Source organism: Stenotrophomonas sp. Steno-C18, from assembly GCF_056393195.1.
Genome location: NZ_JBWJOX010000005.1, coordinates 1 through 57671, shown reverse-complemented (window position 1 = coordinate 57671; position 57671 = coordinate 1). Strand labels below are relative to the sequence as shown.

Here is a 57671-nt window from a genome sequence, read left to right as displayed (position 1 = left end):
CTGCTGTCCAGCTTCGCCTGCGCGGTGCCGGGCATCATGTCGACCCGCTCGATCCAGGACCCGCGTGACCGCCTGGCCACCATCCTGGTCGCGCCGTTGATGACCTGTTCGGCGCGCCTGCCGGTGTATGCGCTGCTGATCGGCGCGTTCATCCCGGCCAAGACGGTGTGGGGCGTGTTCAACCAGCAGGGGCTGGTGCTGTTTGCCCTGTACGTGGCGGGCATCCTCAGTGCGCTGATGATGTCCTGGACGATGAAGAAGTTCCGCCGCGACAAGAGCGAGCACCCGCTGATGCTGGAGCTGCCGTCCTACCGTCTGCCCAACCCGCGTGACCTGGCGGTGGGCCTGTACGAGCGCGCGATGATCTTCCTCAAGCGCGTGGGCGGCATCATCCTGGCGCTGACCATCCTGCTGTGGTTCCTGCTGTCCTTCCCCGGCGCGCCGGAGAACGCGACCATGCCGGCCATCGACTACAGCTTCGCCGGCCAGATCGGCCATGCGATGGCGGTGATCTTCGCGCCGCTGGGCTTCAACTGGCAGATCTGCATTGCGCTGATCCCGGGCATGGGCGCGCGCGAAGTGGCGGTGTCCTCGCTGGCCACCATCTACGCGCTGTCCGCGGCCGATGACGATGCCGCCATCCAGGCACTGACCCCGGTGATCAGCGACGGCTGGACGCTGGCGACCGGCCTGTCGCTGATGGTGTGGTTCATCTACGCGCCGATGTGCATCTCGACGCTGGCCACCATCCGCCGCGAGACCAATTCCTGGAAGCAGATGGCGTTTGCCACGGTGTACCTGTTCGCGGCGGCGTACCTGGCCGCGCTGGTGACCTACCAGGTAGCCAAGGCGCTGGGGGCAGGCTGATGGACAAGGGCATGCTGCTGCAGTACCTGGTCATCGCGCTGGCCGTGCTGGTCAGCGCCTGGGTCGTGCTGAAGAAGCAGTTCCCTGGCGTGGTTCGGCGCCTGCGCGGTGCACTTGCGCTGTGGCTGGTGAAGCCGGCGCATTCGCAACGGTTGCAGGAGTGGGGGCGGCGGCTTGCGCCCCCGCCCGCCAATGGCGGCGGTGCCTGCGGTGGTTGCAGCAGCTGCGACACCAAGGCGCCCAAGCAGCATTGAACCGAACGCCGGGCCTGCCCGGCGTTCGTGTTTCCAGGTCAATCGCGGACCAATCCGCCATCGACGACCAGGTTCTGCCCGGTCACCGCGCGTGCCCACGGTGAGGCGAAGAACAGCGCGGCGTCGGCGAACTGTTCCGGCGTGGTCACCTCGCGCAGCGGGGTGTTCGCGGCGATGTAGTCGAACACCGCCTCCGGGGTGGCCGCGCTGGCGTCGGTGGTGCGCAGCAGGCCGCCGGACACCATGTTGACGGTGATGCCGTCCGGCCCGAGGTCGCCTGCCAGGGTGCGGGTCAGCGAGAGCAGGGCGGCCTTGGCGGCGGTGTAGTCGTGATAGGGCACGACCGGGTTCTGGAACAGGTTGGTGCCGACGTTGATGATGCGTCCGAAGCCCCGTGCCCGCATGCCGGGCAGGGTGGCCTGCACGGTGTTCAGCGCGCCCTGCACGCTGCCTTCGAACTGGCGGTGGAAATCCTGCCAGCGGATCGTGTCCGCCTTGGCACGGGCATCACCATTGAACGCGAAATCGACCAGCGCGTTGTTGACCACGACATCGATGGGCTGGCCGAAATGGGCGGCGGCGGTGGCGACCATGGCATCCACCTGGGCGCGATCGCGGACATCGGCGCGCAGGGCCAGCGCGCGTGGGCCCAGCTCCCCGGCCAGTGCCTCGGCGGCGGTCTGGCTGTGGCAATAGTTGAGGACGACGCTTGCCCCTTCGGCCGCGAACGCGCGCGCCAGCGCGGCCCCCAGGCCGCGGCCGGCGCCGGTGATCAGGACCCGTTGCTCGGAGATGTTCATGGGTGTTGCAGACCGTTGGTTCGAAGTGCGCGCAGGGTAGCAGGCGCTATACAATCAGCGGTCTTGCAGGATGCAGACCAAGGGGGCTTGGATGAAGTTTCTGGTATCGCTGGCCGTGGTGATCGCGGCGGTGGTGGGGATTTACCAGTGGGGCGGTAATTCGCTCAGTGAAAGGCAGGTGCGGGCGTTCTACGAGCGCGCCGACGAGGCCATGGCAATCGCAGACGACAAGGCGCTGTGCGAACTGCTGGCCGAGGACTACCAGCAGTCAGTGGTCATGAAGACCGAGAACGCGCAGTCCGAGCGTTCGCTCGGCAAGAAGGAATACTGCGCCGAGCTGGCCCGGACGATGGACATGATGCGCCAGTTGCAGGCGCAGCTGGGGCGCATCCCGCTGCGCCACCAGCAGACCATCAAGAGCATCACGCTCTCCGAGGACGGCAGCACGGCCAAGGTCGAGTTGTCCTCGGTGCTGGAGATCCCCGGCATGCGGATGGTCAGCCGTGGGCGCGACACGATCGAACGCAACCGCTGGAAGGTGCTGGTGACGCGCAGCGTGGCGGTGGTGCACGCCGGTGCGAATCATTGATGCAGGCGTGCGGCTTGTCGCAGGTCGGTCGCAGGCGTTAGTTTCCCCGCCATGAACAACACTCCGATCCGTCTGTTGATACACGGCGCCTCCGGGCGCATGGGCCAGGCCCTGCTGCGCCTGGCTGCCGAGGATGCATCCCTGCAGGTTGTCGCCGCCGTGGTGCGCAAGCCGCCGACCCAGCGCGTGGTCGAGGGCATCCCGTACTTCGCGGCCAGTGAGCTGGCCGGCGTGCCGGCGTTCGACGTGGCCATCGACTTCAGCCTGCCGGAAGGCTTTGACCCGGTGCTGGCGTTGTGCGCCGAACGTGGCGTCGGCCTGGTGTCCGGCACCACCGGCATCAGCGACGCGCAGCAGGCAGCGTTGAACAGCGCGGCAGGGCGCATCGCGCTGGTATGGGCAACCAACTTCAGCCTGGGCGTGGCAGTGCTGGCCGAGCTGGTCGAGCGGGCCGCGCAGGCGCTGCCCGGCTGGGACTGCGACATCGTCGAGTCGCACCACGTGCACAAGAAGGACGCTCCGTCCGGCACCGCGCTGACGCTGGGCGAGTCGGCCGTGCAGGGCGGGGCCGAGCCGCGCTACGCCAGCCTGCGCGCCGGGGACATCATCGGCGAGCATTTCGTCCAGTTCACCGGGCTCGGCGAGCGGGTGGAGCTGGTGCACCGGGCCACCAACCGCGACATCTTCGCCCGTGGCGCGCTGCATGCTGCCCGGCAGCTGGCCGGCCGAGCGGCCGGCCGTTACCGGGTCCGCGACCTGCTGGGCTGAGCCGGCGGGGCGGGGGTCAAGCTGAATACGCCTCAGTACGTGCGTTCGTTGGCTTTCTGTTACGGCTGAAACCCTTGGGAATGGCATCACGGGGCGCTGGCGCTGGCGCCCCCTTGGCCTTACAATTCCCGCTCGCCGAAACACGTCAGCCGGACCGGTTACAGACCGCCGTCCGCGCTTTTTTGCAACCGGTTTTTGCCGGCGACGCAGGCGTGGCTTCGGAGTCCCCCGGTAGCCAAAGTGAGATTCCCGTGACCCAAGCCGCAATCCTCGTGCTCGAAGACGGCACCGTATTCGAGGGCGAATCCGTAGGCGCGCCCGGCCTGTCCGTGGGTGAGGTGGTGTTCAACACCGCCATGACCGGTTATCAGGAGATGCTGACCGATCCGTCCTACGCCCGGCAGATGATCACCCTGACGTATCCGCATATCGGCAACACCGGTATGAACGACCAGGACGACGAGGCCAGCAAGGTGTGGGCCGCCGGCCTGATCGTCCGCGACGTGCCGCGCCGCCCGAGCAGCTGGCGCAACCAGGTGTCGCTGCAGGACTGGCTGATCCAGCGCGGCGTGGTGGCCATCGCCGGCATCGATACCCGCAAGTTGACCCGCATCCTGCGCGAGCGCGGCGCCCAGAATGGTGCGCTGATGGCCGGCGACATCGATGTGGAGAAGGCGCTGGAAGCCGCCCGCAAGTTCCCCGGCCTGAAGGGCATGGACCTGGCCAAGGTGGTCAGCACCGACAAGCCCTATGGCTGGGCCGACGGCCAGCTGGACCTGGACCGCAATGAGTTCGTGCGCGCCGCGCCGAAGTTCAAGGTGGTGGCGTACGACTTCGGCGTGAAGACCAACATCCTGCGCATGCTGGCCGAGCGCGGCTGCGAGCTCACCGTGGTGCCGGCGCAGACCCCGGCCGCCGAGGTGCTGGCGATGAATCCCGATGGCGTGTTCCTGTCCAACGGCCCGGGCGACCCGGAACCGTGCGACTACGCCATCGCCGCGATCAAGGCGTTCGTCGCCGCGAAGGTGCCGACCTTCGGCATCTGCCTGGGCCACCAGTTGCTGGGCCTGGCCTCCGGTGCCAAGACCATGAAGATGGGCCACGGCCACCACGGTGCCAACCACCCGGTGCAGGACATCGACAGCGGCCGGGTGATGATCACCTCGCAGAACCACGGCTTCGCCATCGATGAGAGCGTGCTGCCGGCCAACGTGCGGGTCACCCACCGCTCGCTGTTCGACCAGACCATCCAGGGCATCGCCCTGACCGATGCGCCGGCGTTCTCCTTCCAGGGCCACCCGGAAGCCTCGCCGGGCCCGCACGACGTGGCGCCGTTGTTCGACCGCTTCATTACCCTGATGGAAGAGGCAAAGGCCTGATGCGCGCCATCGCGCTGATCGCCGGCCTGCTGCTGGCCACCTCCGCGGTGGCGGCACCTGCTGAGCGCAAGGACGTGGGCGAGATCATGCAGGCGCTGGGCATGAGCAACCTCGCAGGCAGTGCCATCGGTCCGTTGCTGGCACAGCTGCCGGGCATGCAGGACCAGGATGCGGCCGGCATGGCCTGCGCCTCCACCCAGGTGTCCCGGCTGATGGGCGAACAGTTCCAGCAGGGCATCGCCGACGCCTTCGGCGACGACGGTGCGCAGCTGGTGGCCGAGTGGAAGCAGTTCCTGGCCACGCCGGCCGGCACCGACATGGCGCGGACGTTCCGCGCCACCGCCGCAGCGGCCGCCGCCGGCAAGGAACCGGCCGACCCGGGCGTGGACGAGGCCACCAAGCGCAAGATTGCCGATTTCATGGGCAAGCCGGCCTTCCAGCGTTTCATGCAGGCCTTCAACGACAACGAGCCGCCCGCTGACTTCAGCCAGCGGATCGTCGATGTCCTGCAGCGCGAGTGCAAGATCGCGCTGGACCCGGAACAGATTTCCTGATCGACAGCGTGCGATCACTTCCCCCAGACACGCTGTACTGACTTAGAGAAGACAATGCCAAAGCGTTCCGACCTCAAGACCATCCTCATCATCGGCGCCGGCCCGATCGTCATCGGCCAGGCTTGCGAGTTCGACTACTCCGGCGCACAGGCCTGCAAGGCGCTGCGTGACGAGGGTTACCGCGTGGTGCTGGTCAACTCGAACCCGGCCACGATCATGACCGACCCGGAGATGGCCGATGCCGTCTACATCGAGCCGATCAACTGGCAGACCGTCGAGAAGATCATCGAGAAGGAGCGCCCGGACGCGCTGCTGCCGACCATGGGCGGCCAGACCGCGCTGAACTGCGCGCTGGACCTGGCCGACCACGGTGTGCTGGAGAAGTACAACGTCGAGCTGATCGGCGCCAAGCGCGACGCCATCCGCATGGCCGAGGACCGCGAGCTGTTCCGCGTGGCCATGCAGGAGATCGGCCTGGAGTGCCCGAAGGCCGCCGTCGCCCACACGCTGGAAGAGGCGCTGGAGATCCAGACCCGCGTAGGCTACCCGACCATCATCCGTCCGTCCTTCACCCTGGGTGGCAGCGGTGGCGGCATCGCCTACAACCGCGAAGAGCTGATCGAGATCGTCAACCGCGGCCTGGAGCTGTCGCCGACCACCGAAGTGCTGGTGGAAGAATCGGTGCTGGGCTGGAAGGAGTTCGAGATGGAAGTGGTCCGCGACACCGCGGACAACTGCATCATCGTCTGCTCGATCGAGAACCTGGACCCGATGGGCGTGCACACCGGTGACTCGATCACCGTGGCCCCGGCGCAGACCCTGACCGACAAGGAATACCAGCGCCTGCGCGATGCCTCCATCGCCGTGCTGCGCAAGATCGGCGTGGACACCGGCGGCTCGAACGTGCAGTTCGGCATCAGCCCGACCACCGGCCGCGTGGTCGTGATCGAGATGAACCCGCGCGTGTCGCGTTCCTCGGCGCTGGCTTCCAAGGCCACCGGCTTCCCGATCGCCAAGGTCGCCGCCAAGCTGGCCGTGGGCTACACGCTGGACGAACTGAAGAACGAGATCACCGGTGGCCTGACCCCGGCCTCGTTCGAACCGTCCATCGACTACGTGGTCACCAAGATCCCGCGCTTTGCCTTCGAGAAGTTCCCGGCGGCCGACGCGCGCCTGACCACCCAGATGAAGTCGGTGGGCGAGGTGATGGCGATGGGCCGCACCTTCAAGGAGTCGCTGCAGAAGGCCCTGCGTGGCCTGGAAACCGGCAAGATCGGGCTGGACCCGACCGGCCTGGACCTGGCCAGCGAAGACGACATCGCAACGCTCAAGCGCGAGCTCAAGGCCCCGGGACCGGAGCGCCTGTTCTACGTCGGTGATGCACTGCGCACCGGCATGAGCGTGGAGGACGTCTACGGCTTGTCGCACATCGATCCGTGGTTCCTGGACCAGATCGAGGAAATCATCGCCGACGAGAAGCAGGTGCAGGCCGAGGGCATCGACGCGCTCGACGCCGCGCGCCTGCGCGTGCTCAAGCGTGCCGGCTTCTCCGACGCCCGCCTGGCCCAGCTGACCGGCACCAACGAAGCCGCCATCCGTGCACTGCGCCGCGCCCACAAGGTGCGCCCGGTGTACAAGCGCGTGGACTCCTGCGCTGCCGAGTTCGCCACCAGCACCGCCTACCTGTACTCGACCTACGAGGACGAGTGCGAGGCCGCGCCGACCAACCGCGACAAGATCATGATCCTGGGCGGTGGCCCGAACCGCATCGGCCAGGGCATCGAGTTCGACTACTGCTGCGTGCACGCCGCGCTCGCCCTGCGCGAGGACGGCTATGAAACCATCATGGTCAACTGCAACCCGGAAACCGTCTCCACCGACTACGACACCTCCGACCGCCTGTACTTCGAGCCGCTGACGCTGGAAGACGTGCTGGAGATCGTCGAGCTGGAGCAGCCCAAGGGCGTGATCGTGCAGTACGGCGGCCAGACCCCGCTGAAGCTGGCACGAGCGCTGGAAGCCAACGGCGTGCCGGTGATCGGTACTTCGCCGGACTCCATCGACCTAGCCGAGGACCGCGAGCGCTTCCAGAAGCTGGTCCAGGACCTGGGCCTGAAGCAGCCGCCGAACCGCACCGCGCGCACCGCCGACGAGGCGCTGGCGCTGGCCCGCGAGATCGGCTTCCCGCTGGTGGTGCGCCCGAGCTACGTGCTGGGCGGCCGCGCGATGGAAATCGTGTACGGCGAATCCGACCTGGCGCGCTACATGCGCGACGCGGTCAAGGTCTCCAACGACTCGCCGGTGCTGCTGGACCACTTCCTGGACGCAGCCGTCGAGGCCGACGTGGACATCATCTGCGACAAGGACGGCAACGTCCTGATCGGTGGCGTGATGGAGCACATCGAGGAGGCCGGCGTGCACTCCGGTGACTCGTCCTGCTCGCTGCCGCCGTACTCGCTGTCGGCCCAGACTCAGGCCGAGCTGCGTCGCCAGGTCACCGAGCTGGCCAAGGCGCTGAAGGTGGTCGGCCTGATGAACACCCAGTTCGCGATCCAGACCGACGCCGACGGCAACGACGTGGTGTTCCTGCTGGAAGTGAACCCGCGTGCCTCGCGCACCGTGCCGTTCGTGTCCAAGGCCACCGGCATGGCGCTGGCCAAGATCGCCGCCCGCTGCATGGCCGGCAAGACGCTGGCCGAGCAGGGCGCGACCGAGGAAGTGGTGCCGGACTACTACTCGGTGAAGGAAGCCATCTTCCCGTTCGCCAAGTTCCAGGGCGTGGATCCGATCCTCGGGCCGGAGATGCGTTCCACCGGCGAAGTGATGGGCGTGGGCCGCAGCTTCAGCGCCGCCTTCGCGCGTGCGCAGGAAGCCGGTGGCATCAAGACCCCGCCGCTGGGCAAGGCCTTCATCTCGGTGCGCGATGCCGACAAGCAGCGCGTGATGCCGGCGGTGCAGGGCCTGGTCGAGCGTGGCTACTCGCTGGTCGCCACCCGTGGCACCGCGGCGTGGCTGCAGCAGCAGGGCTACACCTGCGAGGTGGTCAACAAGGTGGTGGAAGGTCGTCCGCACATCGTGGACAGCATCAAGAACGGCGAGATCGTCTACATCGTCAACACGACCGAAGGCCGTGCCGCGATCAACGACTCGTTCTCGATCCGTCGCGAGGCGCTGCAGAACCGCATCACCTATTCGACGACGGTTGCAGGTGCCAAGGCATTGGTGCAATCGTTGGAATTCCGCGGCACCGGCCCGGTCTGGTCGCTGCAGGAACTGCACAAGGAGTTGAATGCATGAGAGCCCCGATTACCCTGAAAGGCGCACAGCGCCTGCGCGAGGAACTGGATCACCTGAAGTCGGACAAGCGCCCGAAGGTCATTGCGGCCATCGCCGAGGCGCGCGAGCACGGTGACCTGAAGGAGAACGCCGAGTACCACGCCGCGCGCGAGGAGCAGGGCTTCATCGAAGGCCGCATCAAGCAGCTGGAGGGCGAGCTGTCGCATGCCGAGATCATCGACATCACCAAGCTCAACGCCGGCAGCAAGGTGGTGTTCGGTGCCACGGTGACGCTGGCCGACGTGGAGTCAGACGAGGAAAAGCGGTACCAGATCGTGGGTGACCTGGAAGCGGATATCAAGCTGGGCCTGATCGCCATTTCCTCGCCGGTGGCGCGTGCGCTGATCGGCAAGAACGAAGGCGACAGCATCGCCATCGATGCGCCGGCCGGCCAGCGCGAGTACGAGATCGTCAGCGTCGAGTACCTCGACTGACGATGGCCAAGGCCACGCTGCTGCTGCCTGCGCGCAGCCGTTTCCCGGCCGGCGCATTGCCGGCACCGGTGGCCGCCGCGCTCGGGCGGGCCGAACATGGGCTCGCCGATGCAGGAGAGTCGGCGCAGCTGCGCCGGCATTTCGACATCGCCGCCGACACCTGGTCGGCGGCGGCATTGAGCCGCCACGCCGATGCCGGCGATGCCGCCGGTGCGTTGTGGCTGCGCGCCGACCCGGCCAACGTGGCGCCGGACATGCAGGGCGCACGGCTGATGGCATCGGCCGAGACGCTGCGCCTGGAGCAGCCCGATGCGGACATACTGTTGCCCGCGCTGCAGCCGTTGTTCGCCGGGTTCGGCTTCCAGCTGGACGCCCCCACGCCGTCGCGCTGGTACCTGCGCCTGCCCGAGGACACGCCGCTGCCGGACTTCGTCGACCCGGACGTCGCGCTGGGCGATGACCTGTTCCTGCACCTGCCCGAGGGCGAGGCCGGCCGCCAATGGCGGGCCCTGCTGACCGAAGCGCAGGTGGTGCTGCACCAGCATTCCTGGAATGAGCAGCGCATCGCGCAGGGCAAGCGCGCGGTGAACTCATTGTGGTTCTGGGGTGCCGGCCGGCTGCCGGCGTCGGTACAGACCGCGCATGCGCAGGTGCGCAGCCGCGACGCGCTGTTGCAGGGCCTGGCCAAGATGGCCGGCGTGCGCGTGGGCGGGGAACAGACCGTCGATGCGTTGGTCGACCTGCGCCAGTTGCGTTCGCTGGAGCAGCTCACGCGTGATGCGATCACGCCGTTGCTGGAGGCGATCAACCGCGGTGAGCTGCAGGAGCTGCGCCTGGATTTCGAGGACGGCACGCATTACCGCATCCATCGCGGGCAACGGTGGCGCTTCTGGAAGAAGCCGGTGGCGACGTTGGCCGATGAGTGATGCCGTGAAGATCGTCCGGCGCGACGTGCTCGACGCCGGGCAATGGGATGCACAGACGCTGCCCCTGCTGCAGCGGATCTACGCGGCGCGTGGTGCCCGTTCGGCGGAGCAGGCGCAGCCGAAGCTGGGCCAGCTGCACGCACCGGAGTTGCTGGGCGGGATGCAGGCGGCAGTGGAACTGCTGGCCGCGGCGATCGCCGGCAACAAGCGCATCCTGGTCGTCGGTGATTTCGATTGCGATGGCGCCACCGCGTGTGCGGTGGGCGTGCGTGGCCTGCGCCTGCTGGGTGCGTGCGACGTGGTGCACGCCGTGCCCAACCGCATGGTGCATGGCTACGGCCTGTCACCGTCGTTGGTCGAGGAGCTGGCCGCGTTGCAGCCGGATCTGCTGGTCACGGTGGACCATGGCATTGCCTGCCATGCCGGCGTCAACGCCGCCAAGGCGCTGGGCTGGCAGGTGCTGGTCACCGACCACCATCTGCCGGGCGAGAAGCTGCCGCCGGCCGATGCCATCGTCGATCCGAACGTGGATGGCGATGCGTTCCCGAGCAAATCACTGGCCGGTGTCGGGGTGATCTTCTACGTGCTGATGGCGTTGCGTCGCCATCTGCGCGGGCAAGGGGCCTTTGCCGGGCAGCCCGAGCCGGACCTGCTGACGCTGCTGGACCTGGTCGCCGTCGGCACCGTGGCCGACCTGGTCGCGCTGGACGAGAACAACCGTGCGCTGGTGGGCGCGGGCCTGCGCCGGCTGCGCGCCGGCAAGGGCTGCGTGGGCCTGCGTGCGCTGATCGAGGCCAGTGGTCGCGATGCGCGTCGACTGACCGGCAGTGACATCGGTTTTGCACTGGGGCCGCGCCTCAATGCGGCCGGGCGCCTGGAAGACATGGCGCTGGGCATCGAGCTGCTGTTGACCGAAGACCCGGCGCAGGCCCGTGAGATCGCGGCGTTGCTTGAAGAGATCAACGCCGAACGCCGTGCCGTGCAGCAGCTGATGACCGACGACGCCGAGTTGGCCGTCTCGCGCGCACTGCTGGCCGACGACGGGCAACGCCCGGTTGCCGCCTGCCTGTTCGATGCCGAATGGCATCCGGGCGTGGTTGGGCTGGTGGCCTCGAAGATGAAGGATCGGCTGCACCGGCCGGTGATCGCATTCGCACCGTCCGAACCGGGCAGTGCAGCATTGCGTGGCTCCGCGCGCTCGATTCCCGGTTTCCATATCCGCGATGCACTGGCGGCGATCAACGCCACTCATCCGGGCTTGATGGAGAAGTTCGGCGGCCATGCGATGGCTGCTGGCCTGAGCCTGCCGCGTGAGCGGCTGGATGCCTTCAAGGCCGCGTTCGAACAGCAGGTGCTGGCCACGATTGACCCCACCGCCCTGCAGCAACAGCTGCTCAGCGACGGCGAGCTGTCGGCATCGGAGCTGGACTTCACCCATGCCGAAGCGTTGCGTCTGGCTGGGCCGTGGGGCCAGGGTTTCGCCGAGCCGCTGTTCGATGGCGCGTTCGACGTGCTGGAGTGGCGCGTGCTGAAAGAGCGGCACTTGAAGCTGGTGCTGCGCGCGCCAGGGGGCAACGCGAAGATCAGTGCGATCCATTTCAGCGGCTGGAAGGGCGCTGACCCCGGTAGCCGTGTGCATATCGCCTACCGGTTGGTCGGTGACGACTACCGTGGTGGTCAGGCCATCCAGTTGATCATCGAGCATTGCACCCCGGCAGAAGCGCCGTCCCCGTAGGCGCGCCTTCAGGCGCGAAGCCGGGCAATTGCGGGCATACGGAGCCTTTGCTACTGCAGGCGTCTCAGCTTCGCCGCCAAGGCCGCTCCTGCGACGTTCGGCTTCTACGGGCGGTCGGGTACCGCCGCCGCTGATGCCGCGCTGCCATTGAGCGAGTGCAGGCCGAACAGCGGGCGCAGGATGCGGCTGCGGCGTATCAAGGCATATCCGGCGAAGCACAGGGCGAAGGTGGCTCCAACCAGCAGCATGGCCTCAAGCGCGGGGGCAATCTTCAGTGGCTTCAGTGCATGGGCCAGTACCACGATCACGGTCTGGTGCAGGATGTAGACCGGGAACACCGCCATGGTGAGGTAGCGCAGGGCGCGGCTGTCGGCATGGCGCCAACGGTAGGCGAAGCCGAGCAGGGCGGCGATCGCGCACCATTGATCGGCCGCCCAGGCCAGTCGCAACCACAGTCGCAGCGCTTCGGGAATGGGGTGCGCATCGTCATATCCGGCGAAGTACCACGCATGGACGAAGGCGGCATAGCAGGCGGCGGCCACCAGCAACGACACCCACCGCAGGCGCTGCAGCGCTTCCCAGAAGCGGCTGTCGAACGCGGCCAGGAATCCGATCAGGAACACGCTGAAGTACTGTGCGTGGCTGTACCAGTCATCGATCAGCGCGTGGGTCTGCTCGAAGCGCTCGACCATCAGCAGGCGGGCCGCCGCGAGCACGGCAACCGGCAGCAACAGCGCGCCCCACCCCGACAACATCCGACCGAGCGCCGCACTCAGGCGCTGCAGCGCCGTCGCTGGCAGCAGTCGCCACGCCAGCCATGCCAGCACCGTATAGCTCCACAGATAGGGCAGGAACCACTGGTGGTTCCAGGTAGGCAGCCGCAGGCAGTCCCCGTCGGTCCCGCAGAACCCGTGGTACCCGCTCAGGTACCTGCCGTAGAAGGCCAGGTACGACTCGGCGTAGCCGCCTGGCAGTTGTTCGACCACCTGCAGGTAGGCCTGCGGTGGAACGATCACCAGCATCCCGAACAGCAGGGGCAGCAGCAGTTGGCGCGAGCGGCGGCGGAAGAACCCGCTGGCGGGGCCGCGCAGCATGTAGGCGGTGGCCACACCGGAGATCAGGAACAGCAGCGACATGCGCCAGGGACTGCTCAGCAGCATGAATGGCTCGGGGCCTTCATTGGCGAACGGACTTTTGACGTGCCACCCCCAGCTCACGTAGTACATGCCCACGTGGTAGAGCACCAGCAGTCCAAAGGCGATCACCCTGAGCCAATCCAGATCGTGGCGGCGTTGCATGGTCCAGTCCCGTTGGAAGTGGCGTGCATCAGAGCACTGCCTGCGTCCGTCGGCGCAGGCCAAGTGATTGATGGAAGGGGATTTGGGACGGGTGGTGGCAACGAGGGGACGAGCCGCGGCAGCGTGTCGCGCCAGCTCCCCTAGAATGCGCGGATGGAACAACGACCTGCTCTCGATGCCTTCACCCGCTTCCGTCCATGGCGACGCCGAGTGGAGGTGGTGTTCTGGTTGCTGGTGGTCCTGCTCAACTGCAGCGGCAATGCGATCACGACATGGATGGATGCCAATCGCTCTGGCCGGCCGCCGATGGCGGCGTGGGAACCGTGGGTCTGGGAGTTCTCCAGCGGCCTGGTCTGGCTGTTCGTGCTGGTGCCGGCCATCGTCTGGCTGACCTCGCGCTTCCCGCTGCACCGAGACAACTGGCGGCAACGATTGCCGGGGTACCTGTTGGCCAGCGTGCCGGCGTCGCTGCTGCACGTGCTGGCGATGTTCGGCCTGCGCATGCTGGTCTACCGGCTGATGGGCGAGCAGTACCGGGTCCACAGCTGGGGCCAGGAACTGCTCTATGAATACCTGAAGGACATTCGCACGCTGGTGGTGATCGTCGGTTTCATCGAAGGCTATCGCTTCCTGCTGCGCCGGCTGCAGGGCGAGGCACAACTGCTGGCCGAGCCGGACGAAGGTCCACCGGTGGAGCCCATCGAGCGGCCGGAACGGCTGCTGGTGCGCAAGCTTGGAAGGGACTTCCTGATCGCCACCGAGGACATCGAGTGGGCGCAGGCCGCCGGCAACTACGTCAACCTGCGGGTGAAGGGGCATGACTATCCGCTGCGCATCACCATGGCCGGCCTGGAAGAGCGCCTGGCCGGCGGACGCTTCATCCGGGTGCACCGCAGCTGGATGGTGCAGATCAAGCACCTGGTGTCGATAAGATCACTCGACGGCGGCGAAGCGGAACTGCAGATGGATGACGGGCAGGTAGTGCCCTGCAGCCGTCGTTACCTGTCGTCGGTGCGGCAAACAGTGGGCGAGGGCGCAAAAGCGCCGGCCGCAGGGTTGCCGGGCCGGTGAAACCGTGACGGTGCGCCAGTCCTGACGCCGGAACGGGGCCACTCGATGGATGCGTGCACGGGCTTGTTGGCCGGGCCAGGCATCCCTGGGATCAGGCCCCATCACGTGAGCAGGCGCACTCCGGGTGCGCCAGAGGCTCGTCACATCACCGGCCTCCCGGGGCCAGATCAACACGGTTGGCCGTGCCCATGACGCCCCACGCAGCACACGTTCTCAAAGACCTTCGGTCCAGGCTCCGTCCTGCGGCAGTCGCACGGGTCGGCGGCTTCAGGCCCCCGGTAGATCCGACCACCTCCTGGTTCTGCCGGGCGGTCGGCCTGCCCGGCGAGACGGTTCCGCAATGGCAGGGCGAGCCGATGTTCCCCCTCCTGCAGGTACGGGTATCCGAGCTCCCGGTGGTCCCCGAGGCGCTTGCGGGCATCGCACTGCTGGTGCTGTTCCTGAATCGGCACGAGTGCCCGTTTGACCGTCCGCACGGAGAGGGCTGGCTCATCCGCGAGTACACCCGCCTGGAGGGGCTGGTCCCCCTCCAGGCCGATACCGGGCCGTTCCGTCCTTTTCCCGTTGCCTGGAATCGCGTCGACGATGACGCACCGGGCTGGGAAGATGCGTGGGAGTTGGTCGACCTGGGGCCGGTGAATGACGACGAAGCGGCGAGCAACGCCTTCTTCAACGCCTTCTCGCGGTACGGGGGCACCAAGTTCGGTGGCTATCCCACGGAAATCCAGCATGGCGTAGGTCTGCAGGATTACGTGTTCCAGGTCGCTTCGGAAGAGAAGGTCGGCTGGATGTGGGCCGACAACGGCCGTGGCTACTTCTTCCGCACCCCGCCCGGCGACTGGCGCTGGGCGTGCCAGTTCTACTAGACGCGGCGATTCATTCCCCCAAGGCGGGTTCACCTCGGACGTTGCGAACGTCTGCAGGGGGCATTGTGCGGGGCAACACCATCTGTAATGCGCGCAAGGCGTGGCGGTGCGTTGTGATGAATGGGGATGAATCGACGAAGTCACGAGGGCCAGTCGATGCACAGCGGCATCAATATTCATGCGCCCGGTTCACTTTCGGTGGATGCGCGAGTCACCTTCAGACGGACGATACGCGTTCAACGGCTGCGATCTATCGTGATGAATGAGGGTTTCAAGCAGGAACGCTGCCGATTCACGCACTTTCACGGCGCATCGATGTACGCCAACGTCAGCTGAAAGCAGGTTGCGGGCTGCGCAAAAAACACCGCTATATTCCAGACTCCCCAGACGAAGGAGGGAGTGGAATGTTTCTGACCAAACAACAGCTGGTGATGGCACGCAGGCTTGGTGTGGCGATTCTCGTAGCCGGGAGTCTTGCGTCCTGTGCAACCTACAAAGAGGAGTTTGCAGGGATCAACTCGCGCCTGGACCAACTCGATGCGAAGGTGCAGGGCGCTGCGCAGAGTGCCGAATCGGCCAATCAGTCCGCGCAGCAGGCAAACCAGCGGCTGGATCAAATCGAAGGCCGCGTCCAGCAGCTCGAAAGGGCCCCGCGCCGTACGCCGCGTGGCTGATCCCCTTTTCCGCACGCGATTGATGACGAACATCTGAATCCAGGATCCGGTGGCCGTTGCTGGCCACTGGTTTCCTTTCCATCGCGCAATCCCCATTCCAAGGAATCGTCCCATCCGTACGCACGCATACCCCGCAATCCGAGCCATTTCCGTGGCAATGGCGCTGGCGTTCGTGAGCATCGGCGTGGCCAGCGCCAAGGATGACGTGGCACCGCCGGTTGCCGCGGTCGACCAGCTGCCGCCGGGCCAGGCAGTGTCCGACACGGTGATTGAACTCGCAGGCTGGGTTGTCGCCAGCAAGGACAACCAGGGCTACCCGTTCGCGATCATGGACAAGGCCGCTGCACAGGTCCTCGTGTTCGGCGGCGATGGCCGTCTTCGTGGCGCAGCACCCGCCCTGTTCGGTTCGGCGACCGGCGATCACACCGCGCCCGGCGTCGCCGGCCTCGCGCTTCGTGAAATCCCGGGCCGGGACCGCACCACGCCCGCGGGTCGCTTTGTGGGTGGCTTCGGCCCCTCGATCGACGCCGGGCGCGTCCTGTGGGTGGACTACGACTCCGCGGTTTCCATCCATCCCACGGCCACCGGTGTGCCGGCCGAACGACGCGCCGAGCGTCTGGCTTCGCCTTCCCCGGACGACAACCGGGTCACCCACGGCTGCATCAACCTCTCGCCCGAATTCTACGAACAGGTCGTCCGCACGACGTTCGAGCGGGGCGGGGTGTTCTACATCCTGCCGGACAAGGCATCGCTGGCCGAAACCTTCCCGGAGTTCGCGCAAAGCCGTGCAACGGCGCCGCACGACGACGGCAAGCGCGAGCGGTCCGCGGGCCGATAAGCGCGTCAACGCGTTGTGTCGTTGGCGTGCCCGATAGCGGCGCGCTGAATTAGCGTTGACGGTTGCCCTGACTCCGGTCTTGCGGCCCACGCTGCAGGCTCATTCAGGATGCTTCAGCGGAGCAGCATGTCCCGTTGAGATGCCTGTATCCCCAACGCCGAAGCCGCGCTGGGATTCGCGTATCGGTGGCAGTATCCTGCCTGCATGCGCCTGCTCGTCCTGGAAGATCAATCCGATTTGCGCGAGTCCGTGGCGGGCAGGCTGCGCGCGCAGGGCCATGCGGTGGACGAAGCAGGCGACCTGGCAGAGGCGGAATCTTTCGTGCAGTCCTATGCCTACGATGTTCTGCTTCTTGATCGCAGCGTGCCAGACGGTGACGCCTTGGGCGCGCTGCTGCGCTGGCGCCAGAGCGGTATTGTTGCGCCAGTGCTGTTCCTCACTGCACGTGACTCGATCAAGGACCGGGTGGAGGGCTTCGCCGGCGGTGCCGACGATTACCTGGTCAAGCCGTTTGCGATGGACGAACTGGTCGCGCGCGTCAGTGCAATCGGCCGTCGTGGCGGCATGATCCGCCCCAGTACGGTCCACATCGGCGATCTTGAAATTGATCTGGCCCGGCGCGTGACGCGGCGGGGCGGCATCGCTTTGCCGTTACGGCCCAAGGAATTCGCGTTGCTGCAGGTGCTGGCCGAGCGGGCAGGGCAGGTGGTGTCGCGGCAGGACCTTCTCGCGGCCTGCTGGGGCGAAGACCAGCAACCGGCATCCAATGCCGAGGAGGTGCTGATCGCGGCCCTGCGCCGCAAGCTCGGCAATCCTCCGTTGCTGCGCACCGTGCGTGGAACGGGCTACGTGCTGGAAACTCCCGATGTCGCGCGCGCGTGAGCGGCTGTTGCGTCGGTTGCATCTGCGTCTGACGGCGATCTGGAGCCTGGCCTGGTTGTTCTGTGTGATCGCCTTGTGCGTGGTCGCGATCCTGACGCATGCCCGGCTGACCCAGCTCGATATCACCTCCACGCTGCGGCTCCGCGCGACCGCCGTGTATGGGCTGACCTGGTTCGATGCCAATGGCAGGTTCCATGACGAGGTGCTGCGCAAGGAGGCGGATGTGCTTGATGGTGGCGCAGACGTCTGGGTGGTGAGCCAGGGTGCACCTGCGATGGTGCTGCTGCGTCCGGATCGCCCTCGGTTCGAACTGGCCGACGTCACGGCCATTGCCGATATGGCGACGCGCGACGGTACCGATACGGTTCACGAAGGTCGGGATCAACGTGGTCGCCCATTTCTGTTGTATGCCAAGGAAACCTACGATGAGCGTGATCGCCCTGCGGCCATCATCCTGGTGTTGGGTGATCCTGCCGCGCGTGATGCCGCGCAGTCCGCCTTTGTGCGCTCGACACTGTTGATCGCGATCGGTTTTGCGGCGTTCGGGATACTGGTTGGCTACTTCCTTTCGCGGCGTTCGATGCGTCCGGCGATCGCGTCCTTCGAGCAGCAGGAACGCTTCCTTTCGGCCGCGGCACACGAACTACGTACGCCGGTTGCGCGATTGCAGGCATTGTGCGGGACCGCCAGGGATGGGCGGGAAACGCCCACGCAGGTACTCGAGAAAGTCGAACGGGTGGCTGGCCAGACGACCCGGCTGGTGGACAAGCTGCTGGTGCTGGCCCGCCTGGATGCCGTTGACACGCCGGTGTCGAAGGAGCCGATGCGTCTGGACCTGCTGGTTGAATCTGTACTTCCGGAGGATGCGCAGGTGGACCTTCACGCGACCGAGTCCGTAGTGAACGCCGACGTCAATCTGGTTCAGATCGCAGTCCGCAACCTTATCGACAACGCGCTGGTGCATACGGCGAATACCGGGACGAACGAGGGTGTTCGCGTGACCGTGGCGGGCAGCTCCGTCGTTGTCGAGGACCGCGGCCCGGGTTTTCCCGAGGCACTGCTCGAACGCGTCGGCGAGCCCTTCATGTCTGGTCCCAACAGTCCCGGCAGTGGCCTCGGGCTGTCCATCGTGCGACACATCGCGCAACTGCATGGCGGTGAACTACGCCTTGAGAACCGGGATGGCGGCGGGGCCCGCGTCGAACTGCGCCTGTGGTAGCCGGGATCGGGACCGTCAGCTGGATATCAGGTTGGCTCTCTAAGGTAGGCCCCGTCCAACGGCACTCCGCCGTTCGCAGCCCACCACCGAGTGCTCCGCATGTCCACTTCCGCCACGACCCGTACCCCATGGTTCTCGCTGATGACCAGCCTCCTCCTCGCCGCTGCCTGCATACTCCCAGGCACCGTCCGTGCCCAGTCCGGTTACATGCCTGACGAAACATCCCCCCACGAAGGGACCTGGTTGCAGTGGCCGCATGATTACACCTATGGCCGTGCCTATCGCGACCGGATCGAACCCACCTGGGTGGCGATGACGCGGGCATTGGTGACCAGCGAGAACGTGCACATCGTCGTCTACGACAATGCCGAGAAGGCCCGCGTGCGCAATGCGCTCCAGGCCGCGGGCGTGTCGTTGGCCAGGGTCGACTTCCTGGTTCGCCCCACCGACGACGTATGGGTGCGCGACAACGGCCCCATTTTCGTCTACGACCGCGACGACAAGCTCACCGTCACTGACTGGGGCTTCAACGGCTGGGGCTACGACGCGCCGTACCGGAAGGACGACCGCGTGCCCGGCGCAGTGGCGCGCACGTATGGACTTCCCACCGTGGACCTGAACGATGTGGTGTTGGAGGGCGGTGCGATTGAGGTGGACGGGCGCGGGGTGTTGCTGGCCACGCGTAGTTCCACGCGCGAGCCCAACCGTAACGCAGCGCTGAGCCAGTCCGAGTTCGAGCAGGTGCTGCGCGACCAGCTGGGCGTGGCCAAGTTCATCTGGCTGGAAGGCGCTCCAGGTGGCAAGGAGGACATCACCGACATGCACATCGATGGTTTCGCCCGCTTCGGGACGCGCGACACCATCGTCACCATGAGTCCCGCCAATCTGCGCGAATGGGGGCTGTCGGACGCTGACGTTGCCACCTTGTACCGCGCCACCGATATCGACGAGGCACCTTACCGCTTCGTGCAACTGCCGCTGACCCACCGTGACGTGGTCACCGGCTATGGCTACAAGCTCGGCTACAAGGGGTCCTACGTGAACTACTACGTCGGCAACACCGTGGTATTGGTTCCGGAGTACAAGGACCTCAATGACGCAGTCGCCAGAAGCATCCTCCAGCGCCTGTATCCGGACCGTACTGTCGTGGGCATCGACGTGCGCAACCTGTACCGCAATGGTGGCATGGTGCATTGCGTTACCCAGCAGCAGCCCGTGGCGCTGTGATGGTGTGCTTCGAGCAGTCGCTGCCTTTCATCTGGCGATCGCCGGCACATAATTGCCGACACTAACCAACGGCCATGAAAGCCAGGGCGATTCAACTGCCTGTTGGGCTCGAGCCTGCTTGGCCTTCATGGGCATCGCGAGGTTGAGGTGCTTCGCGTTCTTTGGGCGATCTGATGAAGGGTTTTGCAGTATGGCAGCCGGGATCAGGCCTTTTGATGATGCGGGAAAAGCCATCCGGTGTTATGCAGCGATACCAGATGTCCAGCTTCAGTGACTCCGTGGGAGGAGGCGTGGGGGGATGCGCCGAGGCAACCGCGAGGGCGCAGAGTGAACCGATGACAGTAGAAAACACGGGGAAGGCCTCGGCGGTAGCCATGCGAGCGGATGCCAGCATCGTAGTCTCGTCTTGAGGTGCGTGTGAACCTGGAAAAGTCCTGACTTTTTGCCAGCGGAAGATGGCGGCGCCTTCTGGGAAGCAATGGCCATCGATGGCTTCGAGAAGCCGCGCAGCTGATGCAGCGGGTATCGGGTGATCGGTTGCCAAGGCACGCACAGCGGGTGAATCGCGGGGGCTGGGCGATTGCGTCTAGAATCCGGTAAACGCCGCTTCACTGGATGTGCAATGAGAATCTCCGTCGCTGCAACGATCTTCTTCTGTTGTTTCTCCCTGTCGGCCACTGCACAGGACGCGGTCAACGGTCCGCTCCGGGGGGATATCGCGAAGGCAGTGGGATTCGACCTCTCCAGGCGAACGGAGAATGCGCTGCCGGTGTTGTCCGCATGGGTGGAGGTGGTTGATGCAAGGGCGCTGGACTACGACTGCTCCGCGAGATTGGATGACCTGGTGGAGTGCGTGGTTACCGGCAGCTTTCAGGGAGTTCTCAGCCTGAACGGAAGCGCGACCTCCGCGGAGCCCAGAACGTTCGTAGTGAAGAAGGCGCTGCGCTTCAGGAAAGTTGAGGCGGCTTGGGCTTTCATCGATGCCGAGGATATCCAGAGTCCCCCGGGCAAGGGATGAGGCGCGGTCCATGCGTCATACGTCCATCAGGACGACACCGCTGACTTCCGCGCGTTGGGTATTGAGCGGGCTGGCATCGTGGTGCATGCCAAAGGGCTGCGGATCGCGATGGGTTCCGTGCGGCAATTCGGCAGGACGCTGAATCATCTCCACGGAAAACAGGACCTCCGCGTCATGCTTCTTTACTACGGCATCAGTCTCGTCCTCAGCATGCTGGCGTTGGCGGCCTGGTTGATCGTTGCGGTGACGCATGTGCCTGTCCATCAAAGCGATGGTTCCGGGCCCGACGGCGGCGTCATTCTGCTCTACCTGTCACTTTGGCCCGTTGCTCTACTGCTGGTGCACTCCGCATTGCTGGCATGCCTGGTACGGGAGAGGAGCCCGGCAACGCTCATGAAAGGCCGCTGGGGTCTTTCCCTACATGGCGTTCTGGGTGCCGGCTTCTTCCTCTACGCGCTGCACCTGTTCCATCCCGGCTGATTACTGCATCGATGTTATCCAGTGGGACGAAGGCGGACGGGCCTGAATGCTGGCGCGGATCACCCTCCGTCGTGCCTTGGTTTGGCCGGCGAAATCCGTCCCGGCAAGCACCGGGAATCGTTCACATGGGCTGATCTATAGTCCGCGCCGTGACGCCGCGTGGCGCGGCCTGGACAGGAGGTTTCCTCATGAAAGCTGGACGTTTGCTGGGCATGGCATTGACCGCTGCGGGGGTGTTGGCTGTTGCCCCTGCCTGGGCGGACCCGCCCCATCATGCGCGGGGCAACGGCCCGCCCCCCCATGCGGGCGGGCCGCACAACCGTGATGCACCGCCGCCGGGCTGGCAGAAGAAGGCATGGCGTCGTGGCGATCGCCTGGCCTGGGCGGAAGTCGACCGGCGCTACTGGGTGGAGGATTACGACCATTACCACCTGCGTGATCCGGGCCGCGGAGAACGTTGGGTGCGTCAGTCCGATACCGAGTACCTGCTGGTGGAGATCGCGACGGGGCTGATCATCGACGCGCTGCATCGCTGAGCCGTGACTTCGTGGAAGGGGCTTCCGGGCGTTGGAATCGCCCGGAAGCCCTTTCTTTATTGCCTGTCCCCGCATCGCCCATGATTCCGGGGCGCAGGGCAACTGGCCGGTCCGCGTCCGCAGTGCCGCCAGGCTGGGATTTCATCCCCGCTCACGGTTACCTTCTGCGGGTAACCCCGAAGCTGGTGTCTGTACGTTCAATCTCCCGGTCCCTGGATGGAGCATCGAGATGGTCCCGAAATCTTGGCAATGGTGTTTGGGTTGGGTGGCGTGGCTGGGCGTGCTGGCTGGGCCTGCAGATGCACAGCAGGCGTGGCGTGCCCCGCCGCTGATCAGCGTGGCCAAGGCCGAGCAGCCGATCCAGCTGCTGCGCGCGAGCATCGAGGGGGAAGTGCAGGCCGGGGTGGCGCAGACCCGCATCGAGCTTGAGTTCCGCAACCCCAACCGGCGGCTGATGGAAGGGGAGTTGCAGTTCCCGCTGGCCGATGGTCAGCAGGTCACCGGCTTTGCGCTGGACATCGACGGGGAGCTGCGGGCGGCGGTGCCGGTGCCGAAGGAACGCGGCCGGCAGGTGTTCGAGCAGGTGATCCGCCAGAAGGTGGACCCCGCCCTGCTGGAACAGACGGCCGGCAACCAGTTCCGGCTGCGGGTCTATCCGCTGCCCGCCGGCGGCACCCGGCGCGTGCAGTTGACGCTCCGGGATGCGATGCCGGTACGTGGTGAGGCCTGGCAATGGCGCCTGCCATTGCAGTTCGCGGCGGGGGCAGGGCAGGTACGCCTGCACCTGCAGGCATCGTCCGTGCCGCAGGGCGGCACCGATGGGTTCCGTTTCAACGGCCGTGAACTGGCCTGGCAGGGCAGCGGCCGGCAACTGCCCGCCGAACTGCAGTGGCAGCTGCCGATGCAGGCGACGGCACGCATGCAGGTGGCCGCGTACGACGGCCAGCAGTACCTGCTGGCGCAGGTGCCGGTGGCGCGCCCGGGTGCGCGCCGCCTGCCCGGCCAAGTCGGGCTGCTGTGGGATGCCTCCGGCTCCGCGGTGCATCGCGACCGGGCGCGGGAGTTCGCGCTGCTTGATCGCTATTTCGCCGCCATGGGTGAGGGCGAGGTGCAGTTGACCGTGCTGCGTGATACCGCCGCTCCCGCGCGCCGCTTCGTGGTTCGCGGTGGTGATTGGAGCGCGCTGCGCAAGACGCTGGAACAGGAGCCGCAGGACGGTGCCAGCGGGCTGGCGGGGTGGCGCGCCGATCCGGGCGTGGGGGAGTACCTGTTGTTCAGTGACGGGTTGTTGAATTGGGGCGGCGATGCCCAGCCCAGCCTGTCCGCGAACCAGCGCCTGTTTGCGATCAGCAGCGCGGGCGCGCGTACCGACAGTGCTCGCCTGCGCGGCTGGGCCGAAGGCAATCGTGGTCGCCTGCTGTTGCTGGAGGGCGGTGATGTCGCCGCGGTTGCCGCTGAGCTGTTGTCCATGCCGGTGGACGTGGCGCTGGCCGATCCGGTGGGCCTGCGCGAAGTGGTGCTGGACCGTCGCAGTATCGGCCAGGGGTGGTTGTGGATCCTGGCGCGCAGCGATGACGACACCCCGGCATTGAAGCTGCGGGTGGGTGAAGGTGATTGGCAGAGCGTGCCACTGGCAACGGACAAGGCCGATGGAGCGTTGTTGGCCGGGTTGTGGGCGCAGGCGCGGTTGCAGCAGCTGGGGACGGACCCTCGCCGCAACCGTGAGGCGATGCAGCGCTTGTCGCAGGCTTTCTCGTTGGTGAGTGAGGGGACCTCGCTGATCGTGCTGGATTCCCTGGAAGACTACCTGCGCTTTGCGATCCGGCCCCCCGCACCGATGCGGGCGGAGTACGAACAACGTTTCGCCCGGCAGGTGGCCGACCGCGATGCCGCGCGCAGGTCGCACCTGGATGCGGTCGCCGCGCAGTGGAAGGAGCGCGAGCAATGGTGGAACCGGCGTTGGCCGAAGGATGCACCGCCGAAGGTGGCTGGGCCGGATGCGCGCCAGCGGGCGGCGTATGCCGAAGCCCCCGCGCCAGTAGCGGCCATGGCGCCGGCGAGGCCATCAATGCTGCCGCCTCCGCCTCCGCCTTCACCGCCGACGGACCTGGCCGCCGAAGTCGCCGATGGCGCCAGTCTGGACAGGGTCGTGGTGAGTGCTGCCTCGGCCAACGCGGCGCCGGCGGCCGCGGCCGCTGCCAACGACGGCGCGCTGGAGATCCGGCTGGCCGCCTGGGTGCCGGATTCGGAAGCGGCCAAACGCTTGCGCAACGGGCCGTCCAGCACGCTGTACGCGCGCTACCTGGCCGAACGCGCCGCCAATGCCGACAGCAGTGCGTTCTTCCTCGACGTGACCGACCTGCTGCTCGCCGCCGGGCAGAAGCCGCTGGCACTGCGGGTGCTGTCCAACCTGGCGGAGATGGACCTGGACAACCGCCACCTGCTGCGCGTGCTGGGCTACCGCCTGATGCAGGCCGGCGAACCGGCATTGGCGGTGCCGGTGTTTGAACAGGTGCGGGTGATGGCCGAGGACGAGCCGCAGAGCTTCCGTGACCTCGGCCTGGCGCTGGAGGCCAGTGGGCAGGCACAGGCGGCATTGCAGCCGCTGTACGAGGTGGTGCAGCGCGAATGGGACTCGCGTTTCGACGGCGTGGCGTTGATCGCGCTGGATGAGCTGACCAACCTGATCGCCCGCAGTCGCACCCCGCTGGACGTGCAGATGATCGACCCACGCCTGCGCAAGGCGATGCCGCTGGACCTGCGCGTGGTGCTGGCCTGGGACAGCGACAACAGCGACATGGACCTGTGGGTGACCGACCCCAATGGCGAGCGCGCCTACTACAGCAATCGCCTGACCCGCCAGGGCGGGCAGATGTCGCAGGACTTCACCGGGGGCTACGGGCCCGAGCAGTTCTCGTTGCGCGATGCCAAGCCCGGCATCTACAAGGTGGAAGCCAACTACTTCGGCAGCCGCGAACAGCTGGTGACCGGTTGGGCGACGTTGATGCTGCGCCTGAGCACGCATTGGGGCACGCCGGGGCAACAGGACAAGGCGGTGACGATGCGGTTGAGCGAAACCGAATCCACGGTGCTGGTGGGCGAGTTCGAAGTGCGCTGAGCACCGCCGATGGCGACAAAAGAACGGGGCCGGCAATGCCGGCCCCGTTCGTATCCTGCCGCGGTGGTTACTTGCGGCGTGCCAGCAGGCGGTAACCGCCGGTGGCGTTGGAGTCGTAGCTGTGCGCGAGCAGCACGTAACGGCCGGCGTCCAGCTCCACTTCCAGCGACGGATCCAGGCTGCTGTCGCTGTCGTCCTGCTGGGCGACTTCCTCGCCGTTGCGCATCAGCGTGAGCATGCCGTCCAGGCCACCGATGCCGGTCATGCTGATCACGTAGGTACCCTTGCGCGGGATCTCCAGCGTGTACAGGTCGCGGTTGCCCGGGCGCAGCTGGCCCTGCACTTCGCGGCCGAGCTTGAGTTCCGGGCGGGCGGAGCCTTCCGGTGCGGCGGTGGTGGTGGTGGCGAGCTGGAACACGCCGCCACGGCCGTTCACCGAACGCACCGAGACGTTGTACTGGCCGGCATCGAGCACTTGGGTCAGGCGCGAATTGGTGCCATTGCCGGCACCGTCGTCGTCGCTCAGCACCAGGTCGCCGCCCTGCACGGTCAGCAGGGTGTCGAAGTCACGGCTGGTGGCATCGAACTGGACGCGGCGGGTTTCCGGCAGGGTCATCACGAAGCTGCGGGTGACATCGCCGGTGACGAAACTGCTGGTCGAGCCGTCCACCGGCAACGCGCTGCCGTCCTCGAAGACCAGGCCTTCGGGCATGTCGGCGCGCTGCACGCCCAGATAGAACGCGCCGGAGGCTTCGCTGAAGCCGGCGGCGGTCAGGGTGTAGGTGCCGGGCTTCAACGGCGCCAGCAGGCGCGAGTTGAGCTGGTTGCCGCCGTCGTCGTCTTCCATGCTCACGCCGTTGCCGCTCAGGGTCAGGCGTGCGTCGAACTCGTCCGACTCCAGGTCGATGGTGTACAGGCCAGCCTGTTCGACTTCCAGGGTGAAGGTCTTGTCGCCGCCGCGCAGCCAGTCGGTGATGCGGCGGCCGGCGGTCAACGGCTTACCGTCGTAGGTGGCGATCGGCTCGGCCGACAGCTGGTACGGGCCGAACGCACGGGCGTCCGAGCCGCTGACGGCGACCAGGTACTGGCCGGCCTTGTCGGCGCGCATGCTCAGCGTGGTGCCGCCGTTCTCGCCGGCTTCGGTGCGGCTGATCAGGCTGTCACGCAGGAACACCGCCAGCGAGCCGTTCAGCGGGCCATCCAGCTTCAGCGAGACGGCCTGGCCGGCGGCCAGCTGCAGCGTGTACAGCTGGCTGCGGGTGCCGTCGCTGTAGTTGACCGGGGTCGAGGAGGTGATTTCGCCGTCGGCTTCACCGTTGAGGGTGAGGGAACGGGCGGGACCGGCGGCCTGAACGGGGGAATTCACGGCGGCCGCGATGGCGAGGGACAGCAGTCCTGCTGTGAGTCGCTTCACTTCGATTTCCTTATGGATTGGTACAGGGGTGGAACAGGGGAATGGCTGGCCTTCAGCCCATGGCTGCCGGCAGCGGCCATGGGGCGGGACCGCCGGGGCAGGGACCCCGGCGGCACGGCGCGTTACTGGATGACCGGCTCGGCGACGGCGGCAGCATCGGCTGCGGCGCTGGCGGCCTCTTCGGCGGCATCCTTGCGGTTGCTCGGGCCGGCCACGTCGATGGCGTCACCGCTCAGGTCGGTGGTTTCCAGCTCGAACACGCCCTGCTGGCTGCCCAGGCTGGTGACCGCGACGATATAACGGCCCGGACGCAGGTTCAGGGTCAGGCGCGCGTTGGTGCCGTTGCCGCCGTCATCGTTTTCTTCGTCCACGCCGGGGCCGGTGATGTGCAGGACCGAGTCGAAGCCATCGGCGATGGCATCGAACTGCACCTGGCGCGGCTTGTCCACGGTCAGCACGAAGGTGCGGCGGGCACGCGAATCCATCATCGACTGCGCGGTCTGGCCGATGGTCAGGGCGGTGCCGTCACGGGTGACCAGGTTGCCGTCGGTCGCGGTCATGGCCACGCTCAGCTTGAACGAGCCGGTCTTGCCGTTCACCGAGGAGGCATCGATGGTGTACTCACCGGGCTCCAGGAAGGTGCGGATACGGGCGTTCAGGCGGCCGCCGTTGTCGTCGTCCTCCAGCTCGACGTTGCGACCATTCAGGCGCAGGTAGGCGTCGAAGGCACTCGATTCCAGGGTGATCGAGTACAGGCCGGCCTTGTCGACCTGCAGCTTGTACTCCTGCTTGTCGTCCATCAGCCAGTCGATGGCCTGGCTGCCCGCGCCCAGCGGCTTGCCGTCGTAGGGGACGATCTTGCTGCTCTTGAGCTTGAACGGGCCGAAGCTGTTGGAGCCGGCGCTGTTGACCGCGACCAGGTAGGTGCCGTCCTTCGGTGCGCGGAAGGCCAGGTTGACCGCGCTGCCGGAGTCACCTTCTTCCATGTCCGAATTGCTGCTGGCGTTGGCGAGCATGGTCTGGCCGTCGAACACGGCCAGCTGGCCGTTGAGCGAGCCGCCCAGCTCCAGCGACACCGCCTCGCCGTTCTTCAGGGTGACGGTGTAGGCCTGGTGGCGGCTGCCGTCGTTGTAGTTCAGGGTGCTGCGGGAGGTGATCTCACCGGCGACGCTCTCGCCGACGGTCAGCTTGGGGTTGCTGTCGCCGCCGGCGACGCCCCCCAGCTTTTGACAGGCGGCAAGCGCAACTGTCATAGAGATCGCTGCGAACAGGCGGGCATGACGTGTGTTCAAGCGTGGGTCCTTCAAGTAAGGGTGGTTTCCGTTCCCCGCGGGGGCGGGTCGGACGGGATTCTAACGGGTCCGGCGTTGTGTATTCAGCGAGAATCCTTCACACGGGCCGGGGGAGGGCTGGCGGACCGCTTGGATGCTAGAATTCCCGGCTTGTCTGCCTTTTTCATCGACCGACCATGATCGAATTGAATCCCATCCGCCAGCGAATCGCCGATCTGACCGATCGCGTGGTCTCGCTCAGGGGGTATCTTTGACTACGACGCCAAGAAAGAGCGTCTTGAAGAAGTAACCCGCGAACTCGAAAACCCCGACATCTGGAACAACCCCGAGTACGCCCAGTCGCTGGGCCGGGAGCGTTCGATGCTGGACAAGACCGTCGGCGGCATCGCCGTGGTGCTGGACGGCATGACCGAGGCCAACGAGCTGTTGGAGCTGGCCGAGAGCGAGCAGGACGAGGACACCGCGCTGGCGGTGGTCGCCGACCTGGACAAGCACCAGGTCCACATCGAGAAGCTGGAATTCCAGCGCATGTTCTCCGGCGAGATGGACGCCTGCAACGCGTTTGTCGATATCCAGGCCGGTGCCGGCGGCACCGAAGCCCAGGACTGGGCCGAAATGATGCTGCGCATGTACCTGCGCTGGTGCGAATCGCGCGGCTGGAAGGCCGAGCTGCTGGAAGTGTCCGGCGGTGAAGTGGCGGGCATCAAGTCGGCCACGTTCCGCGTGGAAGGCGACTTCGCCTACGGCTGGCTGAAGACCGAGACCGGCGTGCATCGCCTGGTGCGCAAGTCGCCGTTCGACTCGGACAACCGCCGCCACACCAGCTTCACCTCGGTGTTCGTGTCGCCGGAAGTGGACGACAGCATCGAAGTGAACATCAACCCGGCCGACCTGAAGACCGACGTGTACCGGTCCTCCGGTGCCGGTGGCCAGCACGTCAACAAGACCGAGTCGGCGGTGCGTATCACGCACGTCCCGACCGGCGTGGTGGTGGCCTGCCAGACCGAACGCAGCCAGCATGCCAACCGCGACCGCGCGATGAAGATGCTGGCCGCCCGCCTGTACGAGCTGGAAGTGCAGAAGCGCAACGCCGAGCGCGATGCGGTGGAAGCCACCAAGTCGGACATCGGCTGGGGCAGCCAGATCCGCAACTACGTGCTCGACCAGAGCCGTATCAAGGACCTGCGTACCGGCATCGAGCGCACCGACACCCAGAAGGTGCTCGATGGCGACCTGGATGAATTCATCGAGGCCAGCCTCAAGTCCGGCCTGCAGGCCGGTGCCAAGCGCAGCGATGCCTGATCCGGCTCCCGCGGCGGCCTGGGCCGCCGTCCGGACCGTGGGCGGGTCCCGTCGTGGGGCCCGCCTTGCCGTCGCCGGCCGTGGGGCAGGGCGATGATGCGCAGCGAAGAAGAACGCAGGGAACTTGGCGGCTTCCTGAAGGCCTGCCGGGCACGCGTGGATCCCGGCACGCTGGGGCTGCCGGTGGGGCGCCGGCGCACGCCCGGGCTCAAGCGCGAGGAAGTGGCGCTCGCGGTGGGTGTCAGCGTCAGTTGGTACACCTGGATCGAGCAGGGGCGCGACGTGCGGGCCTCGCCCGAGGTGCTGGAGCGGCTGGCGCGGGTGCTGCAGCTCAGTGACGACGAGCGTGCCTATGCGTTCGCACTGTCCGGTTACGGCGTGCCGCTGGAATCGCCCGATGAAACGGTCACCGAAGGGCTCCGCCAGCTGGTCTTGGCGATGCAGCCGATCCCGGCCTATGTGCGCAATACCCGCTTCGACATCCTGGCGTGGAACCCGGCCATCGCCGAGCTGTTCGTGGACTATGCGCAACTGGCGCCACACGAGCGCAATACGCTGCGGTTGATGTTTCTGTACCCGCCGTACCGGCAGTTGATCCTGAACTGGGAAGAGATGACGCGCGGGCTGCTGGCCAGCTTCCGCGCGGCCATGGCGCAGGCGCAGGACAAGGCGCCGTTCCTGGCGCTGGCCGAGGACATCGCCACGCACAGCGCCGAGTTCCGGGCGTGGTGGCCCGAGCACGATGTGCGGCGTTTCGATGAGGGCGCCAAGCGCCTGAACCATCCCACCCGCGGCCTGCTGGACCTGCAGTACGTGGCGTTGATTCCGGAAAGCCGGCACGACCTGTCATTGGTGACCTACCTGCCGCGGACCTGAGTACCGGATGCAGGCGCGGCTCCGGCCGCGAAGCCGGTGACGTTTCCGTGCCAGGTGAAGCGCGACCCCTCCCCAACTCTCCCCTTGGCTTCTCCAAAGGGAGGGGGCCGTTGCGCGGCGCGCTGGAAGCGCCCGGTAGGCGCGGTTCCGGCCGCGAAGCCGGCGGTGTTCTCGTCCCGTGCGAAGCGCGCCCCCTCCCCAATCCTCCCCTTGGCTTTGCCAAAGGGAGGGGCCGTTGCGCGGGGCGTTGGATGCGCCCCGATGGGAGCGGCCTCAGCCGCGAAGCCGGCAACACCTCCGTGCGCGAAAGAAGCAGCTGCCTGGCAATCACAAGCCTTCGGCAATGGAACGAACCCGCGCTGCAACAAAGGGGGGAGTGCCACTCCTAGGATGGTCACACGCCTTGTTGTCGGTGGGTGGTAGGGTCCAGATTGCGTTCCAGGAAACGGACCGTTGGTCCGTTGTCGACACGACAGGAGAACCTGATGTCCGCCGTCCCCGTAGCAAGCGGCGCCGCCGCGATTTCCCGCGACCCCGCCACCGGCGAGCTGATCGCCACCCACCCCTTCATCAGCGATGCCGAACTGGACGAACTGCTGGACCGCAGCCGTGCCGGCTTTGCCGCCTGGAGCGCGCAGACACCGGCGCAGCGGGCCGAGGCCCTGCGCCGCATGGCGGCGATCCTGCGCCGTGACCGCGAGCCGTTGGCGGCGTTGGCTACCGCGGAGATGGGCAAGGTCCTGGCCGAATCGCTTGCCGAGATCGAGAAATGCGCGCTGCAATGCGAGTGGTACGCCGACCACGGCCCGCAATGGCTGCGGGACGAGCCGGCCGAGGTGTTGAGCGGTGAGGCGTACGTGTCGTTCCTGCCGCTGGGCGTGGTGCTGGGCGTGATGCCATGGAACTTCCCGTACTGGCAGGTGATGCGCGCCGCCGTGCCGATCCTGCTGGCGGGCAATGGCTTTCTGCTCAAGCCCGCCGAGAACATCGTCGGTACCGCCAAGCTGCTCGATGCGGCCTGGCGCGAGGCGGGGCTGCCGGACGGCACCTTCATCGGCGCCAACCTCAACCGGGAGCAGACCAGCCAGGCCATTGCCGATGATCGCATCGCCGCGGTGACCTTGACCGGCAGCGTCGCGGCCGGGCGCAGCATCGCTGCCCAGGCCGGGCAGGTGTTGAAGAAGGTAGTGCTGGAACTGGGGGGCTCGGACCCGTTCATCGTGCTGGCCGACGCCGACCTGGAGAAGGCGGTTGCCGCGGCGGTGACCTCGCGCTTCCAGAACGCCGGGCAGGTGTGCATCGCCGGCAAGCGCATCATCGTCGAGGATGCCATCCATGACCGCTTCGTGGCGTTGTTCAGCGAGCAGGTCAAGGCATTGACCGTGGGTGACGGACGCGACCCGGCCAACCGGCTTGGGCCGATCGCCCGCCAGGACCTGCTCGACCAGTTGCACGCGCAGGTGCAGGCCTCGGTGGCGGCCGGTGCGCAACTGCTGGTCGGCGGGCACCAGCTGGATCGGCCCGGCAGCTTCTACGCGCCGACCGTGCTGGCTGGCGTCGCGCCGGGCATGCAGGCGTTCGACGAGGAGACCTTCGGGCCGGTGGCGCCCATCATCCGTGCGCGTGACGCCGACCACGCCGTCGCACTGGCCAACCAGAGCGAGTTCGGCCTCAGCGGCAACCTGTGGAGCGGTGATGTGGCACGCGCCACGCAGCTGGCTCGCCGCCTGCAGACCGGCGGGGTGTTCATCAATGGCTTCTCGGTGTCCGACCCGCGGGTGCCGATCGGCGGCGTCAAGAAGAGCGGGTTCGGCCGCGAGTTGTCGTACTTCGGTGTCCGCGAGTTCGTCAACGCGCAGACGGTGTGGATCGACCGCGCCTGAGCCGCGCGCATCGTTGCCTGCCATACAACCAGTCCAGCAAGAAGGGCGTCATTCCATGTCCAAGGGTTCTGATCTGCTCGTCGCCGCACTCGAGAACGAAGGCGTCGAGCGTATTTTTGGCATTCCCGGCGAGGAGAACCTCGATGTGGTCGAGTCGCTGCGGCACTCGCGCATCGAACTGGTCATCACCCGCCACGAACAGGCGGCGGTGTTCATGGCCGCCACCTACGGCCGCCTGACCGGCAAGCCGGGCGTGTGCCTGGCCACGCTGGGCCCGGGGGCGCTGAACTTCACCACCGGTGCGGCGTATGCATTGCTGGGCGCGTGGCCGGTGATCATGATCACCGGGCAGAAGGGCATCGTGGCCAGCAAGCAGGCGCGCTTCCAGATCGTGGACATCGTCAGCACGATGAAGCCGCTGACCAAGTCGGCGCGGCAGATCGTCTCGGCGCGCACCATCCCGACCATCGTCCGCGAAGCATTCCGCACCGCGCAGCAGGACCGCCCCGGTCCGGTGCTGCTGGAGCTGCCGGAAGACATCGCGGCGATGGAAGGGGACGAGGTCGCGCTGATCCCGCCGCATCCGCTGGAGCTTCCCATCGCCAGCCCGGAAGCGCTGGATCGGGCCGCCGGGATCATCCGCGCCGCCAAGCGGCCGTTGCTGATGATGGGGGCCGGCGCGTCACGGCCGCGCTCCAGCGAGGCGCTGTCGGCGTTCGTGCTGCGCGCGGGCATCCCGTTCTTCACCACCCAGATGGGCAAGGGCTCGGTGGCCGGCGGCTCGGGGCTGTACATGGGCACCGCCGCGCTGACCGAGCGCGACTACGTGCACATGGCCATCGACCAGGCCGACGTGATCGTCACCATCGGCCATGAAGTCACCGAGAAGCCGCCGTTCGTGATGCGCCCGGGTGGCCCGACCGTCATCCACGTCGGCTACCTGCCGGCGGAGGTGGAGCAGGTGTACTTTCCGCAGGTGGAGGTGATCGGCGACATCGGCCGATCGCTCACCCTGCTGGCCGACCGCATCGAAGGCAAGGTGGCCAACGCCGACGCGCTGCTGCCGCTGCGCGAGCAGATCCTGTCGCATATCACCGACCGCGCCGGGGAAGACCGCTTCACCCCGCAGCGGCTGGTACACGACGTGCGCCAGGTGATGCCGCCGGACGGCATCGTGGCGCTGGACAACGGCATGTACAAGGTCTGGTTCGCCCGCAACTACCGCACCCAGGTGGCCAACACCCTGTTGCTGGACAACGCGCTGGCGACCATGGGCGCGGGCCTGCCCTCGGCGATCACCGCGGCCATCCTGTATCCGCAGCGGCGGGTGCTGGCGGTCTGCGGCGACGGTGGCTTCATGATGAACAGCCAGGAGCTGGAAACCGCCCGCCGGCTGGGCCTGAACCTGGTGGTGCTGATCTTCAATGACAACGCCTACGGGATGATCCGCTGGAAGCAGGCGGTGGACGGCTTCGCCGACTACGGCATGACCTTCACCAACCCGGACTTCGTCAAGTACGCCGAGGCCTATGGCGCCACCGGGCACGAGGTGCGCGAGATCGGACAGTTCATCCCGACCCTGGAAGCGGCCTTCAACGCTGGCGGCGTCCATCTGGTAACGGTGCCGGTGGACTACTCGGAGAACGCGCGGGTGCTGGTGGACGAGCTCCGCCAAGCCTTCCCGCCGGCCGTCCATTGACGTGGGCGGGGCAGGGGCCGGGCCGACCGGTCCGGCCGGGGGAGGGTGGTTTTGGTATGCTGTACGACCGGCGTTGCCGGCCGTATCCCCCCACTATCCACCTGCAGATCCATGAGCGAAGCCACCGAAACCCCACCCGTCGACGAAAACAAGTTGATTGCCGAGCGTCGCGAGAAACTCAAAGCGCTGCGCGGGCAGGGGATCGCCTATCCGAACGACTTCCGTCGTGAAGACTTCGCCGGCAAGCTGCAGGCCGAGTACGCCGACGCCGAGCAATGGACCGCCGAAACGCTGGAAGGCAATGGCCGCCGCGTGAAGATGGCCGGCCGCCTGATGGCCAAGCGAATCATGGGCAAGGCCAGCTTCGCCCAGATCCAGGACGAGAGCGGCCGGATCCAGCTGTTCCTGCAGGGTGCCACGTTGGGCGATGCCTACACTGCCTTCAAGGGCTGGGACGTGGGCGACATCATTGCCGTCGAAGGCGGACTGACCCGCACCAAGACCGGCGAGCTGTCGATCAAGGCCGAGTCGATCCGCCTGCTGACCAAGTCGCTGCGCCCGTTGCCGGACAAGTGGCACGGCCTGGCCGACGTGGAGCAGCGTTACCGCCAGCGCTACGTCGACCTGATCGTGACCCCGGAGTCGCGCGAAGTGTTCATCAAGCGCTCGCGCATCATCCGCGCGATGCGCGCCTGGCTGGACAACCGTGACTTCCTGGAAGTCGAGACGCCGATGATGCATTACATCCCCGGCGGCGCGACGGCCAAGCCGTTCACCACCCACCACAACGCGCTGGACCTGGACCTGTACCTGCGCGTGGCACCGGAGCTGTACCTCAAGCGGCTGGTGGTCGGTGGCCTGGAACGCGTCTACGAGATCAACCGCAACTTCCGCAACGAAGGCGTCAGCACCCGCCACAACCCGGAATTCACCATGATGGAGTTGTACGAGGCCTATGCCACGTACAACGAAGTGATGGACCTGACCGAAGGCGTGATCCGTGACGTCGCCCAGCAGGTGCTGGGTACGACCGAGGTGGAATGGGACGGTGCACGTATCAACCTGGGCCCGGCGTTCCGTCGCTGGCGCATGGACGAGGCGGTGCGCCACCACAATCCGGAGATCAGCGTCGCCGACTGCACCGATCGCGAAGCGCTGCTGCGTCATTGCGAGCGCCTGAAGATCAGGGTCAAGCCGTCCTACGGCTGGGGCAAGCTGCTGTTGGAGATCTTCGAAGCCACCGTCGAACACACCCTGGTGCAGCCGACCTTCATCACCGACCATCCGGTGGAAGTTTCGCCGCTGGCCCGCGCCAGCGACAACGAGCCCGGCTACACCGATCGCTTCGAGCTGTTCATCAACGGCAAGGAGATCGCCAACGGCTTCTCCGAGTTGAATGACCCGGAAGACCAGGCGGCGCGTTTCCAGGCCCAGGTTGCAGCGAAGGACGGCGGCGACGACGAGGCCATGCACTACGACTCGGATTACATCCGTGCGCTGGAATACGGCCTGGCGCCGACCGGCGGCCTGGGCATCGGCATCGACCGCCTGGTGATGATGCTGACCGGCCGTGCGTCGATCCGTGACGTGCTGCTGTTCCCGTACATGCGCCCGGAGGCCTGAGGCCCGCCGGGTTGAACCGAGAGCCCCGCGAGAGCGGGGCTTTTTCGTGGGCATGGCGGTAAGCGCAGTTCCGGCCGCGAAGCAGGTGATGCACAGGTGCAGCGGGTTGCCGTGATTGCAGTCGGTTTCCGTGGCGGTGCAGGTGCGCCGGCTTCGCGGCCGAGGCCGCTCCTATTGGCCTGCGTGTGCACAAACAAAAAGCCCTCCCGGTGAGGGGAGGGCTTGGGTCATTCCGGGGCCGGGAGGATCAGGCTTCCGGCTTGGAGTCGCGCAGTTCGCGGCGCAGGATCTTGCCCACGTTGGACTTGGGCAGCTCCTTGCGGAACTCGACGATGCGCGGGTGCTTGTAGCCTGTGAGGTTGGCGCGGGCGAACTCCTTGACGTCTTCCTCGGTGAGCTTGGGGTCCTTCTTGACGATGACCACCTTCACCACTTCACCGGACTTCTCGCTCGGTGCGCCGACCGCGGCCACTTCCAGCACGCCGGGCATCATCGCGATGACGTCCTCGACCTCGTTTGGGTACACGTTGAAGCCGGACACCAGGATCATGTCCTTCTTGCGGTCGACGATGTAGAAGAAACCCTGTTCGTCCATGCGCGCCATGTCGCCGGTATGCAGCCAGCCGTCGGCATCGAGCACCTTCTCTGTCTCGTCCGGACGATGCCAGTAGCCCTTCATCACCTGCGGGCCGCGGATGCACAGCTCGCCGACTTCACCGACCGGCAGCACCTGGCCCTCGTCGTTCTTGACGCAGGCATCGGTGGAGGGGATCGGCAGGCCGATCGCGCCGTTGTAGTCCTTCAGGTCCAGCGGGTTGATGCAGGCCGCCGGCGAGGTTTCGGTCAGGCCGTAGGCTTCCACCAGGGTGACGCCGGTGACCTTCTTCCACTTCTCGGCCACGGCGCGCTGCACGGCCATGCCACCGCCCAGTGCCACCTTCAGTTCGGAGAAGTTGATCTGGTCGAAGCCTTCGGTGTTGAGCAGGCCGTTGAACAGCGTGTTGACGCCGGTGATGGCGGTGAAGCGGTTGTTCTTCAGCTCCTTGACGAAGCCCTTCATGTCGCGCGGGTTGGTGATCAGGTAGTTCAGCGCGCCGATCTTCATGAAGACCAGCCCGTTCGCGGTCAAGGCGAAGATGTGGTACAGCGGCAGCGCGGTGATGATCACTTCCTCGCCCTGCTTGACGCCGGAGCCACTGATCCAGGCCGAGGCCTGCTGCATGTTGGCGATCAGGTTGCGGTGGGTGAGCATCGCGCCCTTGGCCACGCCGGTGGTGCCGCCGGTGTACTGCAGGAAGGCGATGTCGTCATGGTCGATGTCCACCACCGGCATCGGGTGGCGCTTGCCCAGCTTCAGCGCGTCCTTGAAGCGGATCGCGTTGGGCAGGTCATAGTCCGGGACCATCTTCTTCACGTACTTCAGCACGAAGTTGACGATGCCGCCCTTCGGGAAGCCGAGCATGTCGCCCAGGCCGGTGGTGATGACCTGCTTGACCGGGGTCTCGGCGATGACCTGCTGCACGGTGTCGCCGAAGTTGTCGACCACCAGCAGCACGCTGGCGCCGGCATCGACCAGCTGGTGCTTGAGCTCGCGGGCGGTGTACAGCGGGTTGACGTTCACCACGGTCAGGCCGGCGCGCAGGATGCCGAAGATGGCGATCGGGTACTGCAGGCAGTTGGGCATCATCACCGCGACGCGGTCACCCTTCTTCAGCTGCAGCTCGCCCAGCAGGTAGGCGGCGAACTGGGTGACCAGTGCGTCGGTTTCACCGTAGGTGAGGACCTTGCCGAAGTTGGAGTAGGCGGGGCGATCACGGAACTTGGCTACGGACGTATCGAACACCGCGGCAACGGAACGGAACTCGTTGACGTCGATTTCAGCCGGGACACCGGCCGGGTAGCTCTGCAGCCAGGGACGTTCCTGATTCATCTTCCCCTCCAGGAAATGGATGTGATCTAGTGATGGGAGCGGGGCACCGGGGCGCCACAGCCGCTGATGCCAGCATACCGTCCAGAATGGAAAAGGCGAAGGGTTCAGATGATCCGAACGGTTCTGAAATGCATGCTTATTGCGGTGATTGTGCTTTCCGTCGCCGGTTGCAAGCGCGCGCCGCCGGAACAGCGGCTGCGCGACACGATTGCTGCAATGCAGAAGGGTGTGGAGTCGGGCAGTCCCGCGGACTTCATGGAGGCGGTCTCGCCCGAGTTCGTGGGCAACGAGGGCGTGGACCGGGCGGGGCTGGAGCGCCTGGTCAAGGCGCAGCTGCTGCTCAACAGCAAGGTGTCGGTGCAGACCGGTCCGATAGCCATCGAGATGGCAGCGGACAACAAGACGGCGACAGTGCGTTTCAGTGCCCTGCTTGTCGGGGGTACGGGCGGCTTGCTGCCCGTGCGCGGCGACATGCAGGAGATCCAGACCGGCTGGCGGGATGAGGACGGCCAGTGGCGGGTGTACAGCGCCAGCTGGGGGCCGGTGGGTGGCGAGCGCGGGTAAGCGGGTGGGGGAGTGGAGGTAGAAGCAAGAGCAGGAGCGGGAGCGGGAGCGGGAGCGTCACCCCTCCCCAGCCCTCCCCTTCGCGATGCGAAAGGGAGGGGGCGGTTTCTGTTGACCTGTCAGACCGCGATCGAGCTGCACGGCGGCGGCAAGAGTTCGAGATCGCAGCGAACCGGCTTCTTCCCCCTCCCTTTCGCATCGCGAAGGGGAGGGCTGGGGAGGGGTAAAAAAAGAACGCCCCGAAAGGGGCGTTCCTTGCTTCATCAAGTCAATCCATCCGTCAGGCCGCTTTCTTCGCCGCCAACTGGCGCAGCACGTACTGCAGCAGGCCGCCGTTGCGGAAGTACTCCACTTCCTTGGGCGTGAGCAACAGCACCTTGGCCTGGAACTGCTGCTTGCTGCCGTCAGCCTTGGTCGCAGTGACGGTGGCGGTCTTGGCCTTGCCGTCGTCCAACCCGGTGACGTCGAAGGTCTCCGAGCCATCCAGGCCCAGTGACTGTGCGTTCTGGCCGTCGATGAACTGCAGCGGCAGCACGCCCATGCCGACCAGGTTGGAGCGGTGGATGCGCTCGAAGCTCTCGGCGATCACGGCCTTGACGCCCAGCAGGTTGGTGCCCTTGGCCGCCCAGTCGCGCGAGGAGCCGGTGCCGTATTCCTTGCCGGCCAGGACCACCAGCGGCACGCCGTCGGCCTTGTACTTCATGGCCGCGTCGTAGATGGCCAGCTTCTCGCCGTCGGTGCTGCCCGGGGCGTAGTACAGGGTGTTGCCGCCTTCCTCGCCACCGAACATCAGGTTCTTGATGCGGATGTTGGCGAAGGTGCCGCGCACCATCACGTCATCATTGCCGCGGCGGCTGCCGTAGCTGTTGAAGTCGGCCGGGAGCACGCCACGCGACTGCAGGAAGCGGCCCGCCGGCGAGTCCTTCTTGATGTTGCCGGCCGGGGAGATGTGGTCGGTGGTGATCGAGTCACCGAACAGGCCGAGCACGCGCGCACCGTGCACATCGCTGATAGTGCCGACCTGCATGGTCATGCCGTCGAAGTAGGGCGGGTTCTTGATGTAGGTGGAGTCGCCGTTCCACTGGTAGGCCTGGCCTTCCGGCGATGCGATCTGCGCCCAGCGGGTGTCGCCCTTGAACACGTCGGCATAGTTCTGCTTGAACATCTCCGGGCCAACGGTGGCGGCGATCATGTCGCCGATGTCCTTGTTGCTCGGCCAGATGTCACGCAGGTACACATCCTTGCCGCTGCTGTCCTGGCCGATCGGCTCCTTGGTCAGGTCGATGCGCACGGTGCCGGCGATGGCGTAGGCCACCACCAGCGGCGGCGAGGCCAGGTAGTTGGCCTTCACTTCCGGATGCACGCGGCCTTCGAAGTTGCGATTGCCCGACAGCACCGAGGCCACCACCAGGTCGCCGGCGGCGATGCCGGCGCTGACTTCGACCGGCAGCGGGCCGGAGTTGCCGATGCAGGTGGTGCAGCCGTAGCCGACTACGTAGAAGCCGAGCTTCTCCAGGTCGGTCAATACGCCGGCCTTTTCCAGGTAGTCGGTGACCACGCGCGAGCCCGGCCCGAGCGAGGTCTTGACCCACGGCTTGGCCTTCAGGCCCAGGCGCGCGGCGTTGCGCGCGAGCAGGCCGGCACCGAGCATCACCGCCGGGTTGGAGGTGTTGGTGCAGGAGGTGATGGCGGCGATGACCACCGCGCCGTCCTTCAGGCGCACGGACTGGTTGTCGATGACCACGTCAGCGTGGCCCTTGGCCAGCTGTTCGTTGCCGACCGCCGCGCCGCCTCCTTCATTGATGAAGTCGGCGACGTCGCCGTTGCGCTGGTCGCGGTTGACGGTCAGGCCCTTGAGCGCCTCGGTGAAGTTGTCATGCACATCGCCGAGCAGGACGCGGTCCTGCGGGCGCTTGGGGCCGGCCATCGACGGCTTGACGTCACCCATGTCCAGTTCCAGCGTGGCGCTGTACTGCGCGTGCGGGCTGCTGGGCTCGTGCCACAGGCCTTGGGCCTTGGCGTAGCTTTCGACCAGCGCGATCTGCGCCTCGCTGCGGCCGGACAGGCGCAGGTAGTTCAGCGACTCGGCGTCGATCGGGAAGATGCCGCAGGTGGCACCGTACTCCGGGGCCATGTTGGCGATGGTGGCGCGGTCGGCCAGCGGCAGGTGCTGCAGGCCGTCGCCGTAGAACTCGACGAACTTGCCGACCACGCCGTGCTTGCGCAGCATCTGGGTGACGGTCAGCACCAGGTCGGTGGCGGTGGTGCCCTCGGGCAGCTTGCCGGTGAGCTTGAAGCCGACCACCTGCGGGATCAGCATCGAGGACGGCTGGCCGAGCATGGCGGCCTCGGCCTCGATGCCGCCCACGCCCCAGCCCAGCACGCCGATGCCGTTGATCATGGTGGTGTGCGAGTCGGTGCCGAACACGGTGTCCGGGAACGCCCAACGGGTGCCGTCGACGTCACGTTCCATCACCACGCGGGCGAGGTTTTCCAGGTTCACCTGGTGGACGATGCCGGTGTTGGGCGGCACCACCTTGAAGTTCTCGAAGGCCTTCTGGCCCCAGCGCAGGAAGCTGTAACGCTCGCGGTTGCGCTCGAACTCGATCTTGCCGTTGAGGTCCAGTGCGTCGGCGCGGCCGAACACGTCCACCTGCACGGAGTGGTCGATGACCAGTTCGGAGGGGATCAGCGGGTTGATCTGCTCGGCCTTGCCGCCGAGCTTGGTCACCGCGTCGCGCATGGCGGCCAAGTCGACCACGCAGGGCACGCCGGTGAAGTCCTGCAGCACCACGCGGGCCGGCATGAAGGCGATCTCGGTGTCCGGTTCGGCCTTGGGGTTCCACCGGGCCACCGCCTCGATGTGCTCCGGGCCAACGGTCTGGCCGCCGTCCTCGTGCCGGAGCAGGTTCTCCAGCAGGATCTTCATCGAGTAGGGAAGGTGGGAGATGTCGAACTTCTGGCCGAGCTTGGGAAGGCTGCAGTAGGTGTACTGCTGGCCGCCAACTTCCAGTTGGCTGCGGGTGGAGAAGGTATCGCTCATACAGCTGACTCCTCTTTACAGATGGCTTGCCACGGTGCCGGTGCGGCGCCGCGCGGGCTTTCAGGGCCGTGGGCCCTGTCACTGAATGCAGGTCCGAGTATGGACGATGCACGCATACTTGGGCGCATGGCGGTCCGGGCCAGTTTAGACAACGGCGTGTTGCGGTTGTGTAACGGTGCTTTTGCCGGGGAGGCCAGGCGGGGCGGGGCCTGGCGGGTCAGCGGCGGGGTGGGGTATGCCGGTGGAAGTATGTATAATTCGTGCATACTTCATTGGAGGTCCCATGGAAGCCACCGTAGCTGAACGCGGGCAGATCACCCTGCCCAAGGCCGTACGTGACGCGCTGGGCCTGACCAAGGGCACGCTGCTGAAGGTCGAGCTGGAAGGCAGCCGGATCATCCTGCGCAAGAGCGTGGACGACGCCATTTCCCGTGCGCGCGGCAAGTTCGCGCTGGACGGCTTCGACTCGGCCGAGCAGGCCGTACGCACCGTGCGTGACGAGGCCGACGACGCATGATCGCCGTCGACTCCCCGGTCCTGATCGAACTGTTCAGCGATGGCCCGCGTGCCGACGCGGTGGAGGCCTGCCTGCGGCAGGCGCTGGTCGGCGGCCGGGTGGTCATCTGCGGCACGACCTTGGCCGAGGTCTGCGCCTCGCTGCGCGGCGGTGCCGAAGTGCAGGAGGCGCTGGAGGAAATGGGCGTCCATTTCAATCCGCTGGAAGCCAAATCCGCATTGCGCGCCGGCGAGATGCACCGCCGTCACCGCCAGCGCAGCGGCGAGACTCGCCGTATCGACGATTTCATGGTCGGTGCCCACGCGCTGCTGCAGTGCGACGGCCTGATCACCTGGAACGACACGTTTTATCGCGACTACTTCAAGGGCCTGAAGCTGATCGTGCCGCAAGCCTGAGCCCATCCATTACTCAAACCGTAACACCCGGGAGTTGTCATGTTGGAAGCCTACCGCCACCACGTAGCCGAGCGCGCCGCGCTTGGCATCCCGCCGCTGCCGCTGACCGCACAGCAGACGGCCGACGTCATCGAGCTGCTGAAGAACCCGCCGGCCGGTGAGGCCGAGTTCCTGCTCGACCTGATCACCCACCGCGTGCCGGCGGGTGTGGACGACGCCGCCAAGGTCAAGGCCTCGTACCTGGCCGCCATTGCCTTCGGCACCGAAAAGAACGCACTGATCAGCCGTGCGCGCGCCACCGAACTGCTGGGCACCATGCTCGGCGGTTACAACGTCGCCCCGTTGATCCAGCTGCTGGACGACGCCGAAGTCGGCGCCATCGCCGCCAACGGCCTGAAGCACACGCTGCTGGTGTTTGATGCCTTCCACGACGTGCAGGAAAAGGCCAAGGCCGGCAACGCCAATGCACAGGGCGTGCTGCAGAGCTGGGCCGATGCCGAGTGGTTCACCAGCAAGCCGGAAGTGCCGCAGAGCCTGACCATCACCGTGTTCAAGGTGCCGGGCGAAACCAACACCGACGACCTGTCGCCGGCCCCGGATGCGACCACCCGCCCGGACATCCCGATGCACGCGCTGGCGATGCTGAAGAACAAGCGTCCGGATGCCCCGTTCGTGCCGGAAGAAGACGGCAAGCGTGGCCCGATCCAGGAAATCCTGTCGCTGAAGGAAAAGGGCAACTTGGTTGCCTACGTCGGCGATGTGGTCGGCACCGGTTCCAGCCGCAAGTCCGCCACCAACTCGGTGCTGTGGTTCACCGGTGAAGACATCCCCTTCATCCCGAACAAGCGCTTCGGCGGTGTCTGCCTGGGTTCGAAGATCGCCCCGATCTTCTACAACACCATGGAAGATGCCGGCGCGCTGCCGATCGAGCTGGACGTGTCGAAGATGGAGCACGGCGATGTCGTCGAGCTGCGTCCGTACGACGGCAAGGCGCTGAAGAACGGTGAAGTGATCGCCGAATTCCAGGTCAAGAGCGACGTGCTGTTCGACGAAGTGCGCGCCGGCGGCCGCATTCCGCTGATCATCGGCCGTGGCCTGACCGCCAAGGCGCGTGAGGCGCTGGGCCTGCCGGTGACCGACCTGTTCCGCCTGCCGGTGCAGCCGGCCGATACCGGCAAGGGCTACTCGCTGGCCCAGAAGATGGTGGGCCGCGCCTGTGGCCTGCCGGAAGGCAAGGGCATGCGCCCGGGCACCTACTGCGAACCGAAGATGACCTCGGTGGGCTCGCAGGACACCACCGGCCCGATGACCCGCGACGAGCTGAAGGACCTGGCCTGCCTGGGCTTCTCGGCCGACCTGGTGATGCAGTCGTTCTGCCACACCGCCGCCTACCCGAAGCCGGTGGACGTGAAGACCCACCACACCCTGCCGGAGTTCATCTCCACCCGTGGCGGCGTCTCGCTGCGTCCGGGCGACGGCGTGATCCACAGCTGGCTCAACCGCATGCTGCTGCCGGACACCGTCGGTACCGGTGGTGACTCGCACACCCGTTTCCCGGTGGGCATCTCGTTCCCGGCCGGTTCGGGCCTGGTCGCCTTCGCGGCTGCCACCGGCGTGATGCCGCTGGACATGCCGGAGTCGGTGCTGGTGCGCTTCAAGGGCAAGATGCAGCCGGGCGTGACGCTGCGTGACCTGGTCAACGCGATCCCGCTGTACGCGATCAAGTCCGGTCTGCTGACCGTGGCCAAGGCGGGCAAGAAGAACATCTTCTCCGGCCGCATCCTGGAAATCGAAGGTCTGCCGGACCTGAAGGTGGAGCAGGCGTTCGAACTGTCCGACGCCTCGGCCGAGCGTTCGGCCGCTGGTTGCTCGGTGCGCCTGAACAAGGAACCGATCATCGAGTACCTCAACAGCAACATCACGCTGCTGAAGTGGATGATCGCCGAAGGCTACGCCGATGCCCGTTCGCTGGCCCGTCGCGTGGAGAAGATGGAAGCCTGGCTGGCCGACCCGCAGCTGCTGGAGCCGGATGCCGACGCCGAGTACGCCGCCGTCATCGAGATCGACCTGGCCGACATCCACGAGCCGATCGTGGCCTGCCCGAACGACCCGGACGACGTGAAGACGCTGTCCGAAGTTGCCGGTGCCAAGATCGACGAAGTGTTCATCGGTTCGTGCATGACCAACATCGGTCACTTCCGCGCCGCTGCGAAGCTGCTGGAAGGCAAGCGTGACATCCCGACCCGTCTGTGGGTGGCCCCGCCGACCAAGATGGATGCCTCCGAGCTGACCAAGGAAGGCGTGTACGGCACCTTCGGCAGCGCTGGTGCTCGCATGGAAATGCCGGGCTGCTCGCTGTGCATGGGCAACCAGGCGCAGATCCGCGAAGGCTCCACCGCGATGTCGACCTCGACCCGCAACTTCCCGAACCGCCTGGGCCGCAACACCAACGTGTACCTGGGTTCGGCCGAGCTGGCCGCGATCTGCTCGCGTCTGGGCCGCATCCCGACCAAGGAGGAGTACATGGCGGACATCGGCGTGATCAACGCCAATGGCGACACGATCTACCGCTACATGAACTTCGACCAGATCGCCGACTACAAGGACGTGGCCGATTCGGTCAACGCCTGAGTCTGATCTGCAGTAAGTGTTGAACAGAAAACCCCCGGCGCAAGCCGGGGGTTTTTGTTTGGTGCGGTTCCGGAGTGAGAAAGAGGAAGCATGCCTGCCTCGCTCTGTGTCGGTGGTCAGCGACGGCTCAGCGTTCGCGGAATGCCTCGCGTGCCTTGAGGACGGGCTTGAGCAGATAGTCCAGGACGCTCTTCTCGCCGGTGCGGATCTCCACCGAGGCGACCATGCCGGGAATGATCGGCAGCTCCTTGCCGCCCGCCTGCAGGGCGCTTTTCTCGGTGAGCACGAGCACGCGGTAGTACGTGTCGTCCGCACGGCCGGCCGCGGCCTTCTGGTCATCCTTGAGCGTGTCCGGACTGATGTGCTCCACCTTGCCGGTCAGGCCGCCATAGATGGCGTAGTCGTAGGCGGTGATCTTCACCGTGGCGGGCAGGCCGGGCCGCAGGAAGGCCACGTCCTTGGGCCGGATCTTGCCTTCGACCAGCAACTGATCCTCCAGCGGCACGATCTCCAGGATGTGCTCGCCGGGTTGGATCACGCCGCCGATGGTGTTCACCCGGACGTTCTTGATCGTCCCGTGCACCGGCGCGGTGATGGTGGTGCGTTCGACGACGTCGGCGCGACCCACCAGGTTCTCGTTGGTCTGGGAGAGCTCCATTTCCAGCTTGACCAGTTCGGAGTTGGCATCGGCGCGATAGCGGTTCTGGCGCTCGACCACCTGCGACTTGATGTCGTTGGCCTGGCGGCGCATGCGCAGCAGTTCGACGTCGGACAGCAGCCCCTTGGCGGCCAGCGGTTCGGCCAGGTTGATCTCGCGGATGGACAGTGCATAGCTGCGCTCCAGCGATGCGACGCTTTCGACCAGGGCACGGCGACGCGCATTGAACGCACGCGTCTCCTGCTCCACTTCCTCGGGGAACTCGCGTACCTGTGCATCGAACTCAAGCGGTTGGCCATAGGCTTCGGCGCGCAGGCGGGCGATGGTGGCCTTCAGCGCGATGACCTTGCTCAGTGCCTCGCGGTAGCTGGCGTTGGCGCGGGTGGCCTGGCCTGCGTGTTCCTGGATGAAGCAATCGACAGCTTCCGCCACGATCTGGCCGCGGTGCTGGCTTGGAGGGAAGATCCGCAGGTGCCTGCCCTGGCGGCGCTGGCGCACGGCATAAAGGGCGGTGCACGGATGGTGGACGCCGGCGAGGTGGTGCACGCTTGCGAGCGTGTGGAACAAGCCTGCCAGTACCCGCTCCACCCGCAGCTGTTGGAGACGGCGGTGACGGAGTTGGCAGCCCGGCTGGAAACCACGACGGCGCAGGCCATCGCATTGCGCGAGGTGCTGTGCGACGGCAGGTGCCCTGCGGCGGCATGAGCCCGGCTTCAGCAGCTTGAGCGCGGCGCAACCAGGCCGTGCAAGCGGGCGGTCAGGCCCGCGCCAGTGCCAGCAGGCGCTCGGCGATGCGTTCCAGCGGCAGCACTTCGTCCACCGCGCCCAGGCGCACCGCGCTGCCGGGCATGCCCCAGACCACGCTGGTGGCCTCGTCCTGTGCCAGGGTGGCGGCACCGGCCTGCTTCATCTCCAGCAGGCCACGCGCGCCGTCCTCGCCCATGCCGGTGAGGATGGCGCCGATGGCGTTGGCGCCGGCGTTCTGCGCCACCGAACGGAACAGCACGTCCACCGCCGGCTTGTGCAGGTTGACCGGCGCGGTGTCGTCCACGCGGCAGCGCCAGCGGGCGCCGTCGCGGATGATGCGCAGGTGCTTGCCGCCGGCCGGCAGGTAGGCATGGCCAGGCAGGATGGCTTCGCCGTCGCTGGCCTCGCGTACCGACATTGCCGAATGGCGATCCAGGCGCTCGGCGAAGGCCGCACTGAAGGCCGCAGGCAGGTGCTGGGTGAGCACCACGGCCGGCGCGTCGGCGGGCAGGGTCTCCAGCACGGTTCGCAGTGCTTCGGTGCCGCCGGCAGAGGCACCGATGGCGATCAACCGGTCGGTGGTGCGGAAGCCGATGTGGCTGGAGGCGCTCTGCACGGGCAGGCGGCGCAGCGGTGACGCCGAGGCACGTACGCGCGAGCGCGCGGCCATCTTGACCTTGGCGCGGATCTCGTCGGCGTAGGCTTCCAGGCCGCGGGCGATGTCCAGCTTGGGCTTGGCCACGAAGTCCACCGCGCCCAGGGCCAGGGCCTGCAGGGTGGTATCGGCGCCGCGCTCGGTCAGCGAGGACACCATCACCACCGGCATCGGGTGCAGGCGCATGAGGTTCTCGAGAAAGGCCAGCCCGTCCATGCGTGGCATTTCCACGTCCAGGGTCAGCACGTCCGGGTTCAGGCGCTTGATCTTCTCGCGCGCCAGCAGCGGATCGGCGGCGGTGCCGACCACCTCGATGCCGGGGTCGGCGGCCAGCAGTTCGGTGAGGACCTGGCGCACCAGCGCCGAGTCGTCCACCACCAGCACGCGGCAGGGCGGGGCCAGGCTCATTCGAACAGCTCCACGCCACCGCTGACCGGCGTGCGCGACAGCTTGGCGCGCACCGCGGTTTCGGCGGCCAGCACTTCGGCATCGTGCGCATGCGGCAGGCGCTGCACCACGACCCGGCCGGTGGTCGGGAAGAACCACACCTTGCGCGGGTGGATGCCGCACAGGTCCTCGGCGACGATGGGGATGTGCTCGGCCTGCAGGTACTGGCGCACGAACTCGGCGTTGCGGGTGCCGACCGGGTTGCTGGTGAAGCCCTTGAGCACGTTGGCGCCGCCGAAGACCTTGGCTTCCAGGCGTTTGCGGTGCGCGCCGCGCTTGAGCAGGTCGTTGATCAGCAGTTCCATCGCGTAGCTACCGTAGCGTGCGGGCGCGCCGTCGCCGACGTTGCCGTCCGGCAGCAGGAAGTGGTTCATGCCGCCGATGCCGAGGATCGGGTCGCGGATGCAGGCGGCCACGCAGGAGCCGAGCGTGGTGGTCAGCGCGGTGTCATCGTCCACGACCAGGTACTGGGTGGGTAGCAGCTTGGCGGCGACGGTCTGGAAGCGACTGTCGCGGTAGCGCATGACCTCGTCGGGATAGGACTGGGAAGGCTTCATGCACCGCTCCGGCGGGTACGGCGGTACAGGGTGCGGCCGCATGGCTGGATGAGGTCGGCCGCATGCAGGTAGTTCTCGGAATGGCCGGTGTAGAGCAGCCCGTCGTCGCCCATGTGCTCGACCAGCCGCGACAGGATGGCGCGCTGGGTGGGTTTGTCGAAGTAGATCATCACGTTGCGGCAGAACAGCGCGTCGAATGGGCCGCCGACGTCATAGCGGGAGCTGAGCAGGTTGAGCTGGCGGAACTCCACCAGCGCACGCAGCGCCGGCACCACCCGGCATTTGCCCTCGTTCGGGCCGGTGCCGCGCTGGAAATAGCGGCGCTTGGTTTCCGCATCCAGCCCGGCGATGCGTTCGATCGCGTACACGCCCTGGCTGGCGGTGGCCAGCACCTGGGTGTCCACGTCAGTGGCGAGGATGCGTACCGGCGGGGTCATCGTGCCGAACGTCTCGCAGGCGGTGATGGCCATGGAGTAGGGCTCTTCGCCGGTGGAGGCGGCGCACGACCATAGCTTGATCGGCGCATGCGAGGCACGCTGCTGCAGTTCCTCGTGCAGCTTGTCGAAGTGGTGCGGCTCGCGGAAGAACGAGGTCAGGTTGGTGGTCAGGGCGTTGGTGAATGCTTGCCATTCCTCGCCGCCGTGCTGCTCGAGCTGGTCCAGGTAGTCCTTGAATGACTGCAAGCCCAGCGAGCGCAGCCGGCGCGACAGCCGGCCGTACACCATGTCGCGCTTGGCCGGTGCCAGCGCGATCCCGGCACGGGCATGGATCAGCTCGCAGACGCGGCGGAAGTCGCGGTCGTTGAACTCGAAATCGCGCTGGGTGGTGTCGACGCTGGACATGCTGGCAGGTGCTCCGTTCAACTGGCCAACGCCAGCGCGGCCGGGACCTCGGCCGGCGCGCCGACGCCGGTGGACTCGATGCGGAACACCGCCACGGCCTGGTCGAGCTGGATGGCCTGTTCTTCCAGCAGGCGCGCCGCGGCACTGGCTTCCTCGACCAGGGCGGCGTTCTGCTGGGTGGTTTCGTCCATCTGCACGATGGTCTGGTTGACCTGCTCGATGCCGGCGCTCTGTTCCTGCGAGGCGGCGGAGATCTCGGCCATGATGTCGGTCACGCGCTGCACCGAAGTGACGATCTCGCCCATGGTCGCACCGGCCTGGTGCACCAGCTGCGAGCCTTCGGAGACACGCTGGGTGGAGTCATCGATCAGGCCCTTGATCTCCTTGGCGGCCGCCGCCGAGCGCTGCGCCAGGGTACGCACTTCACTGGCCACCACGGCGAAGCCGCGGCCCTGTTCGCCGGCACGCGCGGCTTCGACCGCGGCGTTCAAGGCCAGGATGTTGGTCTGGAAGGCGATGCCGTCGATCACCGAGATGATATCGGCGATGCGGCGCGAGGACTGCTCGATCTGGCCCATCGTGACCACCACTTCCTCGACCACGTTGCCGCCGCGGGCGGCGACGCCGGCCGCGCCGATGGCCAGCTGGTTGGCCCGGCGGGCGGAGTCGGCGTTCTGGCGCACGGTGGAGGTCAGTTCTTCCATCGAGGCGGCGGTTTCCTCCAGGTTGGCCGCCTGCACTTCGGTGCGGCGCGACAGGTCGCTGTTGCCGGTGGCGATCTCGCCGGCGGCCAGGTTGATGCTGTCGGCGGCGGACTGGATGCGCGAGACGATGCCCGAAAGCTGGGCAATGGTGCTGTCCGCGTCCTCGCGCATGCGGGCGAACACGCCCTGGAAGTCACCGTGCATGGTGGCGGTCAGGTCACCCTGGGCCAGGGCGCGCAGCAGCTGCGAGATCTGTTCCAGGTTGTGGTCGCTGGTGCGCATCATCGCGTTGAGGCTGCGCACCATGTCCAGGAAGTCGTGCTCGAAGCGCTGCTCGTCGCCGCGTAGGCTGAAGTCGCCGGCGGCGGCCGCGTTGCCCAGCCGCTTGATCTCGCTGTTGATGGCCGACAGGTTCTGCTTGATGGTGGCCATGGTCTCGGTGATGACGCGCTTCTCGCCCGGCAGCAGGGGCATGTCCGGGGTGAGGTCGCCCACCGCGTAGCGCTGCGCGATGGCGATGACCTGCATCTTCACGTCGATGTGGTTGGCCACCAGCACGTTGGTTTCGGCCACCATCACGCCGTAGTCGCCCGGGAACGCCTCGGCGTCGATGCGGTAGCTGATGATGCCGGCGTCGTGCTGGCGGGCCATTTCATTCTGGGCCTCGATCACCGCGCGCAGCTGGTCCTGCATGCGCTGCATGCTGGTGAGCAGCTGCCCGGTCTCGTCGCGGCTGGGTGCGGGGATGGTGTTGTCCATGCGGCCGCGCGCGATGGCATTGGCCACCGCGGTGGCGTTGCGCAGTGGCGTGACGATGCGGCTGCCGATGACCCAGCTCAGGCCGACCACCAGCAGCACCAGTACGCCACCGGCGACGGTCATGATGGCGGTGAACTTCAGCGCCTGGCCCTGCACCTCGTCCATGTAAACGCCGCTGGACACCACCCAGTTCCACGGGCCGTACAGGCCGGCGTAGGCCAGCTTGGCGACCGGGCCCTGCGTGCCGGGCTTGGCCCAGGTGTAGCCGACGTAGCCGCCACCGCGGCGCGCGGCCTCGACCTGGTCGTAGTACAGGCGTACGCCGTCCTCGCCACGGAAGTCCTTCATGTCCTTGCCGACCAGGTCGGCGCGGAACGGATGCATCAGCAGCACGTAGTCGGTGTTGTAGACGTTGAGGTAGTTGACGTCGGCGTTGGAGCGCATGTTCTGCAGCGCGGCCAGCGCCTGCTGCTGTGCGTCGTGCAGCGACAGCTCACCGGCCTTCACGCGGTTGGCGTAGTAGTCCAGCACGCCCTGGCTCATCTCCACCTGGGCCTTGAGCGACTCCTTGCGGGTTTCGTACAGATCCACGTACTGCATGCGGGCGGCGATCACCGACAGCGCGATCACGCCCAGCGCGATCAGCACCGTCAACAGGTTCAGCTTGCGCCGCACGGAGATGTTGCTGATGTAGTTCGACCAGAGACGGTAGGGATTCATGGCAAAGGGCAGCGCCCGTGGGGGGCGAGCGGGAAAGGGGAAGTTACGGGTGTATCGGCCGCGCGAGCCGAATGTTTAGCCGGCGCATAACGCACGACCCCGGCCGGAGCCGGGGTCGTGTGGGTCAGAACTCCTGCCAGTCCGAATCGGCCAGCTCGGCAACCGCGGTCCGGTTGCCGGCAACCCGCCGGCGCACCGGTTCCGGGGCGGGTGCCGGGCGACGCGGCTCGGGCTTGCTGGCGAGCGGCGGCGTAGCGATGGGTTCTTCCGGCTGGCTGTCATCGAGGCGGAACACCGACACGACGGTGGCCAGGTGGCCGGCCTGTTCTTCCATCGAACGGGCCGCGGCGGTGGCTTCCTCCACCAGTGCGGCGTTCTGCTGGGTGGTCTCGTCCATCTGGGTGACGGTCTGGTTGACCTGCTCGATGCCGGCGCTCTGTTCCTGCGAGGCGGCGGAGATCTCGGCCATGATGTCGGTCACGCGCTGCACCGAGGCCACGATCTCGCCCATGGTGGTGCCGGCCTTGCGGACCAGCGCCGAGCCGTCGGACACCTTGCCGACCGAGTCATCGATCAGGCCCTTGATCTCCTTGGCGGCACCGGCCGAGCGCTGGGCCAGCGTGCGTACTTCCGAGGCGACCACGGCGAAGCCGCGGCCCTGCTCGCCGGCGCGCGCGGCTTCCACCGCGGCGTTGAGCGCCAGGATGTTGGTCTGGAAAGCGATGCCGTCGATGACCGAGATGATCTCGGCGATCTTCTTGGACGAGGCCTCGATGGCGCTCATCGTGGTCACCACCTGGCTGACCACCTCGCCACCCTGCGAGGCCACTGAAGCGGCACCGATGGCGAGCTGGTTGGCCTGGCGGGCCGATTCGGCGTTCTGGCGCACGGTGGAGGTCAGTTCCTCCATCGAGGCGGCGGTTTCCTCCAGGTTGGCGGCCTGCTGCTCGGTACGGCGCGACAGGTCGTTGTTGCCGCTGGCGATCTCGGTGGCGGCCGCATTGATGGCAACCGAGGACTGCTTGATGCGGCCAACGATGCCGGTCAGCTGCTCGGCGGTGGCGTTGGCGTCGTCACGCATGGTGGCGAACACGCCCTGGTACTGGCCATGCATGCGCACGGTGAGGTCGCCGCGCGACAGCGCCGAGAGCAGCGCGGAAATCTGTTCCAGGCTGCTGGCGTTGGCGTCGAGCAGGCTGTTGATCTGGCCGGCCAGCTGCAGGAAGAAGCCGTCCTTGTCGCTGGTCTCGATGCGGCCGCTGAGGTCGCCGGCGGCGGCGGCTTCGATCACGCGCGCCACTTCCTTCTCCACCAACGCTTCGGTGGTGCGATCGCGCCATTCGACCACGTGGCCGACGGCCACGCCGCTGTCGTTGCGGATGACCGAGATCGCCTGCGCGAACTGGGCATCGCCGAAACTCATCTGGCGACGGGCCACGCCGTTCTTTTCCAGTGCGTCGAGCACCTTGTTGTCGACCTGGCCGTTGTGCTCCAGCGCGGTGACCGGTTGGCCGACCAGGGCGATGCTGGCGTCATAGTGGGACAGGGCGCCGGTCAGCGCGTCGTTGTACTGGACCAGCGTGTCCAGCAGGGCACGGTTGGCGTAGACGATTTCCAGGTCTTCGTTGGTCAGGTACACGCCGGTGGAGGAGTAGTCCAGCGCGGTACGGATGCGCAGGTTCTCCGCAGCCACGGCCTGGTCGCGCTCGATGCGCTCGCGCAGGTCGCGCTGCATGCGCTGCATGGCGCGCAGCAGGTCGCCGACTTCATCGGCACGGTTGACGTCGATATGGCCGTCGAGCTTGCCGCTGGCCACTTCGTTGGCCACGTCCACGGCGCCGCGCACCGAGCCGACCAGCGAGCGGGCGAACAGCCATACCAGCAGCACGCCGCCGGCCGCACCGACCAGGATGGCGATGGCGGTCAGGATGGCCGAGGTGGTGTAGGTCTCCGCGGCGGCCTTGGCACCGGCCTGGGCGCGGGCATTGTCGTTGGCGGCCAGTGCCTCCAGCGACACGTAGGCCTTGCGGTGCAGGTTGCGGGTTTCGCCGACGAAGGTGTCGATGGCGTCATCGGGCAGGTCCAGCGACAGCATCTCCGTCACCGAGTCATAGGACACCGTGGCGGCCTTCCAGTCGGCAGCGAAGGCGTCGAACAGCTTCTTCTGCTCGGGGTTGTCGATCAGCTTGGGATAGCTGGCGATGGTGGCGTCGATCTCCTTGCGCAGTTCCTCGGCGCGGCGCTTGGCGTCGGCCTTGACCTCGTCACTGGCACGCACCAGGCCCTGGTAGGACGCGTTGCGGTATTCGCTGACCATTCCGCTCAGTTCACCGGTCGCGCGCAGGCTGGGCATGCGGTTGTCGGCCAGGTCGGTGGTGGCTTCATTGAGGGTGTACAGGCCACGGAACGCGACGATGCCCTGCAACAGCATGACGAACAGCACTACGCCGAAGGTAAGCATCAGCTTCGGCTTGAGTTTGAGCGAGTTGACCCACTGCATCTTGGAGATCTCCGGTGACGTCCCGCGCGCGCACGGGCAGCGTGCGCCGCACCGGCGGGGCCGGCGCGGCACCAGGCTGGGATTACTTGATGTTTGCCAGCTTCAGGCTGGCCGGCGAGCTGACTTCGATCTCGGCGCGCGAGGAGTCACGCTGGATCTTGCCGATGACGCAGACGGTCTTGCCTTCCAGCGACTCCAGCGGGAAGCCGAAGTTGCCACGGTTGGCGCCGGAGATGCGCGCGGAGAAGGTGTGGCGCGGGAACTGGCCACCCATGTGCAGGAAGGTCGGCTGGCCTTCGGAGCCTTCGGCGTAGCGGGCCTTCTCGACCTTGCCGCAGACCATGCCGTCCTTGCCGGCGAAGCGGGCGGCGTTTTCCGGCGGGATCATCTCGGCCGGGTCGGCGGCGACGTGGAACGAGGCGGTGGCCAGGACGGCTGCCGACAGCAGGCAAATCAGGTGCTTGGACATCAAAATCTCCGGGGATGACGAGAGGGCGCCAGTCGGGGAGGACGGGCATGCAATGGGCTATCGGCCGACAGGGCAGGCGGCTGAGGGCGCATGTTCGGAAATGTGATGCGCCTCCCGGTTGGTTGGATCAGGCCGCGGCTTCTTCGGTCGCCGCGGCCTGCCCGAGGTCGGCGGTGTCGAGCAGGGTTTCGATGTCCAGCAAGATCAGCATGCGGTCGTCCTGGGTGCCGATGCCGGAGATGAAGCGGGTGTCCACCGCGGCACCGAATTCCGGGGTCGGGCGGATCTGCTCGGCCGACAGCGGGATCACGTCCGAGACGCTGTCCACGACGATGCCGACCACGCGGTCCTCGACGTTGAGCACGATCATCACGGTGAAGGCGTCGTAGCGTGCCTCGTCCAGGCGCAGTTTCAGGCGCAGGTCGATGACCGGCACGATGGTGCCGCGCAGGTTGATGACGCCCTTGATGTAGTCCGGGGCATCGGGCACGCGGGTGACCGCGTCGTAGCCGCGGATCTCCTGCACCTTGAGGATGTCGACGCCGTAGTGCTCGGCGCCGAGGGTGAAGCTGAGGTACTCGCCGCCGGTGCCTTCGGCGGAAGTGGTACGCGTATCGTTCATGGCAGGTCCTAGTCCTGGCGTGGCGCCGGTGGCTGTTGCACCGGTATCGGCGCCAGGAGGCGGGACTTTAGCGACGGACGGCCACGGACGGTGGGGCGCGTTCGGCCAGGTGGGGTGCACGATGGCGCCCGGGCCGGGTCAGTCGCCGTTGCTGCGCGCCTTGCGTAGCCGATCGATGCGGAAGATGTACCGCTGGATCAGCGTGTCGGCACCGCGTGGCAGGTCGTCGAAGCGCAGGCCGGCGCGGATGGTTTCCATGCCGTTGGCCTGTTTCTGCTGGCGCAGGTTGCAGACCACCAGGGTGGTGGTCACCGGCGGCGCGTCGGGGATCAGCAGCCCGCAGCCGCGATAGCGGCCCTGCAGGGCGAGCAGGTCCTGCGGCGAGGGCAGCATCAGCGCCATGCCGCCGGCGCTGATGTCGATCACCCGCCAGCGGCTGGGCTCGCCGCCGTCCGGGTCGGGGATCAGGCAGTAGGGTGAGTCGCCCACCGGGGTTTCCAGCCGGTAGAACTCACGGCGTTGCAGGTGGTAGACCTCCTCCGGCAGCGGTACCCGGAATGCCACCCGGCCGTCCTGTTCGATGCGGCGGTGGCCGTGCAGCTGGAAGCGCACGGTGACCTTGTCGACCTGGCCAAAGCACAGCAGGGAAGCGGCGACCTCCGCGCTGCGGTTGATCGCCGGCAGCGGGCTGGCATCGAGCAGCAGGCCGTCCTCGTCCACTTCCAGCACGGCGCTGGGGAAGGACTGGTCGCGTCCATCCGGGTGCGCGTTGACCATCGACCGCTGGTCGATCATCTGCTGCAGCAGGTGCCGGATCTGGTGCGGGCTGCGCACCATGTAACGTTCATCGGCATACAGGTTGCCGGCGACGGTGGACGGGCTCGACTCGAAGGATTCGGGTACGGACATGGAGGCGCTTGCAGAGGGTCGAAGCCAGGGAACCCGCAATCGGTCTCCTGGAAACTGTGATATCGGCCGCTCTTTCTAACTCTTTAGGCGCACTGTTACGAGCCTTTTGTGTGACGCATGGCGTTTGCTGATGGTCGGAGAGGCGTGCGACGGCTTTCCGGCGCTGCATGGGTATCCCGAGCAGGAGCCGCTGGAATGGCGCGGCCGCAAGGCGGGAGCGCATTATGCGGGATGGGAACGGGCCATCGCCGCTCTTCGAACGGCCGTACCGTGCGGCGGTCGGTGGTGAGCGTTGGGCCAAAGAGGCCGGCGGTGGACAGGCCGGAGAGTTCCCGACCACCGCCGGCAAGCAACGGATCAGAACTCCTGCCAGTCCTCGCCACTGCTGACCGGTGCATGGACTGCCGGCTTGCCCGGGATGGCACGCAGGGTGGGGCGTGGCCGCGGGGCGGCCGGCGGCGGTACGCTGGCGGCAACGCGGGCCAGTGATGCGCTGACGGCGTCGGAGAGGCGGAACTGGGCCACTGCATCGGTCAGCTGGCGCGCCTGGTCTTCCATCGAGCGTGCCGCCGCGGAGGCTTCCTCGACCAGCGCGGCATTCTGCTGGGTGCTCTCGTCCATCTGCATCACGGTCTGGTTGACCTGTTCGATGCCGGCGGTCTGTTCCTGCGAGGCGGCGGCGATGTCGGCCATGATCGTGGTCACGCGCTGCACCGAGGCCACGATGTCGTCCATGGTGCTGCCGGCGCGGCGGACCAGTTGCGAGCCTTCGCTGACCTTGCCGACCGAGTCGTCGATCAATCCCTTGATCTCCTTGGCCGCGGCGGCCGAACGCTGCGCCAGGGTGCGCACTTCCGAGGCCACCACCGCGAAACCACGGCCCTGGTCGCCGGCCCGGGCCGCTTCCACCGCCGCGTTCAAGGCCAGGATGTTGGTCTGGAAGGCGATGCCGTCGATCACGCTGATGATGTCGGCGATGCGTTGGGAGGACTGCTCGATCGAGCTCATGGTGTTGACCACGCGCCCGACCACTTCGCCGCCCTGCGCGGCCACGTCGGCGGCACCGCGCGCCAGCTGGTCGGCCTGGCGGGCATGCTCGGCGTTCTGGCGCACGGTGGAGGTCAGCTCCTCCATCGAGGCAGCGGTTTCCTCCAGGTTGGCGGCCTGCGTCTCGGTGCGGCGCGACAGGTCGCTGTTGCCGGTGGCGATCTCGCTGGCCGACAGGCTGATGCTGCCGCTGGCGGCCTGGATGCCGGAGACGATGCTGGCGAGCTGGTCGATGCTGGCGTTGCCGTCGTCACGCATGCGCGCGAAGATGCCGTGGAAGTCGCCTTCGACACGACGGGTCAGGTCACCGTCGGCAATGGCCTGCAGCAGCCGCGAGATGTGGCCGAGGTTGTCCTCGGTGGTCTGCATCAGCGCGTTGAGCCCGCCGACCATCTCGCGGAAGTCGTGCTCGTAGCGGTCGATGTCGCCACGCTGGCTGAAATCACCGGCGGCGGCGGCGCGCGACAGGCGCTTGATCTCGTTGTTGATGGCCGACAGGCTGGCCTTGGTGCCGTCCATCGCGTCGGTGATGGCGGCCTTCTCGCCGGGCAGGCGGTCCATGTCCACCGACAGGTCGCCACGGGCGTAGTGGCGCATCACCTCGACCACCCGCATCTTCACGCCGATGTGCTGGGCGACCAGGGCATTGACTTCGCGCACCATGCGCCCGTACTCGCCGGGGAAGCGGGATTCGTCGATGCGGTAGCTGATCTGGCCCTGGTCGTGCTCGCGCGCCATGTCGGACTGCGCGGCGATCACCGCCTTGAGCTGGTGCTGCATGCGCTGCATCGAAGCCAGCAACTGGCCGACCTCGTCACCGCGTCCGGCATCGATGGTGCCGTCCAGGCGGCCGGTGGCGACCTCGTCGGCGGCCCGCAGGGCGTCCTTCAGCGGGCGCACGATGGCGCGCACGATGACCACGCCGAGGGCGACCGACAGCAGGCCCAGCAAGGCCATGCAGGCGAACAGTGCGTTGGTGCTGCGCGCCTGGGTGGCATCGGCGAGCGCCACCTCGCTGTCCAGGGCCGACACGACGTAGCTGCTGAGCTTCTCCACGTCGCTGAACAGGTCGCGGCGGCTGACGCGCGAGTGTTCGTTGGAGATCTGCTGGGCCAGCTCGAACTGGCCATCGGCCACGGCCTTTTCCATCTGCGCATGGGCACTGAGGTATTGCTCCAGGGTCTTGAGCATCTGGCCGTACAGGCGCTTCTGCTCATCGCTGGCGGGCAGGGCCTCGTAGCGCTTCTGGTGCTCGGCCAGCTTGGCGCGCTGGTCGGCGATGCGCTGGTTGTACTCGGCGACGAACGCCGGCTCGTGCAGGTGGGACAACTGTGACAGCTCGGCGATGCGGATTTCGGCCAGGTCGGCGCGGATGCTCTCCAGGTGTTGGACGGCCGGCATGTAGCGCTGGCTCATCTCGTTCAACTGGGTGGTGGCCTGCTTGAGGCGGACCACCGCGAACGCGCCCATGCCAACGGTGGCGACGGTGGTGAGGGTGAAAGCGATCGCGAGCTTGCGGGCGATCGTGAGGTTGCGGAAGAACTCCATCTCTTTCTCTCCGGATCGACTTTGCGGGTGACGCCCTCGCCCGAGGATGTTGCCGGCGCGTTGGCGCGGATAAGGCCGGCGTTCATTGCCGGCTGTTCAGCGGATAGCGGCGCGATCCGGAGGCGGCTTGATGGCTGAACAGGGGGTGTTTTATGAACTGAAAGGGCATGTGATGAAGTCGTGAGGATCGTGATGAAACTCTTACGATTCAGAGCGTTATCTGTAATCCCGGCTACGCGGAAAGTGGGTTGGATGTCCCAAAACACGACGACCACGGGTAGGCCGTGGTCGTCGTGGGGGTGAAGCCGGAAACCGCGGGAAAATCAGAATTCCTGCCAGTCCTCGGCCGCGGCGCCCATCGGTTCGATCCGGCGTGCTGCCGGCGCGCGCGCGATGCGCGGGCTGGCCGGTGCCGGGCTGGCCGGGCGGCTACGCGGCGGGCTGGCGAT

The 57671-nt window shown here is 66.7% G+C and carries 47 protein-coding genes (1 of these 47 running past the window's edge); 31 read left to right on the top strand and 16 right to left on the bottom strand.

Features of this window, described 5'->3' with window-relative positions; genetic code table 11:
* Together feoB and AC06FE_RS11625 are read left to right on the top strand one after the other, a co-directional pair.
* On the top strand, window positions 1-867 hold the 3' portion of the coding sequence (feoB, locus tag AC06FE_RS11630) for a ferrous iron transport protein B (protein WP_478073114.1). Its footprint begins 990 nt before the window's first position; 867 of the gene's 1857 nt are visible here — the last part of the coding sequence; the start codon falls outside the window, past its left edge; the stop codon is at window positions 865-867.
* A complete protein-coding gene (locus AC06FE_RS11625; RefSeq protein ID WP_478073113.1) occupies window positions 867-1121 on the top strand; it encodes a DUF6587 family protein in 255 nt (84 codons plus the stop codon). Before feoB ends, AC06FE_RS11625 begins: the two co-directional genes overlap by 1 nt.
* Window positions 1122-1159: 38 nt before the next feature.
* Here the strand turns inward: AC06FE_RS11625 and AC06FE_RS11620 are convergent, their stop codons facing one another.
* A complete protein-coding gene (locus AC06FE_RS11620; protein ID WP_478073112.1) occupies window positions 1160-1921 on the bottom strand; it encodes a 3-oxoacyl-ACP reductase in 762 nt (253 codons plus the stop codon).
* 91 nt (window positions 1922-2012) lie between these two features.
* Between AC06FE_RS11620 and AC06FE_RS11615 the strand changes: the two genes are divergently transcribed.
* The 8 genes from AC06FE_RS11615 (at window position 2013) to recJ (ending at window position 11642) form a co-directional block, all read left to right on the top strand.
* Window positions 2013-2510: a hypothetical protein gene (locus AC06FE_RS11615; RefSeq protein WP_132863114.1), complete on the top strand. Its 498-nt coding sequence runs from the start codon at window positions 2013-2015 to the stop codon at window positions 2508-2510.
* Between the two features lie 51 nt (window positions 2511-2561).
* Complete coding sequence (gene dapB, locus AC06FE_RS11610; RefSeq protein WP_313254361.1) at window positions 2562-3278, top strand: 4-hydroxy-tetrahydrodipicolinate reductase; 717 nt, start codon at window positions 2562-2564, stop codon at window positions 3276-3278.
* Between the two features lie 251 nt (window positions 3279-3529).
* Window positions 3530-4657 carry a glutamine-hydrolyzing carbamoyl-phosphate synthase small subunit gene (carA, locus tag AC06FE_RS11605; protein WP_446541445.1) on the top strand — a complete coding sequence of 376 codons (1128 nt, stop codon included), beginning with the start codon at window positions 3530-3532 and terminating at the stop codon, window positions 4655-4657.
* Window positions 4657-5211 (top strand): hypothetical protein, encoded by a 555-nt coding sequence (locus AC06FE_RS11600; protein WP_478073111.1) that lies wholly within the window; start codon window positions 4657-4659, stop codon window positions 5209-5211. Before carA ends, AC06FE_RS11600 begins: the two co-directional genes overlap by 1 nt.
* Window positions 5212-5265: 54 nt before the next feature.
* A complete protein-coding gene (gene carB / locus AC06FE_RS11595; protein WP_192285933.1) occupies window positions 5266-8508 on the top strand; it encodes a carbamoyl-phosphate synthase large subunit in 3243 nt (1080 codons plus the stop codon).
* A gap of 8 nt (window positions 8509-8516) precedes the next feature.
* Entirely contained in the window at window positions 8517-8981 is a 465-nt protein-coding gene (gene greA, locus AC06FE_RS11590) for a transcription elongation factor GreA (protein ID WP_192287234.1), read from the top strand.
* Between the two features lie 2 nt (window positions 8982-8983).
* Window positions 8984-9907, top strand: a complete 924-nt coding sequence (locus AC06FE_RS11585) for a phosphoglycerate mutase (protein ID WP_132863120.1) — start codon at window positions 8984-8986, stop codon at window positions 9905-9907.
* Window positions 9900-11642 carry a single-stranded-DNA-specific exonuclease RecJ gene (gene recJ / locus AC06FE_RS11580; protein WP_478073110.1) on the top strand — a complete coding sequence of 581 codons (1743 nt, stop codon included), beginning with the start codon at window positions 9900-9902 and terminating at the stop codon, window positions 11640-11642. Before AC06FE_RS11585 ends, recJ begins: the two co-directional genes overlap by 8 nt.
* A gap of 104 nt (window positions 11643-11746) precedes the next feature.
* Here recJ and AC06FE_RS11575 read toward each other — a convergent pair whose 3' ends face one another.
* Window positions 11747-12940, bottom strand: coding sequence for an acyltransferase family protein (locus AC06FE_RS11575; RefSeq protein WP_478073109.1), 1194 nt, complete (start codon window positions 12938-12940; stop codon window positions 11747-11749).
* A 153-nt stretch (window positions 12941-13093) separates the two neighbouring features.
* Here AC06FE_RS11575 and AC06FE_RS11570 point away from each other — a divergent pair, with 153 nt between their 5' ends.
* From AC06FE_RS11570 to AC06FE_RS11520, 11 genes are all read left to right on the top strand, one after another.
* Complete coding sequence (locus AC06FE_RS11570) at window positions 13094-14011, top strand: LytTR family DNA-binding domain-containing protein (RefSeq protein WP_478073108.1); 918 nt, start codon at window positions 13094-13096, stop codon at window positions 14009-14011.
* Window positions 14012-14367: 356 nt separating this feature from the next.
* The gene (locus AC06FE_RS11565; protein WP_478073107.1) at window positions 14368-14877 is read left to right on the top strand and encodes a DUF1963 domain-containing protein; all 510 of its coding nucleotides are present in this window, start codon (window positions 14368-14370) and stop codon (window positions 14875-14877) included.
* Window positions 14878-15281: 404 nt separating this feature from the next.
* Entirely contained in the window at window positions 15282-15551 is a 270-nt protein-coding gene (locus AC06FE_RS11560; protein WP_132863125.1) for a hypothetical protein, read from the top strand.
* 157 nt (window positions 15552-15708) lie between these two features.
* The gene (locus AC06FE_RS11555) at window positions 15709-16389 is read left to right on the top strand and encodes a hypothetical protein (RefSeq protein WP_478073254.1); all 681 of its coding nucleotides are present in this window, start codon (window positions 15709-15711) and stop codon (window positions 16387-16389) included.
* Between the two features lie 204 nt (window positions 16390-16593).
* On the top strand, window positions 16594-17271 hold the full coding sequence (locus AC06FE_RS11550) for a winged helix-turn-helix domain-containing protein (protein WP_478073106.1): 678 nt from the start codon (window positions 16594-16596) through the stop codon (window positions 17269-17271).
* Window positions 17255-18490 carry a sensor histidine kinase gene (locus tag AC06FE_RS11545; RefSeq protein WP_478073105.1) on the top strand — a complete coding sequence of 412 codons (1236 nt, stop codon included), beginning with the start codon at window positions 17255-17257 and terminating at the stop codon, window positions 18488-18490. Before AC06FE_RS11550 ends, AC06FE_RS11545 begins: the two co-directional genes overlap by 17 nt.
* A gap of 207 nt (window positions 18491-18697) precedes the next feature.
* On the top strand, window positions 18698-19717 hold the full coding sequence (locus AC06FE_RS11540; protein ID WP_478073104.1) for an agmatine deiminase family protein: 1020 nt from the start codon (window positions 18698-18700) through the stop codon (window positions 19715-19717).
* Between the two features lie 622 nt (window positions 19718-20339).
* Window positions 20340-20735 (top strand): hypothetical protein, encoded by a 396-nt coding sequence (locus tag AC06FE_RS11535; protein WP_192285912.1) that lies wholly within the window; start codon window positions 20340-20342, stop codon window positions 20733-20735.
* 174 nt (window positions 20736-20909) lie between these two features.
* A complete protein-coding gene (locus AC06FE_RS11530; RefSeq protein WP_478073103.1) occupies window positions 20910-21215 on the top strand; it encodes a hypothetical protein in 306 nt (101 codons plus the stop codon).
* 188 nt (window positions 21216-21403) lie between these two features.
* Complete coding sequence (locus tag AC06FE_RS11525; protein ID WP_132863127.1) at window positions 21404-21751, top strand: RcnB family protein; 348 nt, start codon at window positions 21404-21406, stop codon at window positions 21749-21751.
* Between the two features lie 229 nt (window positions 21752-21980).
* On the top strand, window positions 21981-24869 hold the full coding sequence (locus AC06FE_RS11520) for a VIT domain-containing protein (RefSeq protein ID WP_478073102.1): 2889 nt from the start codon (window positions 21981-21983) through the stop codon (window positions 24867-24869).
* Window positions 24870-24936: 67 nt separating this feature from the next.
* On the opposite strand, the gene AC06FE_RS11515 is transcribed toward AC06FE_RS11520, so the two are convergent.
* Together AC06FE_RS11515 and AC06FE_RS11510 are read right to left on the bottom strand one after the other, a co-directional pair.
* Entirely contained in the window at window positions 24937-26283 is a 1347-nt protein-coding gene (locus AC06FE_RS11515) for an ABC transporter substrate-binding protein (protein ID WP_446541432.1), read from the bottom strand.
* A gap of 122 nt (window positions 26284-26405) precedes the next feature.
* A complete protein-coding gene (locus AC06FE_RS11510) occupies window positions 26406-27536 on the bottom strand; it encodes a PPC domain-containing protein (RefSeq protein WP_478073101.1) in 1131 nt (376 codons plus the stop codon).
* Window positions 27537-27751: 215 nt separating this feature from the next.
* Between AC06FE_RS11510 and prfB the strand changes: the two genes are divergently transcribed.
* The 5 genes from prfB (at window position 27752) to lysS (ending at window position 34958) form a co-directional block, all read left to right on the top strand.
* Window positions 27752-28877, top strand: a protein-coding gene (gene prfB / locus AC06FE_RS11505) for a peptide chain release factor 2 (RefSeq protein WP_132863131.1) whose coding sequence is annotated in 2 segments (ribosomal slippage) — window positions 27752-27826 and window positions 27828-28877 — 1125 coding nt in all. Because the reading frame shifts where the segments join, the coding sequence is not laid out codon by codon here.
* A 93-nt stretch (window positions 28878-28970) separates the two neighbouring features.
* The gene (locus AC06FE_RS11500) at window positions 28971-29753 is read left to right on the top strand and encodes a helix-turn-helix transcriptional regulator (RefSeq protein WP_478073100.1); all 783 of its coding nucleotides are present in this window, start codon (window positions 28971-28973) and stop codon (window positions 29751-29753) included.
* A gap of 485 nt (window positions 29754-30238) precedes the next feature.
* Window positions 30239-31636 (top strand): NAD-dependent succinate-semialdehyde dehydrogenase, encoded by a 1398-nt coding sequence (locus AC06FE_RS11495; protein ID WP_478073099.1) that lies wholly within the window; start codon window positions 30239-30241, stop codon window positions 31634-31636.
* A 55-nt stretch (window positions 31637-31691) separates the two neighbouring features.
* Window positions 31692-33335 (top strand): acetolactate synthase large subunit, encoded by a 1644-nt coding sequence (locus AC06FE_RS11490; RefSeq protein WP_478073098.1) that lies wholly within the window; start codon window positions 31692-31694, stop codon window positions 33333-33335.
* 111 nt (window positions 33336-33446) lie between these two features.
* Window positions 33447-34958, top strand: a complete 1512-nt coding sequence (gene lysS, locus AC06FE_RS11485) for a lysine--tRNA ligase (RefSeq protein ID WP_192285898.1) — start codon at window positions 33447-33449, stop codon at window positions 34956-34958.
* A gap of 247 nt (window positions 34959-35205) precedes the next feature.
* Here lysS and AC06FE_RS11480 read toward each other — a convergent pair whose 3' ends face one another.
* Complete coding sequence (locus AC06FE_RS11480; RefSeq protein WP_132863136.1) at window positions 35206-36888, bottom strand: long-chain fatty acid--CoA ligase; 1683 nt, start codon at window positions 36886-36888, stop codon at window positions 35206-35208.
* Window positions 36889-36996: 108 nt separating this feature from the next.
* Here AC06FE_RS11480 and AC06FE_RS11475 point away from each other — a divergent pair, with 108 nt between their 5' ends.
* A complete protein-coding gene (locus AC06FE_RS11475; RefSeq protein ID WP_478073097.1) occupies window positions 36997-37452 on the top strand; it encodes a nuclear transport factor 2 family protein in 456 nt (151 codons plus the stop codon).
* A 280-nt stretch (window positions 37453-37732) separates the two neighbouring features.
* Here the strand turns inward: AC06FE_RS11475 and acnA are convergent, their stop codons facing one another.
* Window positions 37733-40495, bottom strand: coding sequence for an aconitate hydratase AcnA (gene acnA / locus AC06FE_RS11470; protein ID WP_478073096.1), 2763 nt, complete (start codon window positions 40493-40495; stop codon window positions 37733-37735).
* Window positions 40496-40778: 283 nt separating this feature from the next.
* Here acnA and AC06FE_RS11465 point away from each other — a divergent pair, with 283 nt between their 5' ends.
* The 3 genes from AC06FE_RS11465 to acnB are packed head-to-tail and all read left to right on the top strand — an operon-like array spanning window position 40779 to window position 44038.
* Window positions 40779-41012: an AbrB/MazE/SpoVT family DNA-binding domain-containing protein gene (locus AC06FE_RS11465; protein WP_192285890.1), complete on the top strand. Its 234-nt coding sequence runs from the start codon at window positions 40779-40781 to the stop codon at window positions 41010-41012.
* A complete protein-coding gene (locus AC06FE_RS11460; protein WP_478073095.1) occupies window positions 41009-41407 on the top strand; it encodes a type II toxin-antitoxin system VapC family toxin in 399 nt (132 codons plus the stop codon). Before AC06FE_RS11465 ends, AC06FE_RS11460 begins: the two co-directional genes overlap by 4 nt.
* Window positions 41408-41446: 39 nt before the next feature.
* Window positions 41447-44038: a bifunctional aconitate hydratase 2/2-methylisocitrate dehydratase gene (acnB, locus tag AC06FE_RS11455; protein ID WP_192285888.1), complete on the top strand. Its 2592-nt coding sequence runs from the start codon at window positions 41447-41449 to the stop codon at window positions 44036-44038.
* A 127-nt stretch (window positions 44039-44165) separates the two neighbouring features.
* Here the strand turns inward: acnB and AC06FE_RS11450 are convergent, their stop codons facing one another.
* Window positions 44166-45128, bottom strand: a complete 963-nt coding sequence (locus tag AC06FE_RS11450; protein WP_478073094.1) for an HlyD family type I secretion periplasmic adaptor subunit — start codon at window positions 45126-45128, stop codon at window positions 44166-44168.
* Between AC06FE_RS11450 and AC06FE_RS11445 the strand changes: the two genes are divergently transcribed.
* The gene (locus tag AC06FE_RS11445; protein WP_478073093.1) at window positions 45093-45401 is read left to right on the top strand and encodes an Hpt domain-containing protein; all 309 of its coding nucleotides are present in this window, start codon (window positions 45093-45095) and stop codon (window positions 45399-45401) included. The genes AC06FE_RS11450 and AC06FE_RS11445 overlap by 36 nt on opposite strands.
* A 52-nt stretch (window positions 45402-45453) precedes the next feature.
* Here AC06FE_RS11445 and AC06FE_RS11440 read toward each other — a convergent pair whose 3' ends face one another.
* From AC06FE_RS11440 to AC06FE_RS11400, 9 genes are all read right to left on the bottom strand, one after another.
* The gene (locus AC06FE_RS11440; protein WP_446541424.1) at window positions 45454-46506 is read right to left on the bottom strand and encodes a protein-glutamate methylesterase/protein-glutamine glutaminase; all 1053 of its coding nucleotides are present in this window, start codon (window positions 46504-46506) and stop codon (window positions 45454-45456) included.
* On the bottom strand, window positions 46503-47102 hold the full coding sequence (cheD, locus tag AC06FE_RS11435; RefSeq protein WP_132863144.1) for a chemoreceptor glutamine deamidase CheD: 600 nt from the start codon (window positions 47100-47102) through the stop codon (window positions 46503-46505). Before cheD ends, AC06FE_RS11440 begins: the two co-directional genes overlap by 4 nt.
* The gene (locus AC06FE_RS11430) at window positions 47099-47944 is read right to left on the bottom strand and encodes a CheR family methyltransferase (RefSeq protein WP_132863145.1); all 846 of its coding nucleotides are present in this window, start codon (window positions 47942-47944) and stop codon (window positions 47099-47101) included. Before AC06FE_RS11430 ends, cheD begins: the two co-directional genes overlap by 4 nt.
* 17 nt (window positions 47945-47961) lie before the next feature.
* Window positions 47962-50127, bottom strand: a complete 2166-nt coding sequence (locus tag AC06FE_RS11425) for a methyl-accepting chemotaxis protein (RefSeq protein WP_478073092.1) — start codon at window positions 50125-50127, stop codon at window positions 47962-47964.
* A 124-nt stretch (window positions 50128-50251) separates the two neighbouring features.
* Window positions 50252-52627 (bottom strand): methyl-accepting chemotaxis protein, encoded by a 2376-nt coding sequence (locus AC06FE_RS11420; RefSeq protein ID WP_478073091.1) that lies wholly within the window; start codon window positions 52625-52627, stop codon window positions 50252-50254.
* Window positions 52628-52709: 82 nt separating this feature from the next.
* Window positions 52710-53096, bottom strand: a complete 387-nt coding sequence (locus AC06FE_RS11415) for a hypothetical protein (RefSeq protein ID WP_165931125.1) — start codon at window positions 53094-53096, stop codon at window positions 52710-52712.
* Window positions 53097-53223: 127 nt separating this feature from the next.
* A complete protein-coding gene (locus AC06FE_RS11410) occupies window positions 53224-53718 on the bottom strand; it encodes a chemotaxis protein CheW (protein WP_313254299.1) in 495 nt (164 codons plus the stop codon).
* A 138-nt stretch (window positions 53719-53856) separates the two neighbouring features.
* Window positions 53857-54627: a flagellar brake protein gene (locus AC06FE_RS11405; protein WP_192285875.1), complete on the bottom strand. Its 771-nt coding sequence runs from the start codon at window positions 54625-54627 to the stop codon at window positions 53857-53859.
* A 357-nt stretch (window positions 54628-54984) separates the two neighbouring features.
* Window positions 54985-57222: a methyl-accepting chemotaxis protein gene (locus AC06FE_RS11400; protein WP_478073090.1), complete on the bottom strand. Its 2238-nt coding sequence runs from the start codon at window positions 57220-57222 to the stop codon at window positions 54985-54987.
* Window positions 57223-57671 lie beyond the last annotated feature (449 nt).

Bases quoted from the DNA above. Each gene is read 5' to 3' on its own strand.
- AC06FE_RS11545 (WP_478073105.1), top strand. From the start codon at position 17,255: ATGTCGCGCGCGCGTGAGCGGCTGTTGCGTCGGTTGCATCTGCGTCTG.
- acnB (WP_192285888.1), top strand. From the start codon at position 41,447: ATGTTGGAAGCCTACCGCCACCACGTAGCCGAGCGCGCCGCGCTTGGC.
- AC06FE_RS11420 (WP_478073091.1), bottom strand. From the start codon at position 52,627: ATGCAGTGGGTCAACTCGCTCAAACTCAAGCCGAAGCTGATGCTTACC.
- carB (WP_192285933.1), top strand. From the start codon at position 5,266: ATGCCAAAGCGTTCCGACCTCAAGACCATCCTCATCATCGGCGCCGGC.
- AC06FE_RS11490 (WP_478073098.1), top strand. From the start codon at position 31,692: ATGTCCAAGGGTTCTGATCTGCTCGTCGCCGCACTCGAGAACGAAGGC.
- AC06FE_RS11585 (WP_132863120.1), top strand. From the start codon at position 8,984: ATGGCCAAGGCCACGCTGCTGCTGCCTGCGCGCAGCCGTTTCCCGGCC.
- lysS (WP_192285898.1), top strand. From the start codon at position 33,447: ATGAGCGAAGCCACCGAAACCCCACCCGTCGACGAAAACAAGTTGATT.
- recJ (WP_478073110.1), top strand. From the start codon at position 9,900: ATGAGTGATGCCGTGAAGATCGTCCGGCGCGACGTGCTCGACGCCGGG.
- AC06FE_RS11400 (WP_478073090.1), bottom strand. From the start codon at position 57,222: ATGGAGTTCTTCCGCAACCTCACGATCGCCCGCAAGCTCGCGATCGCT.
- AC06FE_RS11540 (WP_478073104.1), top strand. From the start codon at position 18,698: ATGCCTGACGAAACATCCCCCCACGAAGGGACCTGGTTGCAGTGGCCG.
- AC06FE_RS11460 (WP_478073095.1), top strand. From the start codon at position 41,009: ATGATCGCCGTCGACTCCCCGGTCCTGATCGAACTGTTCAGCGATGGC.
- AC06FE_RS11520 (WP_478073102.1), top strand. From the start codon at position 21,981: ATGGTCCCGAAATCTTGGCAATGGTGTTTGGGTTGGGTGGCGTGGCTG.
- AC06FE_RS11465 (WP_192285890.1), top strand. From the start codon at position 40,779: ATGGAAGCCACCGTAGCTGAACGCGGGCAGATCACCCTGCCCAAGGCC.
- AC06FE_RS11560 (WP_132863125.1), top strand. From the start codon at position 15,282: ATGTTTCTGACCAAACAACAGCTGGTGATGGCACGCAGGCTTGGTGTG.
- acnA (WP_478073096.1), bottom strand. From the start codon at position 40,495: ATGAGCGATACCTTCTCCACCCGCAGCCAACTGGAAGTTGGCGGCCAG.
- AC06FE_RS11425 (WP_478073092.1), bottom strand. From the start codon at position 50,127: ATGAATCCCTACCGTCTCTGGTCGAACTACATCAGCAACATCTCCGTG.
- AC06FE_RS11615 (WP_132863114.1), top strand. From the start codon at position 2,013: ATGAAGTTTCTGGTATCGCTGGCCGTGGTGATCGCGGCGGTGGTGGGG.
- dapB (WP_313254361.1), top strand. From the start codon at position 2,562: ATGAACAACACTCCGATCCGTCTGTTGATACACGGCGCCTCCGGGCGC.
- AC06FE_RS11600 (WP_478073111.1), top strand. From the start codon at position 4,657: ATGCGCGCCATCGCGCTGATCGCCGGCCTGCTGCTGGCCACCTCCGCG.
- AC06FE_RS11440 (WP_446541424.1), bottom strand. From the start codon at position 46,506: ATGAGCCTGGCCCCGCCCTGCCGCGTGCTGGTGGTGGACGACTCGGCG.
- AC06FE_RS11480 (WP_132863136.1), bottom strand. From the start codon at position 36,888: ATGAATCAGGAACGTCCCTGGCTGCAGAGCTACCCGGCCGGTGTCCCG.
- AC06FE_RS11550 (WP_478073106.1), top strand. From the start codon at position 16,594: ATGCGCCTGCTCGTCCTGGAAGATCAATCCGATTTGCGCGAGTCCGTG.
- AC06FE_RS11500 (WP_478073100.1), top strand. From the start codon at position 28,971: ATGATGCGCAGCGAAGAAGAACGCAGGGAACTTGGCGGCTTCCTGAAG.
- AC06FE_RS11510 (WP_478073101.1), bottom strand. From the start codon at position 27,536: ATGACAGTTGCGCTTGCCGCCTGTCAAAAGCTGGGGGGCGTCGCCGGC.
- AC06FE_RS11530 (WP_478073103.1), top strand. From the start codon at position 20,910: ATGCTTCTTTACTACGGCATCAGTCTCGTCCTCAGCATGCTGGCGTTG.
- AC06FE_RS11405 (WP_192285875.1), bottom strand. From the start codon at position 54,627: ATGTCCGTACCCGAATCCTTCGAGTCGAGCCCGTCCACCGTCGCCGGC.
- cheD (WP_132863144.1), bottom strand. From the start codon at position 47,102: ATGAAGCCTTCCCAGTCCTATCCCGACGAGGTCATGCGCTACCGCGAC.
- AC06FE_RS11430 (WP_132863145.1), bottom strand. From the start codon at position 47,944: ATGTCCAGCGTCGACACCACCCAGCGCGATTTCGAGTTCAACGACCGC.
- AC06FE_RS11525 (WP_132863127.1), top strand. From the start codon at position 21,404: ATGAAAGCTGGACGTTTGCTGGGCATGGCATTGACCGCTGCGGGGGTG.
- AC06FE_RS11555 (WP_478073254.1), top strand. From the start codon at position 15,709: ATGGCGCTGGCGTTCGTGAGCATCGGCGTGGCCAGCGCCAAGGATGAC.
- AC06FE_RS11410 (WP_313254299.1), bottom strand. From the start codon at position 53,718: ATGAACGATACGCGTACCACTTCCGCCGAAGGCACCGGCGGCGAGTAC.
- AC06FE_RS11415 (WP_165931125.1), bottom strand. From the start codon at position 53,096: ATGTCCAAGCACCTGATTTGCCTGCTGTCGGCAGCCGTCCTGGCCACC.
- AC06FE_RS11475 (WP_478073097.1), top strand. From the start codon at position 36,997: ATGATCCGAACGGTTCTGAAATGCATGCTTATTGCGGTGATTGTGCTT.
- AC06FE_RS11620 (WP_478073112.1), bottom strand. From the start codon at position 1,921: ATGAACATCTCCGAGCAACGGGTCCTGATCACCGGCGCCGGCCGCGGC.
- AC06FE_RS11575 (WP_478073109.1), bottom strand. From the start codon at position 12,940: ATGCAACGCCGCCACGATCTGGATTGGCTCAGGGTGATCGCCTTTGGA.
- AC06FE_RS11495 (WP_478073099.1), top strand. From the start codon at position 30,239: ATGTCCGCCGTCCCCGTAGCAAGCGGCGCCGCCGCGATTTCCCGCGAC.
- AC06FE_RS11565 (WP_478073107.1), top strand. From the start codon at position 14,368: ATGTTCCCCCTCCTGCAGGTACGGGTATCCGAGCTCCCGGTGGTCCCC.
- AC06FE_RS11625 (WP_478073113.1), top strand. From the start codon at position 867: ATGGACAAGGGCATGCTGCTGCAGTACCTGGTCATCGCGCTGGCCGTG.
- AC06FE_RS11535 (WP_192285912.1), top strand. From the start codon at position 20,340: ATGAGAATCTCCGTCGCTGCAACGATCTTCTTCTGTTGTTTCTCCCTG.
- AC06FE_RS11570 (WP_478073108.1), top strand. From the start codon at position 13,094: ATGGAACAACGACCTGCTCTCGATGCCTTCACCCGCTTCCGTCCATGG.